Source organism: Pseudomonas sp. B21-021, from assembly GCF_024749205.1.
GTDB lineage: Bacteria > Pseudomonadota > Gammaproteobacteria > Pseudomonadales > Pseudomonadaceae > Aquipseudomonas > Aquipseudomonas paraglycinae.
The window spans coordinates 411635-469305 of the sequence record NZ_CP087192.1; the positions used below are offsets into that span (position 1 = coordinate 411635).

General features: G+C 61.9%; 52 protein-coding genes and 1 pseudogene (2 of these 53 running past the window's edge). 32 read left to right on the forward strand and 21 right to left on the reverse strand.

Translation table 11 applies throughout. The features are described 5' to 3' along the window. From hutC to LOY31_RS01930, 20 genes are all read left to right on the forward strand, one after another. Positions 1-109, forward strand: partial view of a histidine utilization repressor gene (hutC, locus tag LOY31_RS01835; RefSeq protein ID WP_170844914.1) — the end only. Its footprint begins 602 nt before the window's first position; 109 of the gene's 711 nt are visible here — the last part of the coding sequence; the start codon falls outside the window, past its left edge; the stop codon is at positions 107-109. Beyond that, positions 106-675, forward strand: coding sequence for a HutD family protein (locus LOY31_RS01840; RefSeq protein ID WP_221533639.1), 570 nt, complete (start codon positions 106-108; stop codon positions 673-675). The genes hutC and LOY31_RS01840 overlap by 4 nt, the downstream gene beginning before the upstream one ends. Before the next feature lie 420 nt (positions 676-1095). Further along, positions 1096-2778 (forward strand): urocanate hydratase, encoded by a 1683-nt coding sequence (gene hutU / locus LOY31_RS01845; RefSeq protein ID WP_221533640.1) that lies wholly within the window; start codon positions 1096-1098, stop codon positions 2776-2778. Positions 2779-2941: 163 nt separating this feature from the next. After that, the gene (locus tag LOY31_RS01850; RefSeq protein WP_221533641.1) at positions 2942-4414 is read left to right on the forward strand and encodes a cytosine permease; all 1473 of its coding nucleotides are present in this window, start codon (positions 2942-2944) and stop codon (positions 4412-4414) included. 70 nt (positions 4415-4484) lie between these two features. Continuing rightward, complete coding sequence (locus LOY31_RS01855) at positions 4485-5453, forward strand: ABC transporter substrate-binding protein (RefSeq protein WP_007952476.1); 969 nt, start codon at positions 4485-4487, stop codon at positions 5451-5453. An 84-nt stretch (positions 5454-5537) separates the two neighbouring features. After that, positions 5538-6389 carry a proline/glycine betaine ABC transporter permease gene (locus LOY31_RS01860; RefSeq protein WP_007952475.1) on the forward strand — a complete coding sequence of 284 codons (852 nt, stop codon included), beginning with the start codon at positions 5538-5540 and terminating at the stop codon, positions 6387-6389. Then, positions 6386-7216, forward strand: a complete 831-nt coding sequence (locus LOY31_RS01865; RefSeq protein WP_052266509.1) for a glycine betaine/L-proline ABC transporter ATP-binding protein — start codon at positions 6386-6388, stop codon at positions 7214-7216. Before LOY31_RS01860 ends, LOY31_RS01865 begins: the two co-directional genes overlap by 4 nt. Positions 7217-7382: 166 nt before the next feature. Next, the gene (gene hutH / locus LOY31_RS01870; RefSeq protein WP_258712755.1) at positions 7383-8906 is read left to right on the forward strand and encodes a histidine ammonia-lyase; all 1524 of its coding nucleotides are present in this window, start codon (positions 7383-7385) and stop codon (positions 8904-8906) included. 117 nt (positions 8907-9023) lie between these two features. Further along, a complete protein-coding gene (gene hutH / locus LOY31_RS01875) occupies positions 9024-10556 on the forward strand; it encodes a histidine ammonia-lyase (RefSeq protein WP_007952448.1) in 1533 nt (510 codons plus the stop codon). 145 nt (positions 10557-10701) lie between these two features. Next, positions 10702-11907, forward strand: a complete 1206-nt coding sequence (gene hutI / locus LOY31_RS01880; protein ID WP_085608392.1) for an imidazolonepropionase — start codon at positions 10702-10704, stop codon at positions 11905-11907. A gap of 10 nt (positions 11908-11917) precedes the next feature. Continuing rightward, entirely contained in the window at positions 11918-12721 is an 804-nt protein-coding gene (gene hutG / locus LOY31_RS01885) for an N-formylglutamate deformylase (protein ID WP_258712756.1), read from the forward strand. A gap of 275 nt (positions 12722-12996) precedes the next feature. Continuing rightward, on the forward strand, positions 12997-13944 hold the full coding sequence (locus LOY31_RS01890) for a choline ABC transporter substrate-binding protein (RefSeq protein ID WP_085608394.1): 948 nt from the start codon (positions 12997-12999) through the stop codon (positions 13942-13944). Next, positions 13944-14861 (forward strand): alpha/beta hydrolase, encoded by a 918-nt coding sequence (locus LOY31_RS01895; RefSeq protein WP_258712757.1) that lies wholly within the window; start codon positions 13944-13946, stop codon positions 14859-14861. The genes LOY31_RS01890 and LOY31_RS01895 overlap by 1 nt, the downstream gene beginning before the upstream one ends. A 104-nt stretch (positions 14862-14965) precedes the next feature. Next, positions 14966-15937 carry a prolyl aminopeptidase gene (gene pip, locus LOY31_RS01900; protein ID WP_085608396.1) on the forward strand — a complete coding sequence of 324 codons (972 nt, stop codon included), beginning with the start codon at positions 14966-14968 and terminating at the stop codon, positions 15935-15937. Next, positions 15934-16371, forward strand: coding sequence for a D-aminoacyl-tRNA deacylase (gene dtd, locus LOY31_RS01905; protein WP_064592873.1), 438 nt, complete (start codon positions 15934-15936; stop codon positions 16369-16371). The genes pip and dtd overlap by 4 nt, the downstream gene beginning before the upstream one ends. Before the next feature lie 321 nt (positions 16372-16692). Continuing rightward, entirely contained in the window at positions 16693-18507 is a 1815-nt protein-coding gene (locus LOY31_RS01910) for a glucan biosynthesis protein G (protein WP_258712758.1), read from the forward strand. Further along, positions 18500-21070 (forward strand): glucans biosynthesis glucosyltransferase MdoH, encoded by a 2571-nt coding sequence (mdoH, locus tag LOY31_RS01915; protein ID WP_258712759.1) that lies wholly within the window; start codon positions 18500-18502, stop codon positions 21068-21070. The genes LOY31_RS01910 and mdoH overlap by 8 nt, the downstream gene beginning before the upstream one ends. 247 nt (positions 21071-21317) lie before the next feature. After that, a complete protein-coding gene (locus LOY31_RS01920) occupies positions 21318-22115 on the forward strand; it encodes a transporter substrate-binding domain-containing protein (RefSeq protein WP_039772466.1) in 798 nt (265 codons plus the stop codon). A gap of 141 nt (positions 22116-22256) precedes the next feature. Continuing rightward, positions 22257-23216, forward strand: a complete 960-nt coding sequence (locus LOY31_RS01925) for an amino acid ABC transporter permease (protein ID WP_007952431.1) — start codon at positions 22257-22259, stop codon at positions 23214-23216. Further along, a complete protein-coding gene (locus LOY31_RS01930; protein WP_085608399.1) occupies positions 23209-23943 on the forward strand; it encodes an amino acid ABC transporter ATP-binding protein in 735 nt (244 codons plus the stop codon). Before LOY31_RS01925 ends, LOY31_RS01930 begins: the two co-directional genes overlap by 8 nt. A 53-nt stretch (positions 23944-23996) precedes the next feature. Here LOY31_RS01930 and LOY31_RS01935 read toward each other — a convergent pair whose 3' ends face one another. The 10 genes from LOY31_RS01935 to ubiE form a co-directional block, all read right to left on the reverse strand. Beyond that, positions 23997-25913 carry a methyl-accepting chemotaxis protein gene (locus tag LOY31_RS01935; RefSeq protein WP_085608400.1) on the reverse strand — a complete coding sequence of 639 codons (1917 nt, stop codon included), beginning with the start codon at positions 25911-25913 and terminating at the stop codon, positions 23997-23999. Between the two features lie 91 nt (positions 25914-26004). Next, positions 26005-26712, reverse strand: coding sequence for a 16S rRNA (uracil(1498)-N(3))-methyltransferase (locus tag LOY31_RS01940; RefSeq protein WP_127796664.1), 708 nt, complete (start codon positions 26710-26712; stop codon positions 26005-26007). Further along, on the reverse strand, positions 26709-27497 hold the full coding sequence (gene tatC / locus LOY31_RS01945) for a twin-arginine translocase subunit TatC (RefSeq protein WP_007952425.1): 789 nt from the start codon (positions 27495-27497) through the stop codon (positions 26709-26711). Before tatC ends, LOY31_RS01940 begins: the two co-directional genes overlap by 4 nt. Then, positions 27494-27940 (reverse strand): Sec-independent protein translocase protein TatB, encoded by a 447-nt coding sequence (gene tatB / locus LOY31_RS01950; protein WP_085608403.1) that lies wholly within the window; start codon positions 27938-27940, stop codon positions 27494-27496. The genes tatC and tatB overlap by 4 nt, the downstream gene beginning before the upstream one ends. 10 nt (positions 27941-27950) lie before the next feature. After that, positions 27951-28229 carry a twin-arginine translocase TatA/TatE family subunit gene (locus LOY31_RS01955; RefSeq protein WP_007952423.1) on the reverse strand — a complete coding sequence of 93 codons (279 nt, stop codon included), beginning with the start codon at positions 28227-28229 and terminating at the stop codon, positions 27951-27953. 25 nt (positions 28230-28254) lie between these two features. Further along, the gene (locus LOY31_RS01960) at positions 28255-28587 is read right to left on the reverse strand and encodes a phosphoribosyl-ATP diphosphatase (protein WP_007952422.1); all 333 of its coding nucleotides are present in this window, start codon (positions 28585-28587) and stop codon (positions 28255-28257) included. Further along, positions 28580-28981: a phosphoribosyl-AMP cyclohydrolase gene (gene hisI / locus LOY31_RS01965; protein WP_007909357.1), complete on the reverse strand. Its 402-nt coding sequence runs from the start codon at positions 28979-28981 to the stop codon at positions 28580-28582. Before hisI ends, LOY31_RS01960 begins: the two co-directional genes overlap by 8 nt. A gap of 80 nt (positions 28982-29061) precedes the next feature. After that, positions 29062-30666, reverse strand: coding sequence for a ubiquinone biosynthesis regulatory protein kinase UbiB (ubiB, locus tag LOY31_RS01970; protein WP_221533646.1), 1605 nt, complete (start codon positions 30664-30666; stop codon positions 29062-29064). Then, positions 30663-31286, reverse strand: a complete 624-nt coding sequence (locus LOY31_RS01975) for an SCP2 domain-containing protein (RefSeq protein ID WP_007952419.1) — start codon at positions 31284-31286, stop codon at positions 30663-30665. Before LOY31_RS01975 ends, ubiB begins: the two co-directional genes overlap by 4 nt. Next, the gene (gene ubiE / locus LOY31_RS01980) at positions 31286-32056 is read right to left on the reverse strand and encodes a bifunctional demethylmenaquinone methyltransferase/2-methoxy-6-polyprenyl-1,4-benzoquinol methylase UbiE (RefSeq protein ID WP_007952418.1); all 771 of its coding nucleotides are present in this window, start codon (positions 32054-32056) and stop codon (positions 31286-31288) included. The genes LOY31_RS01975 and ubiE overlap by 1 nt, the downstream gene beginning before the upstream one ends. A gap of 165 nt (positions 32057-32221) precedes the next feature. On the opposite strand from ubiE, the gene LOY31_RS01985 reads away from it, so the two are divergent. The 3 genes from LOY31_RS01985 (at position 32222) to LOY31_RS01995 (ending at position 34055) form a co-directional block, all read left to right on the forward strand. Continuing rightward, positions 32222-32497, forward strand: coding sequence for a polyhydroxyalkanoic acid system family protein (locus LOY31_RS01985; protein ID WP_007952417.1), 276 nt, complete (start codon positions 32222-32224; stop codon positions 32495-32497). A gap of 258 nt (positions 32498-32755) precedes the next feature. Next, positions 32756-33178, forward strand: a complete 423-nt coding sequence (locus tag LOY31_RS01990) for a phasin family protein (protein WP_007952416.1) — start codon at positions 32756-32758, stop codon at positions 33176-33178. Between the two features lie 10 nt (positions 33179-33188). Beyond that, positions 33189-34055 carry a phasin family protein gene (locus LOY31_RS01995; protein WP_115076253.1) on the forward strand — a complete coding sequence of 289 codons (867 nt, stop codon included), beginning with the start codon at positions 33189-33191 and terminating at the stop codon, positions 34053-34055. 69 nt (positions 34056-34124) lie between these two features. On the opposite strand, the gene LOY31_RS02000 is transcribed toward LOY31_RS01995, so the two are convergent. From LOY31_RS02000 to LOY31_RS02045, 10 genes are all read right to left on the reverse strand, one after another. Beyond that, the gene (locus tag LOY31_RS02000) at positions 34125-34745 is read right to left on the reverse strand and encodes a TetR/AcrR family transcriptional regulator (RefSeq protein ID WP_007952414.1); all 621 of its coding nucleotides are present in this window, start codon (positions 34743-34745) and stop codon (positions 34125-34127) included. Positions 34746-34773: 28 nt separating this feature from the next. Beyond that, positions 34774-36456 carry a class II poly(R)-hydroxyalkanoic acid synthase gene (gene phaC / locus LOY31_RS02005; protein WP_258712760.1) on the reverse strand — a complete coding sequence of 561 codons (1683 nt, stop codon included), beginning with the start codon at positions 36454-36456 and terminating at the stop codon, positions 34774-34776. Between the two features lie 151 nt (positions 36457-36607). Then, positions 36608-37462 carry a poly(3-hydroxyalkanoate) depolymerase gene (phaZ, locus tag LOY31_RS02010; RefSeq protein WP_007952412.1) on the reverse strand — a complete coding sequence of 285 codons (855 nt, stop codon included), beginning with the start codon at positions 37460-37462 and terminating at the stop codon, positions 36608-36610. Between the two features lie 140 nt (positions 37463-37602). After that, entirely contained in the window at positions 37603-39282 is a 1680-nt protein-coding gene (gene phaC / locus LOY31_RS02015; RefSeq protein WP_039772445.1) for a class II poly(R)-hydroxyalkanoic acid synthase, read from the reverse strand. A 258-nt stretch (positions 39283-39540) separates the two neighbouring features. After that, the gene (locus LOY31_RS02020; RefSeq protein WP_011332068.1) at positions 39541-39918 is read right to left on the reverse strand and encodes a gamma-butyrobetaine hydroxylase-like domain-containing protein; all 378 of its coding nucleotides are present in this window, start codon (positions 39916-39918) and stop codon (positions 39541-39543) included. Between the two features lie 76 nt (positions 39919-39994). Beyond that, positions 39995-41332 carry an ATP-dependent protease ATPase subunit HslU gene (hslU, locus tag LOY31_RS02025; RefSeq protein ID WP_007952406.1) on the reverse strand — a complete coding sequence of 446 codons (1338 nt, stop codon included), beginning with the start codon at positions 41330-41332 and terminating at the stop codon, positions 39995-39997. A 55-nt stretch (positions 41333-41387) separates the two neighbouring features. Beyond that, complete coding sequence (gene hslV / locus LOY31_RS02030) at positions 41388-41918, reverse strand: ATP-dependent protease subunit HslV (RefSeq protein WP_003196958.1); 531 nt, start codon at positions 41916-41918, stop codon at positions 41388-41390. A 258-nt stretch (positions 41919-42176) separates the two neighbouring features. Beyond that, a complete protein-coding gene (locus LOY31_RS02035; protein WP_011332070.1) occupies positions 42177-42893 on the reverse strand; it encodes an SPOR domain-containing protein in 717 nt (238 codons plus the stop codon). 1 nt (position 42894) lies between these two features. Then, the gene (gene argS / locus LOY31_RS02040; RefSeq protein ID WP_007952402.1) at positions 42895-44631 is read right to left on the reverse strand and encodes an arginine--tRNA ligase; all 1737 of its coding nucleotides are present in this window, start codon (positions 44629-44631) and stop codon (positions 42895-42897) included. A gap of 210 nt (positions 44632-44841) precedes the next feature. After that, positions 44842-47061, reverse strand: coding sequence for a primosomal protein N' (locus LOY31_RS02045; RefSeq protein ID WP_192563210.1), 2220 nt, complete (start codon positions 47059-47061; stop codon positions 44842-44844). A 180-nt stretch (positions 47062-47241) separates the two neighbouring features. Between LOY31_RS02045 and rpmE the strand changes: the two genes are divergently transcribed. The 3 genes from rpmE (at position 47242) to LOY31_RS02060 (ending at position 49737) form a co-directional block, all read left to right on the forward strand. After that, positions 47242-47460: a 50S ribosomal protein L31 gene (gene rpmE / locus LOY31_RS02050; protein WP_007952398.1), complete on the forward strand. Its 219-nt coding sequence runs from the start codon at positions 47242-47244 to the stop codon at positions 47458-47460. Between the two features lie 41 nt (positions 47461-47501). Continuing rightward, positions 47502-48284, forward strand: a complete 783-nt coding sequence (locus tag LOY31_RS02055) for a thermonuclease family protein (RefSeq protein ID WP_258712761.1) — start codon at positions 47502-47504, stop codon at positions 48282-48284. 184 nt (positions 48285-48468) lie between these two features. Next, a complete protein-coding gene (locus tag LOY31_RS02060; protein ID WP_007952395.1) occupies positions 48469-49737 on the forward strand; it encodes a malic enzyme-like NAD(P)-binding protein in 1269 nt (422 codons plus the stop codon). Between the two features lie 270 nt (positions 49738-50007). On the opposite strand, the pseudogene LOY31_RS02065 reads toward LOY31_RS02060, so the two are convergent. After that, positions 50008-52451, reverse strand: a pseudogene (locus tag LOY31_RS02065) (penicillin-binding protein 1A). A 220-nt stretch (positions 52452-52671) separates the two neighbouring features. Between LOY31_RS02065 and LOY31_RS02070 the strand changes: the two are divergent. The 6 genes in view from LOY31_RS02070 to aroK are tightly spaced (at most 14 nt apart) and all read left to right on the forward strand, a layout consistent with a single transcriptional unit that may run on beyond the window. Beyond that, entirely contained in the window at positions 52672-53736 is a 1065-nt protein-coding gene (locus tag LOY31_RS02070; RefSeq protein ID WP_007952389.1) for a pilus assembly protein PilM, read from the forward strand. Continuing rightward, on the forward strand, positions 53736-54302 hold the full coding sequence (locus LOY31_RS02075; protein WP_007952387.1) for a PilN domain-containing protein: 567 nt from the start codon (positions 53736-53738) through the stop codon (positions 54300-54302). Before LOY31_RS02070 ends, LOY31_RS02075 begins: the two co-directional genes overlap by 1 nt. Beyond that, on the forward strand, positions 54299-54922 hold the full coding sequence (gene pilO / locus LOY31_RS02080) for a type 4a pilus biogenesis protein PilO (protein WP_085608413.1): 624 nt from the start codon (positions 54299-54301) through the stop codon (positions 54920-54922). Before LOY31_RS02075 ends, pilO begins: the two co-directional genes overlap by 4 nt. Then, positions 54919-55443, forward strand: coding sequence for a pilus assembly protein PilP (locus LOY31_RS02085; RefSeq protein WP_258712762.1), 525 nt, complete (start codon positions 54919-54921; stop codon positions 55441-55443). Before pilO ends, LOY31_RS02085 begins: the two co-directional genes overlap by 4 nt. A gap of 14 nt (positions 55444-55457) precedes the next feature. After that, positions 55458-57536 carry a type IV pilus secretin PilQ gene (gene pilQ / locus LOY31_RS02090; RefSeq protein WP_258712763.1) on the forward strand — a complete coding sequence of 693 codons (2079 nt, stop codon included), beginning with the start codon at positions 55458-55460 and terminating at the stop codon, positions 57534-57536. 4 nt (positions 57537-57540) lie between these two features. Continuing rightward, positions 57541-57671 carry the 5' end (the start) of a shikimate kinase AroK gene (aroK, locus tag LOY31_RS02095; RefSeq protein WP_045121685.1) on the forward strand. It continues 388 nt past the right edge of the window, so the window shows 131 of its 519 coding nt (coding positions 1-131); its start codon is at positions 57541-57543; the stop codon falls past the right edge of the window.

Genomic DNA, 57671 nt, shown 5'->3' on the forward strand with positions numbered 1-57671 from the left:
TTGCCTGTTGATCCGCCGGCGTACGTGGTCGGGTCGTCAGCCGGTGACGGCGGCGCGCCTGATTCACCCCGGTTCCCGTCATCGTCTGGAAGGTCGGTTTCATAAATGAAAGAGTTAAAGGTATTACGCGCCGAAGGCTACCCGCGCATGCCGTGGAAAAACGGCGGCGGCAGCACCGAGGAAATCACCCGTGACACCGGCGCCGGCCTCGACGGTTTTGGCTGGCGCCTGTCGATTGCCGACATTGCCGAATCCGGCGGCTTTTCGACCTTCGCCGGTTACCAGCGGGTCATCACGGTATTGCAGGGCGACGGCATGACCCTGTGTGTCGACGGCGACGATACCCGGCCGTTGTTACCCCTCGACCCGTTTGCCTTCAGCGGCGAAAGCCAGGTGTCCTGCACCTTGCTCGGCGGCGCAATCCGCGACTTCAACCTGATCTACTCGCCCCAGCGTTACAGCGCACGCCTGCAATGGCTGGACGGCGAACAGCGGTTTTTCAGTTCGGCAAGCACCGTGCTGGTCTTCAGCGTCAGCGAATTGCTGGAGGTCACGGTCGGTGACAGTGCGTCGCAACTCGGCCGTCATGACTGCCTGCAACTGGGCGGTAACACCGGTTTGACCGAGATCGCCGTCAATGCCGGCTGCTGCGTGATCGAACTGTCCCCACGCTGATTCCTTCACACGCTCTGCGTGGGAACGATCAAAAACCGCTGCTTTGAAAGCAGCGGTTTTTTTTCGTCCCGACGTTCCCGAAATGCGCACCAACTTGTTACCGAACGCCCCAGCGTGGCGCAAAACCACGCTTTCGTAACAACCGCTCGCTGCCCTCAATCCACCCCGCGAAAAATTTCATGAACGCCAGAGCCCTTGATTCAGGCGTTCTCCAGCCCTGTCCGGGATTTTTGTTGAACGACCCTCCAACAAGTTGGCCGCTCGATTGCATATGCTTGTATGTACAAGTAAAGACGTATGCGTATGAGTCGATCGAGACTCTCCGCAGCGTCCACTGATTCGCTTGTCGCGCACTGATGCGCACAGGCTGCTTGCCCACTGCCAGGGTTGGTTTGAATTGATCGCTGAGGAGTCTTTTTCGTGACTGACAACAAAACCACTAAGTTTCGTGACGTCGAAATCCGTGCCGCCCGCGGCAACAAGCTGACCGCCAAGAGCTGGCTGACCGAAGCGCCGCTGCGCATGCTGATGAACAACCTCGACCCGGAAGTCGCCGAGAACCCGAAAGAGCTGGTGGTTTACGGTGGCATCGGTCGCGCTGCGCGTAACTGGGAATGCTACGACAAGATCGTCGAGAGCCTGACCAACCTCAACGAAGACGAAACCCTGCTGGTGCAATCGGGCAAGCCGGTCGGCGTGTTCAAGACCCACAGCAACGCCCCGCGCGTACTGATCGCCAACTCCAACCTGGTGCCACACTGGGCGACCTGGGAACACTTCAACGAACTCGACGCCAAAGGCCTGGCCATGTACGGCCAGATGACCGCCGGCAGCTGGATCTACATCGGCAGCCAGGGCATCGTCCAGGGCACCTACGAAACCTTCGTTGAAGCCGGTCGCCAGCACTATAACGACAACCTCACCGGCAAGTGGGTACTGACCGCCGGCCTCGGCGGCATGGGCGGCGCCCAGCCACTGGCCGCGACCCTCGCCGGTGCCTGCTCGCTGAACATCGAATGCCAGCAGGTCAGCATCGATTTCCGCCTGAAAAGCCGTTATGTCGATGAGCAAGCCACTGACCTCGACGACGCCCTGGCCCGCATCGCCAAATACACCAAAGAAGGCAAGGCGATCTCCATCGCGCTGCTGGGTAACGCGGCTGAAATCCTCCCGGAACTGGTCCGTCGCGGCGTGCGCCCGGACATGGTCACCGACCAGACCAGCGCCCACGACCCGCTCAACGGTTACCTGCCGGCCGGCTGGACCTGGGACGAATACCGCGCTCGCGCCAAGACCGAGCCAGCCGCTGTGGTCAAGGCCGCCAAGCAATCGATGGCCGTTCACGTCAAAGCCATGCTCGACTTCCAGAAAATGGGCGTGCCGACCTTCGACTACGGCAACAACATCCGTCAGATGGCTCAGGAAGAAGGCGTCGAAAACGCATTCGATTTCCCGGGCTTCGTACCGGCCTACATCCGTCCGCTGTTCTGCCGTGGCATCGGCCCGTTCCGCTGGGCTGCGCTGTCCGGTGATCCGCAGGACATCTACAAGACCGACGCCAAAGTCAAAGAACTGATCCCGGACGACGCCCACCTGCACAACTGGCTGGACATGGCGCGCGAGCGCATCAGCTTCCAGGGTCTGCCGGCGCGTATCTGCTGGGTCGGCCTGGGCCTGCGCGCCAAGCTCGGTCTGGCGTTCAACGAAATGGTCCGCAGCGGCGAGCTGTCGGCTCCGATCGTGATCGGTCGCGACCACCTCGACTCCGGCTCGGTCTCCAGCCCGAACCGTGAAACCGAATCGATGCAGGATGGCTCCGATGCAGTCTCCGACTGGCCGCTGCTCAATGCTCTGTTGAACACCGCGAGCGGTGCGACCTGGGTGTCCCTGCACCACGGCGGCGGCGTCGGCATGGGCTTCTCCCAGCACTCGGGCATGGTGATTGTCTGCGACGGTACTGACGAAGCGGCCGAGCGTATCGCTCGCGTCCTGCACAACGACCCGGGCACCGGCGTCATGCGTCACGCCGATGCCGGTTACCAGATCGCCATCGACTGCGCCAAGGAACAAGGGCTGAACCTGCCGATGATCACCGGCAAATAAAAGGCTTTGGCTTTATGTGGGAGCGAGCTTGCTCGCGAAGAGGCCGGCACATTCAGTATCTGTGCTGACTGACAAATCGCTTTCGCGATCAAGCTCGCTCCCACAGAAAAGCGGTCCTACAGAAGCTTAGTGAACAATTAAAACAATCCACAGAGGTTGAATCATGGCGGGCAACACCGATCGTGCAGGCAGTAAACCGTTGATCGAAAGGCGTTCGATCGACTACATCCCGGAAGCGGAAAGACACGGTCGTCTGTTCAGTCAGTTCACCCTGTGGATGGGTGCCAACCTGCAAATCACCGCGATTGTCACCGGGGCCCTGGCCGTGGTGCTGGGCGGCGATGTGTTCTGGTCGTTGATCGGTCTGCTGATCGGTCAACTGCTGGGCGGCGGGGTGATGGCGCTGCACGCGGCGCAAGGGCCGAAGCTTGGCCTGCCGCAGATGATTTCCAGCCGGGTGCAGTTCGGCGTCTACGGCGCGGCGATTCCGATCGTGCTGGTGTGCCTGATGTACCTGGGCTTCACCGCCACCGGGACCGTGTTGTCCGGTCAGGCGCTGGGCCAGTTGTTCGGGGTCAGCGACACCGTTGGCATCCTGCTTTTCGCCAGCGTCATCGTCGTGGTCACGGTACTTGGCTATCGGGTGATTCACTGGATCGGCCGCATCGCCAGTGTCATTGGCGTGATTGCTTTCGTGTACCTGTTCAGCCGTCTGATGAGTCAGGTGGACGTCGGTGCACTTCTGGAAATCCGTCACTTCAGCTGGAGCAGTTTCCTGCTGGCGGTGTCGCTCGCGGCCTCCTGGCAGATCGCTTTCGGCCCGTACGTGGCGGACTACTCGCGTTACCTGCCGAGCAAGGTGTCTTCGGTGAAAACCTTCTTCGCCGCCGGTGCCGGTTCGGTGATTGGCGCACAGGTCGCGATGATCCTCGGTGTGTTCGCGGCCGCTTCGGCCAACGGGCAATTCGCCGGTCATGAAGTCGCTTACATCGTCGGTCTGGGCGGGACCGGTGCCACCGCCGCGCTGCTGTATTTCAGCATCGCGTTCGGCAAGGTCACCATCTCCACCCTGAACTCCTACGGCAGCTTCATGTGCATCGCGACCATCATCAGCGGCTTCCGTGGCAACTTGCAGGTTTCGCGCATGCAGCGTCTGGTGTTCGTACTGGTGATCGTCGGCGCGGCGACCCTGATCGCGCTGCTTGGCCAGCACTCGTTCCTCGGTGCGTTCAAGTCCTTCATCCTGTTCCTGCTGGCGTTCTTCACGCCGTGGAGCGCGATCAACCTGGTGGACTACTACTGCATCACCCGCGAGCGCTATGACGTACCGGCGCTGGCGGATCCGAACGGTCGCTACGGCCGCTGGAACCTCCTCGGTATCAGCGTTTATGTGTTCGGGGTGCTGGTGCAACTGCCGTTCATTTCCACCAAGTTCTATACCGGTCCATTGGTAGCGGCCCTGGGGGATGTGGATATTTCCTGGATCATCGGTCTCGTGCTGCCCGCAGCGCTGTACTACGTCTGCGCGAAAAAATGGCACGGCACCGTACCCGATCGACTGATTCTGCCCGTCGAGCAGGACAGCGTTGTACAACCTAAAACAAGCGGGGCCGGTCGCGCTGCGGCGCAGGCCTGATTTGGACGTGGACAGGGCTGGATGCCTCTTGACTGCCGTAAGCCAATTCATGATTAGGAGCGTCACAACAATGAAATCGAACAAGACCCTGCTGACCACATTGCTTTCCATGGGCCTGCTGGCCAGCGCCGGCGCGACCCAGGCAGCCGGCTGGTGCGAGTCCGGCAAACCGGTGAAATTCGCCGGCCTGAACTGGGAAAGCGGCATGCTGCTGACCGACGTTCTGCAGGTGGTGCTGGAGAAAGGTTACGACTGCAAGACCGACAGCCTGCCGGGCAACTCCATCACCATGGAAAACGCCCTGAGCAGCAACGACATCCAGATATTCGCCGAAGAATGGGTCGGCCGCAGCGAGGTCTGGAACAAGGCCGAGAAGGCCGGCAAGGTCGTCGGTGTCGGGGCGCCGGTGGTGGGTGCGATCGAAGGCTGGTACGTGCCGCGCTACGTGATCGAAGGCGACGCCAAGCGCAAGCTGGAAGCCAAGGCGCCTGACCTGAAAAACATCGCCGACCTGGGCAAATACGCCGCCGTCTTCAAGGACGCCGAAGAGCCTTCCAAGGGCCGCTTCTACAACTGCCCGGCCGGCTGGACCTGCGAGCTGGACAACAGCGAAATGCTGAAAAGCTACGGCCTGGAAAACAGCTACACCAACTTCCGTCCGGGCACAGGTCCAGCGCTGGATGCGGCCGTGCTGTCGAGCTACAAGCGTGGCGAGCCGATCCTGTTCTACTACTGGTCGCCAACCCCGCTGATGGGCCAGATCGACGCGGTGAAACTGGAAGAAAAAGCGGGCGTCGACAAGACCGTGACCATCAAGGTCGGTCTGTCCAAAACCTTCCACGAGCAAGCGCCGGAACTGGTGGCCGTGCTGGAAAAGGTCAACCTGCCGATCGACCTGCTGAACCAGAACCTGGGCCGCATGGCGAAGGAACGTATCGAGTCGCCAAAACTGGCGAAAATCTTCCTCAAGGAACATCCTGAGGTCTGGCATGCGTGGGTGAGTGAAGACGCTGCCAAGAAAATCGACGCGGCGCTGTAGGTCGAATTCCTCCCGGCCAACCGAGAGGCTGGCCGGGGTGTTCGCCGCAATCGCTTGATTGAGTTTCCTGATTGAGAGCCGCTTATGTTTCCCGAAAGCTTTACCTTTTCCATCGCCGACTGGGTCAACGGTTGGGTCGATGCACTGGTCACCAACTACGGCGATGTGTTCCGCCATATCTCCGACACCCTGCTGTGGGCCATCGTCAATCTTGAAGGCTTGCTGCGCGCCGCACCGTGGTGGTTGATGCTGGCCATCGTTGGCGTCGTGGCCTGGCACGCCACGCGCAAGGTCGTGACCACCGCGGTGATCGTCGGTCTGTTGTTCCTGGTCGGCGCTGTCGGTCTGTGGGACAAGTTGATGCAGACCCTCGCGCTGATGATGGTGGCGACGGTCATTTCGGTGCTGATCGGCGTACCGCTGGGGATTCTCTCGGCGCGCAGCAATCGCCTGCGTTCGGTGCTGATGCCGCTGCTCGACATCATGCAGACCATGCCGAGCTTCGTGTACCTGATTCCGGTGCTGATGCTGTTCGGCCTGGGCAAGGTGCCGGCGATTTTCGCCACCGTGATCTACGCCGCACCGCCGCTGATCCGCCTGACCGATCTGGGCATCCGCCAGGTCGACGGCGAAGTGATGGAAGCCATCAACGCCTTCGGCGCCAACCGCTGGCAGCAACTGTTCGGCGTGCAACTGCCGCTGGCCCTGCCGAGCATCATGGCCGGGATCAACCAGACCACCATGATGGCCCTGTCGATGGTGGTGATCGCCTCGATGATCGGCGCCCGTGGCCTGGGTGAAGATGTGCTGGTGGGCATTCAGACCCTCAACGTCGGACGCGGTCTTGAAGCCGGTCTGGCGATCGTGATTCTCGCAGTGGTCATCGACCGCATTACCCAGGCGTATGGTCGGCCACGGCATGAGGTGAGCAAATGAGCAACGCAACCGTGAGCAAGATCGAAGTCAAAAACGTCTTCAAGATTTTCGGCAACCGCGCCAAGGACGCCCTGGCGATGGTCGGCCAGGGCAAGACCAAGGATCAGGTGCTGAACGAAACCGGTTGCGTGGTCGGGGTCAATGACTTGTCCCTGAGCATCGGTACCGGCGAGATCTTCGTGATCATGGGCCTGTCCGGCTCCGGCAAGTCGACCCTGGTGCGCCACTTCAACCGCCTGATCGACCCGACCAGTGGCGCAATCCTGGTGGACGGTGTGGACATCCTGCAATACGACATGGAAGCCCTGCGCGAATTTCGCCGGCACAAGATCAGCATGGTGTTCCAGAGCTTCGGCCTGCTGCCGCACAAGACCGTGCTCGACAACGTCGCCTATGGCCTGAAAGTACGCGGCGAGAGCAAGCAGCTGTGCGCCGAACGCGCGCTGCACTGGATCAACACCGTGGGCCTCAAGGGCTACGAAAACAAATACCCGCACCAGCTCTCCGGCGGCATGCGCCAGCGTGTGGGCCTGGCCCGCGCCCTGGCGGCGGACACCGACATCATCCTGATGGACGAAGCGTTCAGTGCGCTGGATCCGCTGATCCGTGCCGAGATGCAGGACCAGTTGCTGGAGCTGCAAAAGACCCTGCACAAGACCATCGTCTTCATCACCCACGACCTCGACGAGGCCGTGCGCATCGGCAACCGCATCGCGATCCTCAAGGACGGCCGCCTGATCCAGGTCGGCACGCCGAAAGAGATCCTGCATTCGCCGGCGGACGAGTATGTCGACCGCTTCGTGCAGCGGCGGGCGGCGGTGGTTTAAAGGTTTACGGCAGGCTCGTTCCCACGCTCTGCGTGGGAATGCATCCCGTGACGCTCCGCGTCACCATTGCGCAGGACTCCAGTCTTGCGTTGAGAGCGGGACGCGGAGCGTCCCAAGCGGCATTCCCACGCAGAGCATGGGAACGATCAAGTCCAAGAGGTTTTAGATGTCCCAGGCTGAAAAAATCGTTATCGCCGACGCTCCGATGCGTTGGCAGGATGTGGTCGCAGTCGCCCGTCACGGCGCGCAGCTCGAGCTGTCGGCGCAGACCTGGGCGCGCATTGAAAACGCGCAGGGCATCGTCCAGCGCATCGTCGCCAGCGGCGAACGCGCCTATGGCGTGAACACCGGTCTCGGTGCGCTGTGCAACGTTTCGCTGAAAGACGAGCAGCTCAGTCAGCTGTCGCGCAACACCTTGCTCAGCCATGCCTGCGGCGTCGGCCCGGTACTGGCCGACGAGCAGACCCGGGCAATCATGTGCGCTGCGATCCGCAACTACAGCCACGGCAAATCCGGCATTCATCGCCGAGTGGTCGAAGCGCTGCTGGCGCTGCTCAATCGCGGCATCACCCCGCAAGTGCCGTCGCAGGGCTCGGTGGGTTACCTGACCCACATGGCGCACATCGGCATCGCGCTGCTGGGCGTGGGCAATGTCAGCTATCGCGGGCAAGTGGTGTCCGCGCAGCAGGCGCTGGCCGAAGAGGGTCTGCAACCGGTTCAGCTCGGGGCGAAGGACGGCCTGTGCCTGGTCAACGGTACGCCGTGCATGACCGGCCTCGGTTGCCTGGCGATTGCCGACGCCACGCGTCTGGTGCAATGGGCCGACGTGATCGGCGCAATGAGCTTTGAAGCCCAGCGCGGCCAGATCGCCGCGTTCGATGCCGAGATCATCGCGCTCAAGCCGCATCCGGGCATGCAGCAGGTGGGCGTCAATCTGCGCGCCTTGCTCGATGGCAGCGAAGTGATCGCCGCCAGCAAAGGCATTCGCACGCAGGATGCCTTGAGCATCCGCTCGATCCCGCAGGTGCACGGTGCTGCGCGCGATCAACTGGAACACGCGATCAAGCAGATCGAAACCGAACTTAACGGCTGCACCGACAACCCGTTGCTGCTGGGCACGCCGGATGACTTCCGGGTGATGTCCCAGGCCAACCCGCACGGTCAATCGGTGGCGCTGGCGGCGGATTTGCTGGCGATTGCAATGGCCGAAATCGGCTCGATTGCCGAGCGGCGTCTGGACCGTTTGATCAACCCGCACGTCAGCGGTCTGCCGGCGTTTCTGGTGGCCAATCCGGGGGTGAACTCCGGGATGATGATCGTGCAATACGTCGCCGCTTCGCTGTGCGCGGAAAACCGCCAGTTGGCGCAGCCGGCGGTACTCGACAACTACGTCACCTCGGGCTTGCAGGAAGACCATCTGAGCATGGGCACCAACGCCGCGCTGAAGCTGCACCGCGCGCTGGAAAACTGCACGCAGATCCTCGCCATCGAGTACCTGCTGGCGGCCCAGGCGTTTGAATTCCTCAAGGAGCAGCGCTTCGGCGCGGGCACCGATACCGCCTGGCGACTGCTGCGCGAGAAGGTCCCGGCCTACGATCAGGACCGCTGGCTGGCGCCGGATATCGCCGCAACTGCAAGCGTTCTGAAAGACACGGATCTGATACACAACGCATTACCGAATTTGCACTGACAACTACCCATACCAGCGTGCCAAGGCGCGGATCGTCCAAAAGACGAGAGGCGACGGATAACGGAATGCTCCGGAGCGACTGGTAGTTAATAACAATGCCTCAAAAGGAGCATTTAAATGACTGCGCTGAACCTGATCCCCGGCCAACTGAGCCTGGCCCAACTGCGTGACGTTTATCAGAACCCGGTCAAGCTGACCCTCGACAACAGCGCCAGCGCGCAGATCGAAGCCAGCGTGGCCTGCGTCGAGCAGATCCTCGCGGAAAACCGCACCGCCTACGGCATCAATACCGGTTTCGGCCTGCTGGCCTCGACCCGCATCGCCAGCGAAGACCTGGAAAACCTCCAGCGCTCGCTGGTGCTGTCCCACGCCGCGGGTGTCGGCCAGCCGATCAGCGATGAGCTGGTGCGCCTGATCATGGTGCTCAAGGTCAACAGCCTCAGCCGTGGTTTCTCCGGGATCCGTCGGGTGGTGATCGATGCGCTGATCGCCCTGATCAACGCCGAGGTCTATCCGCACATTCCATTGAAAGGATCGGTCGGTGCCTCCGGTGACCTCGCGCCTTTGGCGCACATGTCGCTGGTGCTGTTGGGCGAGGGCAAGGCGCGCTACAAGGGCGAGTGGATGGAAGCGACCGAAGCGCTGAAAGTCGCCGGTCTGACCCCGCTGACCCTGGCGGCGAAAGAAGGTCTGGCGCTGCTCAACGGTACTCAGGTTTCCACCGCATTCGCGTTGCGTGGTCTGTTCGAAGGTGAAGACCTGTTCGCCGGCGCACTGGCGCTGGGCGGTCTGACGGTGGAAGCGGTGCTCGGTTCGCGCTCGCCGTTCGACGCACGCATCCACGCTGCTCGTGGCCAGAAAGGCCAGATCGACGCCGCTGCCGCTTACCGCGATCTGCTGGGCGAGCGCAGCGAAGTCTCCGACTCGCACCAGAACTGCGAAAAGGTTCAGGACCCGTACTCGCTGCGTTGTCAGCCGCAAGTCATGGGCGCGTGCCTGACCCAGTTCCGCCAGGCCGCCGAAGTGCTGGCTGTCGAAGCCAACGCCGTATCCGACAACCCGCTGGTGTTCGCGGCCGAAGGCGACGTGATCTCCGGCGGCAACTTCCACGCCGAACCAGTGGCCATGGCCGCTGACAACATGGCCCTGGCCATTGCCGAAATCGGCTCCCTCAGCGAGCGCCGTATCTCGCTGATGATGGACAAACACATGTCGCAACTGCCGCCGTTCCTGGTGGCCAATGGCGGCGTGAACTCCGGCTTCATGATCGCCCAGGTGACCGCTGCGGCCCTGGCCAGCGAAAACAAGGCGCTGTCCCATCCGCATTCGGTGGACAGCCTGCCGACCTCCGCCAACCAGGAAGACCACGTGTCGATGGCCCCGGCCGCCGGCAAGCGCCTGTGGGAAATGGCCGAGAACACGCGCGGCATTCTCGCGGTGGAATGGTTGGCGGCGGTGCAGGGCCTGGACCTGCGCAACGGCCTGAAGACTTCGACCAAACTGGAACAGGCCCGAGGGATTCTGCGTCGCGAAGTGCCGTTCTACGAGAAAGACCGCTTCTTCGCGCCGGACATCAATGCGGCGACCGAGTTGCTGGCTTCGCGGGTTCTGACTGAGCTGGTTCCGGCGAAACTGCTGCCGAGCCTTTAACCCCACCACTGATCGTTCCCACGTCGAGGCGTCGAACCGTCCGCGTGGGAATGCAGCCCGTGACGCTCCGCGTCACTGGACGCGGAGCGTCCCTTGAGGCATTCCCACGCAGAGCGTGGGAACGATCACAAGACGAGGACTTGGGATGAAAACCCTCTGGCAACACTGCCACGTCGCAACCATGGCGCAAGGCGTCTACTCGATCATCGAGGATGCGGCCATCGTGACGTCCGGTGCACTCATCGAGTGGATCGGCCCGCGCAGCCAATTGCCGTCAGGCGAATACCCGGCGGTCAATGACCTGCAAGGCGCGTGGGTCACCCCCGGCCTGATCGACTGCCACACCCACACCGTGTTCGGCGGCAACCGCAGCGGCGAATTCGAGAAGCGCCTGCAAGGCGTCAGCTACGCCGAGATCGCAGCAGCCGGTGGCGGCATCGCCAGCACCGTGCGCGCCACCCGTGAAGCCTCGGAAGACGAGCTGTTCGCCAGCGCCGCCAAACGCCTGAAAAGCCTGATGCGTGACGGCGTGACCACGGTCGAAATGAAATCCGGCTACGGCCTCGATCTGGCCAGCGAGCGCAAGATTTTGCGGGTCATCCGTCGCCTCGCCGCCGAGCTGCCGATCAGCGTGCGCAGCACCTGCCTGGCCGCTCACGCCTTGCCGCCGGAATACAAGGACCGCGCCGACGATTACATCGATCACATCTGCGCCGAGATGCTTCCCGCGCTGGCCGCCGAAGGCCTGGTGGATGCGGTGGATGCGTTCTGCGAATACCTGGCGTTCTCCCCGGAACAAGTCGAGCGGGTGTTCATCGCCGCGCAAAAACTCGGGCTGCCGGTGAAGCTGCACGCCGAACAATTGTCGTCATTGCACGGTTCCAGCCTCGCCGCGCGTTACCACGCGTTGTCCGCCGATCACCTGGAGTTCATGGATGAAGCCGACGCCATCGCCATGGCCGAGTCCGACACCGTCGCGGTGCTGTTGCCGGGCGCGTTCTACTTCCTGCGCGAAACCCAGTTGCCGCCGATGGAAGCCCTGCGCAAACACAAAGTGAAAATCGCCATCGCCAGCGACCTCAACCCCGGCACCTCGCCGGCGCTGTCGTTGCGTTTGATGCTGAACATGGCCTGCACCTGTTTCCGCATGACCCCGGAAGAAGCCTTGGCCGGCGCCACGATTCACGCGGCGCAAGCTTTGGGCATGGCTCATACCCACGGCTCACTGGAAGCCGGAAAGGTCGCGGATTTTGTCGCCTGGCAGATCGATCGCCCGGCGGACCTGGCGTACTGGCTGGGTGGTGAACTGGACAAACGCGTCGTGCGTCACGGCGTTGAATCAAGTCTGTAGGAGAGCGGTTGTGGATAAGGTTCTGAACTTCAAACAAGGTCGCGTGCCGCTGCTGATCAGCATGCCCCACGCCGGTGTGCGCCTGACCCCGGCGGTCGAGGCCGGGTTGATCGCGGACGCGAAAAGCCTGCCGGACACCGACTGGCACATTCCGCAGCTCTACGATTTCGCCGCCGAACTGGGCGCCAGCACGCTGGCGGCCGAATACTCGCGATTCGTCATCGACCTGAACCGGCCGTCCGACGACAAACCGCTCTACGCCGGCGCCACCACCGGTCTGTACCCGGCGACGCTGTTCGATGGCATTCCGTTGTTCAAGGAAGGCAAGGAGCCGTCGAAAGAAGAGCGTGCGACGTACCTGGAGCAGATCTGGACGCCGTACCACCGCACCCTGCAGGAAGAGCTGGCGCGGCTGAAGGCCGAGTTCGGTTACGCGCTGCTGTTCGATGCGCATTCGATCCGTTCGATCATCCCGCACCTGTTCGACGGCAAGCTGCCGGACTTCAACCTCGGCACCTTCAACGGCGCCAGCTGCGATCCACAACTGGCCACGCAACTGGAAGCGATCTGTGCACGCCACGACGCTTACAGCCATGTGCTGAACGGACGCTTCAAGGGCGGCCACATTACCCGTCACTACGGCAACCCGGCCGAGAACATCCACGCCGTGCAACTGGAGCTGGGCCAGTGCACGTATATGGAAGAGTTCGAACCGTTCCGCTACCGCGCCGATCTGGCGGAGCCGACGCGGGGGGTGTTGAAGGAGCTGCTGCAAGGGCTGCTCGCCTGGGGCAAAAACCACTACAGCGCCTAACCCTTCTGATCGTTCCCACGTCGAGGCGTCGAACCGTCCGCGTGGGAATGCCTCTAGGGACGCTCCGTGTCCAGTGACGCAGAGCGTCACGGGCTGCATTCCCACGCAGAGCGTGGGAACGATCTGGCTGAAGGGCGCAGCCAAACAGTCGCCACCGTGCAAATCCCGGTCGCCACAGTTCGCTTTTCCCGCTCGTCTGCTGCGTAATGTTTCGGCCACGGTGCAAGAAGACACCGATCCGAACAATAACCCGCTGCCGCACGAGACGATCCCACATGAAAAGACTGTTCACTCGTTGTGCGTTAATTCTTACCGGCAGTGCGCTGCTCAGCGCCGGCGCCATGGCTTCCGACGATGCATCCTGCAAAACCGTGCGCATGGGCGTGGTCAACTGGACCGACGTGATCGCCACCAGCGGCATGGCCGACGTGTTGCTCAACGGCCTCGGCTACGAAAGCAAACAGACCAGCGCCGTGCAGCAAATCATCTTCGCCGGCATCCGCGACAAGCGCCTCGATATCTTCCTCGGTTACTGGAAACCGGCGATGGACAAGAACATCGCACCGTTCCTCGCCGCCAATCAGGTCAAGGTCATGGACAAACCAAGCCTGGCCGACGCACAGGCGACGCTGGCAGTGCCGGACTACGTCGCGGCGGCAGGGCTGAAAACCTTCGGCGACATTGCAAAATTCAAGGATCAGCTCGGCGGCAAGATCTACGGCATCGAGCCCGGCAGCGGCGCCAACACCACGATCAAGACCATGATCGAAACCAACCACTTCGGCCTGAAGGATTTCAAGATCATCGAATCCGGTGAGGCCGGCATGCTCGCCGCCGTGCAGCGAGCGGTGAACCGCAAAGAGTTCGTGGTATTCGTCGGCTGGACCCCGCACCCGATGAACATCAACATGAAGATCACCTACCTGACCGGCAGCGAAGACGTCTACGGCCCCAACGAAGGCGCCGCCACCGTTTCCACCGTCACCGCGCCGGACTACGCCGAGCGCTGCCCGAACGTCCATCGACTGCTGGAAAACCTGACCTTCACCGCCGCCCAGGAAAGCCAGTTGATGGTGCCGATCATGGAGCGCAAAACGCCTCAGGAAGTGGCGAAAACCTGGCTGCGTGAACATCCCGAAGACCTGCAACGCTGGCTGGCGGGTGTCAGCAGTTTCGACGGCAAGGACGGCGTGGCCACGGTTCAGGCCAGCCTGAAAAACTGATGGGCACTTATCCACTCTCGCTGTCGATGGCGGCGTTCGTCGCCAGCACCGAAAGCTTTGCCAGCGATGACAGCAGCCTCGGCGGATTGCGCAAATCCTACGACGCCATGTGCCGCGCCTTCACGCCCGAACGGCCGGCGGGTCTGGAAGTGGTGGATTTCCAGTTGAGCGGGGTGGCGGTGCGTTCGTATCGCCCGCCTGTCCGGCCATCGGCCAGTGGCTGGCCGTGCGTGTTGTATCTGCACGGCGGCGGTTGGGTGGTCGGCGGGCTGGACTCCCATGACTTCATCTGCTGCGAGATGGCGATGGCGCTCGGGGCAATGGTGGTGGCGGTGGATTACCGGCTGGCGCCGGAGCATCCGTTCCCGGCCGGTTTCGAGGATTGCCTGAGCGTCTGGCGCGCTTTGCGCAGCGGGCCGTTCTGGTTCGATCCCGGGCGGATGCTGGTGGCGGGCGACAGCGCCGGCGGCAATCTGGCGGCGGCGCTGTGCCTGGCGCTACGCGATGCCGGCGAGCCGCTGCCGGGCGCGCAGGTCTTGATCTATCCGGGGCTGGGAGGCGACGAGCAGTTGGCGTCACGCAGCGAATGCGCCGATGCGCCGTTGCTCGCCAGCAGCGATGTCGATTGCTATCACGCCTTGTACCTGCGCGGCACCGCGAAGCCGAGCGCTTATGCGATGCCGTTGCTGGCCGGGGACTTCAGCGGGTTGCCCCCGGCCTGGATCGCCGTGGCGCAGTTCGATCCGCTGCGTGACGACGGCGTGTGCTACGCCGAACGGCTTAACGCAGCGGGCGTCGACGCGGCGCTGTATTACGGCGAAGGGCTGGTTCACGGCTGCCTGCGGGCGCGACATCAGGTCGCCGAGGTCGATCGTCTCTTTGAGAACCTGCTGGGGTTCATGGCTGACAAATTGTGACAGCGTGCGGGCATGCTCATTGACGTAAATCGGGTTTATGATGCCGGACGGCAGAATAATAGAAGTCCCCCCAGGGATGACCTCGACCCCTTACGGAGCGCGCAATGCAGACTTTGTTTCCGCAGATCAAACCTCACGCACGGCACGATCTGGCCGTCGATGACACCCATACACTGTACGTCGACGAAAGCGGTTCACCGGAAGGTTTGCCGGTGGTGTTCATCCACGGAGGTCCCGGCGCCGGGTGCGACGCCCAGAGTCGCCGCTACTTCGATCCGAACCTGTATCGCATTGTCACCTTCGACCAGCGCGGTTGCGGTCGCTCCACGCCCCACGCCAGCCTGGAAAACAACACCACCTGGGATCTGGTCGAAGACCTCGAGCGCATCCGCAAACACCTGGGCATCGACAAATGGGTGCTGTTCGGCGGTTCCTGGGGGTCGACCCTGGCGCTGGCGTACGCGCAGACCCACCCGGAGCGTGTGCATGGGCTGATCCTGCGTGGGATCTTTCTCTGCCGCCCGCAGGAAATCGAATGGTTCTACCAGGCTGGTGCCAGCCGTCTGTTCCCCGATTACTGGCAGGACTACATCGCGCCGATCCCGCTGGACGAGCGTGATGACTTGCTCAGCGCTTTCCACAAACGCCTGACCGGCAACGACCAGATCGCCCAGATGCACGCGGCCAAGGCCTGGTCGACCTGGGAAGGGCGCACCGCGACCCTGCGTCCGAATCCGCTGGTGGTCGACCGCTTCTCCGAGCCGCAGCGCGCCTTGTCGATCGCGCGGATCGAATGCCACTACTTCACCAACAATGCGTTCCTTGAGCCAAACCAGCTGATCCGCGACATGGGCAAGATCGCCCATCTGCCCGGCGTGATCATCCATGGTCGTTACGACGTGATCTGCCCGCTCGACAACGCCTGGGAACTGCATCAGGCCTGGCCGAACAGCGAGCTGCAGGTGATCCGCGATGCAGGCCACGCCGCGTCCGAGCCGGGCATCACCGATGCACTGGTGCGCGCCGCCAGCAAAATGGCCCGTCGTCTGCTCGACCTGCCGCCCGAAGAAGCATGAAGGGTCTTTTGCAGCGCGTGAAAGGCGCGCGGGTCGAAGTGGCGGGAGAGGTGGTCGGCAGTGTCGATCAGGGTTTATTGGTGCTGGTGGCGGTCGAACCCGACGACACGCCGGCCAGCGCCGACAAACTTCTGCATAAGCTGCTTAACTATCGAGTGTTCAGTGACGCGGAGGGCAAGATGAATCTGTCCCTGGCGGATGTGGGCGGCGGGTTGCTGCTGGTCTCTCAGTTCACCCTCGCTGCCGACACCAAAAGCGGGTTGCGCCCGAGTTTCTCGACCGCCGCCCCTCCGGCGCTGGGTGAAGAATTATTCGACTATCTATTAAGCAAAGCGAAACAGATGCATGGCACAGTGGCATCAGGTAGATTCGGCGCGGATATGCAGGTGCACCTGGTCAACGATGGCCCGGTAACCTTCCTGTTACAGACATGAAAGCGCTTGAAACATCTTTTTAAGGGCTTTTCGACTGAAAACAGGGAATTTTCGCGATAAATACTTTGTTACCCCTGATGCGTTGTCACGCGGGCTACTAGATAATCGCGCGCTACGGGGATCAGCGTTCGTTGGTCCATTTTGACTTAGGTAGAGACTTGTCCGGATCCGATTGGGGAATCATTTTGACCCAGCGGAGTCGGAACAATGCTCGCCAACTTGGCAAGGGTGCCCTGAAAGGTCGGTTCTTTTGTACCGAATCCCTCACAGGCACTTCATCTGGCCGTTGGTTTATTGATCTGTTTTCGGCGAGGGTTGCTCGTGATTGTTAGTCCCTGTAATGCAGCAAAATTGTCTGCCAAACGCTTGCGCAGCGCTCTGGTAGCGGGCTCGGCAGTACTCTGCCTGCTCAGCGCCGGCCAGCTTTGGGCATTCAATCTTGACGATGTGTCGGCCAAGGCCAAAGAGCTGGCCGGGCAGAAGTTCGAAGCCCCGCGCAGCAACCTGCCGAACGAATTCCGTGAAATGAAATTCGCGGACTATCAGAAGATTCGTTTCCGCACCGAAAAAGCCGAATGGGCCGACCAGAAGAACCCGTTCAAGCTGTCCTTCTATCACCAGGGCATGCACTTCGATACGCCGGTAAAAATCAACGAAATCACCGCGAACACCGTCGAAGAGATCAAATACGATCCGAGCCGTTTCGATTTCGGCGACCTGCAGTTCGATCCGAAGGCCACCGAACAACTGGGCTATGCCGGTTTCCGTGTGCTGTACCCGATCAACAAGGCTGACAAGCAAGACGAAATCATGACCATGCTGGGCGCGAGCTACTTCCGCGTCGTCGGCAAGGGTCACACCTACGGTCTGTCGGCCCGTGGTCTGGCAATCGACACCGCTTTGCCGTCCGGCGAAGAATTCCCGCGTTTTCGCGAGTTCTGGATTCAGCAGCCGAAGCCGGGTGACAAGCACCTGGTGATCTTCGCCCTGCTGGATTCGCCACGTGCGACCGGCGCCTACCGTCTGATCCTGCGTCCGGGCAGCGACACCATTGTCGACGTCAAGGGCCAGATGTACCTGCGTGACAAGGTCGGCAAGCTCGGCATCGCGCCGCTGACCAGCATGTTCCTGTTCGGCGCCAACCAGCCGTCGAAAGTGCTCAACTACCGTCGTGAACTGCACGACTCCAGCGGTCTGTCGATCCATGCCGGCAACGGCGAGTGGATCTGGCGTCCGCTGAACAACCCTAAACATTTGGCTGTCAGCCAGTTCAGCGTCGAGAACCCGCGTGGTTTCGGTCTGCTGCAACGTGGCCGTGACTTCAGCCACTACGAAGACCTCGACGACCGCTACGACAAGCGCCCAAGCGCCTGGATCGAGCCGAAGGGCGACTGGGGCAAAGGCACCGTAGATCTGGTCGAGATCCCGACCGCCGACGAAACCAACGACAACATCGTTGCGTTCTGGAGCCCGGAAAAACTGCCGGAGCCTGGCCAGCCGCTGGACTTCGCCTACCGCATGCACTGGACCATCGACGAAGCCGCACTGCACGCGCCGGACAGCGCCTGGGTCAACCAGACCCTGCGCTCCACGGGTGACGTCAAGCAATCGAACCTGATCCGTCAGCCGGATGGCAGCGTTGCCTACCTGGTCGACTTCGAAGGCCCGTCTCTGGTCGCTTTGGCCCCGGATGCGGACGTTCGCAGCCAGGTCAGCGTTGGCGACAACGCCGAGCTGGTCGAGAACAGCGTGCGCTACAACCCTGAAACCAAGGGCTGGCGCCTGACCCTGCGGATGAAGATCAAGGACGCGAGCAAGTCCACCGAGATGCGCGCGGCTCTGGTTCAGCCAGTGGTGACCGCTGATCTGGTCAAGTCTTCGGTGCCGACGTCCAACTCGTCGGTAGCCAAAGCCGACAAGGTTGCCGCCAAGCAACAAGAGAAAGCCGACAAGGAAGCCAAGGCCGCCGAGGCCAAACAGGCCGACGCCAAGCCGGTTGCAGATGCCAAGGACAAGGCCAACAAAGACGCCAAGCAGCCAGCCGCTGCGGACGCGGCCCCAGCCACACCGGAATCGGCACCGACTGAAGAAGTCCTGACCGAGACCTGGAGCTATCAGTTGCCTGCCGATGAGTAACTCTCAAGTACAGCCAGAGACTCTGTCCGAGTACCTGGCGCATCTGCCGATGACCGACGAGCAGCGCGCGGAACTCGCGGGCTGCCAGTCCTTCAGCGAATTGCATGAACGCCTGTCGTCCAAGACCTTTGACGCTCCGACCGAAGCCGCCCAGGCTTCGGTGGGCAAGCGCCTGACCCTGAGCACCGCCGAAGAGCTGCAAGACGCGGAAATGCTGGTGCTCGACGCCAGCGGCCGGGTCAGCATGAAGGCCACGCCGCCGATCCGTCGGACCAAGGTCGTGCCGGAGCCGTGGCGCACCAACATTCTGGTGCGTGGCTGGCGCCGCCTGACAGGCCGGACCAACCCGCCGCAACCGCCGAAGGACGCCAACGTGCTGCCGGCGGCGCGCTGGCGCACGGTCGGTTCGATCCGTCGCTACATTCTGCTGGTGCTGATGCTGGGTCAGACCATCGTCGCCGGCTGGTACATGAAAGGCATCATGCCGTACCAGGGCTGGTCGTTCGTCGATCTGGAAGAAGTCCTGCATCAACCGCTGCTGCAAACCGCCACGCAAGTGCTGCCGTATGCGCTGCAGACCAGCATCCTGATCATGTTCGGGATTCTGTTCTGCTGGGTGTCGGCCGGTTTCTGGACCGCGCTGATGGGCTTCCTCGAATTGCTCACCGGCCACGATAAATACCGGATCTCCGGTAAAAGTGCCGGTAACGAGCCGATTCCGAAGGATGCGCGCACCGCACTGGTGATGCCGATCTGCAACGAAGACGTGCCTCGGGTGTTCGCCGGTCTGCGCGCGACGTTCGAGTCGGTCGCCGCTACCGGTGACCTGGACCGTTTCGACTTCTTCGTCCTCAGTGACAGTAACGACACCGACATCTGCGTTGCCGAGCAGCAGGCCTGGCTGGACGTCTGCCGCGAAGCCAAGGGTTTCGGCAAGATCTTCTATCGCCGCCGTCGCCGCCGCGTCAAACGCAAGAGCGGCAACCTCGATGACTTCTGCCGTCGCTGGGGCGGTGACTACAAGTACATGGTCGTACTCGACGCCGACTCGGTCATGAGCGGCGAGTGCCTGACCAGTCTGGTACGCCTGATGGAGGCCACTCCGGACGCCGGCATCATCCAGACCGCGCCGCGTGCTTCGGGCATGGACACGCTGTATGCCCGCATGCAGCAGTTCGCCACCCGCGTTTACGGTCCGCTGTTCACCGCCGGCCTGCACTTCTGGCAGCTGGGTGAATCCCACTACTGGGGTCACAACGCGATCATCCGCATGAAGCCGTTCATCGACCACTGCGCCCTGGCGCCGTTGCCGGGCAAGGGGGCGTTCTCCGGTGCGATCCTCTCTCACGACTTCGTTGAAGCTGCGCTGATGCGCCGTGCCGGCTGGGGCGTGTGGATTGCCTACGATCTGCCGGGCAGCTACGAAGAACTGCCGCCGAACCTGCTCGACGAACTCAAGCGTGACCGTCGCTGGTGCCACGGCAACCTGATGAACTTCCGTCTGTTCCTGGTAAAAGGCATGCACCCGGTGCACCGCGCGGTGTTCCTGACCGGCGTGATGTCTTACCTGTCGGCACCGCTGTGGTTCTTCTTCCTGGTGTTGTCGACCGCGCTGCTGGCGGTGAACACGCTGATGGAGCCGCAGTACTTCCTCGAACCGCGTCAGCTCTATCCGCTGTGGCCACAATGGCACCCGGACAAGGCGATCGCGCTGTTCTCGACGACCATCGTGCTGCTGTTCCTGCCGAAGCTGTTGAGCATCATCCTGATCTGGGCCAAGGGCGCGAAAGAGTTCGGCGGCAAGTTCAAGGTGACCCTGTCGATGCTGCTGGAGATGCTGTTCTCCATGCTGCTGGCGCCGGTGCGGATGATTTTCCACACCCGTTTCGTTCTGGCCGCGTTCCTCGGCTGGGCCGCGACCTGGAACTCGCCGCAGCGTGACGACGACTCGACGCCATGGAGCGAAGCGGTCAAGCGTCACGGTCCGCAGACCCTGCTGGGCTTCTTCTGGGCGCTGCTGGTGATCTGGCTGAACCCAAGCTTCCTGTGGTGGCTGGTGCCGATCGTCGGTTCGCTGATGCTGTCGATTCCGGTGTCGGTGATTTCCAGTCGCGTCGGTCTGGGCCTCAAATCCCGTGACGAGAGCCTGTTCCTCATCCCCGAGGAATACAATCCGCCACAGGCGCTGCTGGCCACCGATCAGTACACCCACGAAAACCGCTGGCACGCGCTGAACGACGGCTTCGTCCGCGCCGTGGTCGATCCGCAGCAGAACGCCCTGGCGTGCTCGCTGGCGACCTCGCGTCACGGTGAGGCCGAGCCGATCGAATGGCTGCGCCAGGAACGTGTGCGTCACGCGATCAAGGTCGGCCCGGCCGGGCTGAACAACCATGATCGCCTGCAACTGCTGAGCGATCCGGTGGCCCTGGCCCGTCTGCACGAGCAGGTGTGGGCCGAAGGTCACGCCGAGTGGCTGGATGCATGGCGGGCTTCGGTGAAAGCCGACCCTCATGCACCGCTGCTGCCGCTCAAGCCGGTGAGCTTGCAGACGCAACCGGCCTGATGAAGAAACCCCGCGAAAGCGGGGTTTTTTTTGCCTGCCGATTACCGTCGCGGATCACTCGTTCCCACGCTCTGCGTGGGAATGCAGCCCGAGACGCTCTGCGTCCCATCCGGCACCAACCGATCAAAAAACCTTGTGCAAACGGACGAGTGCGTTAGCATCCGTCCCCGAATTGGCGCACCCGGACAATCTTGTCCATTTCTGTCGGTTTTCGCGCCGCAAACGCAATGGTTTTGGGGACTTGAAGATGAAGAAGTATCTGTCGATGCTGCTGGTCGGCGTCACGGCACTGGTTGCAGTCAATGCGGCGCAGGCCGGCGCAATCGATGACGCGGTCAAGCGCGGCTCGTTGAAAGTCGGTATGGATCCGACCTACATGCCGTTCGAAATGACCAACAAGCGCGGCGAAATCATCGGTTTCGAAGTCGACATCCTCAAAGCCATGACCAAGGCCATGGGCGTCAAGCTGGAGCTGGTCTCCACCGGTTACGACGGGATCATCCCGGCGTTGATGACCGACAAGTTCGACATGATCGGCAGTGGCATGACCCTGACCCAGGAACGCAACCTGCGCCTGAACTTCAGCGAACCGTTCATCGTGGTCGGCCAGACCCTGCTGATCCGTAAAGAGCTGGAAGGCACCATCAAGTCCTATAAAGACCTGAACACCGCCGATTACCGCATCACCTCCAAGCTGGGCACCACCGGCGAGATGGTCGCCAAGAAGCTGATCTCCAAGGCCAAGTACCACGGCTACGACAACGAGCAGGAAGCCGTGCTCGACGTGGTCAACGGCAAGGCTGACGCCTTCATCTACGACGCGCCGTACAACGTCGTTGCAGTGAACAAGGTCGGCGCCGGCAAACTGGTGTTCCTCGACAAGCCGTTCACCTACGAGCCGCTGGCCTTCGGTCTGAAGAAGGGTGACTACGACAGCATCAACTTCATCAACAACTTCCTGCACCAGATCCACGAAGACGGCACCTACGATCGCATCCATGACAAGTGGTTCAAGAGCACCGAGTGGCTCAAGGACATGGAATAACACCCGCTCGCCGATCGTTCCCACGCTCTGCGTGGGAACGCCGCCCGGGACGCTCCGCGTCCCTTCGCAAGCGTGACGCAGAGCGTCACAGGATGCATTCCCACGCAGAGCGTGGGAACGAGCGAATCAGAGAAACATTCAATGAAACAGAAAAAAGCCCAATGGCCCTGGCACGTCCTGACCGTGCTGGTGCTGGTCGGCCTGGCCGGCGCGCTGTATTACGCCACGTCGCTGATGTCCTATGAATGGCGCTGGAATCGTGTGCCGCAGTACTTCGCCTATCAGGCCGAGGAAACCCAGCGCGCGACCGACATTTCCACCGTCAGCGAACTGGTGCGCAAGGGCGGCAGCGCGCAGGTCACTCTGCGCAACGATGCCGGTGACGAGCAGCACCTGACCGTCGACGAAAACAGCCTGCAATTCGCTCAGGGCGACGATGTGGCCGAAGGCGACGTCGTGGGCGTGACGCGGCATTGGGCGGCAGGTCCACTGTTGTGGGGCCTGTGGACCACGCTTTGGCTGTCGGTGGTGTCCGGCGTGCTGGGCTTGCTGATCGGTCTGGCCACCGGGCTGTGCCGGCTGTCGAGCAACCCGACCCTGCGCGACCTGTCGACGATTTATGTCGAACTGGTGCGCGGCACGCCGCTGCTGGTGCAGATCTTCATTTTCTATTTCTTCATCGGCACGGTGATGAACCTGTCCCGGGAATTCGCCGGGATCGCCGCGCTGTCGCTGTTCACCGGCGCCTACGTGGCGGAAATCATCCGTTCCGGCGTCCAGTCGATTGCTCGTGGCCAGAACGAAGCGGCGCGTTCGCTGGGTCTGAGCGCCGGCCAGTCGATGCGTCATGTGGTGCTGCCGCAAGCGTTCAAGCGCGTGCTGCCACCGTTGGCCGGGCAGTTCATCAGTCTGGTCAAAGACACCTCGCTGGTGTCGGTGATCGCCATCACCGAGCTGCTGAAAAGCGGTCGTGAAGTCATCACCACGTCGTTCTCGCCGTTCGAGATCCTGTTCTGCGTCGCCGGCCTATACCTGTTGATCAACCTGCCGCTGTCGAAAATCGCCAGCCGGCTTGAGCGGAGGCTCGCGCAAAGTGATTGAAGTCCGCGATCTGGTAAAAGTCTTCGACACCCGTGGGCAAGTGGTGCGCGCGGTGGATAACGTCAGCACGTCCGTCGCCAAGGGTGAAGTGCTGGTGGTGATCGGCCCGTCCGGTTCCGGCAAGTCGACGTTCCTGCGTTGCCTCAATGGTCTGGAAGAATTCGATTCCGGCTCGGTGAGCATCGACGGCCTGCAACTGGCCGACCCGAAAACCGACGTCAACGCCTACCGCCGCGAAGTCGGCATGGTGTTCCAGCATTTCAATCTGTTCCCGCACATGACCGTGCTGGAAAACCTGTGCCTGGCGCAGAAAGTCGTGCGCAAGCGCGGCCAGAAGGAAAGCGAGGCCAAGGCTCTGGCATTGCTGGAGAAGGTCGGCATCGCCCAGAAGGCCCGCGAATATCCATCGCGCCTGTCCGGCGGTCAGCAGCAGCGCGTGGCGATTGCCCGGGCTCTGGCGATGGACCCCAAGGTCATGCTGTTCGACGAACCGACCTCGGCCCTCGACCCGGAAATGGTCGGCGAAGTGCTGGACGTGATGAAGAACCTGGCCGTGGAAGGCATGACGATGGTCTGCGTGACCCACGAAATGGGCTTCGCCCGGGAAGTGGCGGATCGGGTACTGTTCTTCGATCACGGCAAACTGCTGGAAGACGCCTCGCCGTCAGAGTTCTTCGATGCACCGAAGGACCCGCGAGCCCAGGCGTTCCTGCGGCAAGTCCTCTAAACGCAGGGCAAAAAAAACGCAGCCATTGGCTGCGTTTTTTTTGTTTGTGCGGTTTACACCTTGAACCGGCCCACCAGCGTTTGCAGGTGAGTGCCCAAACGCGCCAGCTCGACGCTGGAGGCCGCCGTCTCTTCACTGGCCGCCGAAGTCTGGTCCGAGACATCCCGCACGTTCAGCACGCTGCGGTTGATCTCTTCGGCCACGGCGCTCTGCTGCTCGGCCGCCGCGGCGATCTGCTGGTTCATCGCCTGAATCGCCGAAACGGTACGGGTAATGCTTTCCAGCGAACCACCGGCACGCCGGGTCAGCTCGACGCTGCTGTCGGTCAGGGTGCGGCTGTTGTCCATGATCGTCGCCACTTGCTGGGTGCCGTTCTGCAGACCGACGATCAGCTCTTCGATCTCTTCGGTGGACTTCTGAGTGCGCTGGGCCAAGCTGCGGACTTCGTCGGCAACCACCGCAAAACCACGTCCGGCTTCACCGGCACGGGCGGCCTCGATGGCGGCGTTGAGTGCCAGCAGGTTGGTTTGCTGGGCCACGGACTTGATCACGTCGAGCACGCTGCCGATCTTGTCGCTTTCGCGCTTGAGCTCGCCCATGGCCTCGGTGGAGTGGCCGACTTCAGCAGCCAGACGTTCGATCTGGGCGATGGCCTCGCCAACCACCTTGTCGCCTTCACGGGCCTGCTGGTCAGCGGCGACGGCTGCTTCCGAAGCTTCCTCGGCGTTGCGCGCGACTTCCTGCACGGTGGCGGCCATTTCGTTCATGGCGGTCGCGACCTGGTCGGTCTCGATTTTCTGATTGTTCACGCCGGCGCTGGTCTGCTCGGTCACGGCCGACAGTTCTTCGGCAGCGCTGGCGATCTGGGTCACGCCGTCGCTGATCCCACCGATCAATTCGCGCAGGCCTTGAGTCATGCTCTGCATCGAGCGTTGCAGTTGGCCGAGTTCGTCGCGGCGCAGGGACACCAGGTTGTGGGTCAGATCACCGGCGGCCACGCGCTCGGCAACTTTCAGGGTTTGCTCCAGCGGAATGATGATCTGGCGGGTGATCGCCCAAGCGGCGAGCAGGCCGAAAGCCACGGCCAGCAGAGTGGCGATCAGCAGCTGGTTCTTGGCGCTGGCAGCATCGGTGTCGCGGACGATGGTCTGGGACACCGTGAGTTTCTTGCTGACATCGAGCAGGATGTCACCCTGGGCCGACATGCGGGCCAGCGCCTTGGCATTGTTCACCTGGGAGTCGCGGAACTGGCTGACGGCAGCGCGGTAAGCCTTCAGCGATTCGGTGGCCTGCTGCAGGTTGGCGATGTGTTGCTCGGGCAGTTTGCTCGGCAGGCTTTCCAGATTGTTCAGGGCGGCGGCGATGGCATCCAGCGCCGGTTGTTCGGCTTCGGCCTTGCCGCTGTAGGTGTAGCCGCGCACCTGATAGCGCGCCTGCTGCAGCAGTTTGCTCAGCTCGATCACGCTGTTGAATTGCGCGACGCTGTCGCCTTGCAGCAGTGATTTCTCGACTTCGCTGACCTTGGCCACGGCGTTATCGGCGCTGGCGCCGAGTTTGCTGCGGGCGTCTTCACGCTGCACGGTGGCCTGGGTCATGTCGCCAAAGGCGCGTTTGTACTCGGCAACCGCCGCCAGTTGCTGATCGATCATGGCCACGTCGGACGGTTGCTCGATCATGCCGCGAGCGCTTTGCAGGCCGGCGTCGAGTTTGCCGAGCAGGTCGTTGACCGCACCGGGGCCCTGTTCGCCACGGCGGGCTTCATAGTCCAGGCGCGCCAGGCGCAGGTCCTTGGTCAGCTCGTTGAGGCTGGAGATGAAGCCGAGTTTGTCGCCCCGGCTGATGATGCCGCTCATGCCGGTCCAGCCGGTGAAGGTGATCAACAGGGTCAGCAGCAGCACCAGGCCGAAACCGATTCCAAGCTTACGTTTGACGCTGACGTTTCCAAGACTCTCGGCTAACCAACGGTACATGCGACGACTCCCTCGGACCACTAATTGGACTTATGGGGAGGGTATCGGCCGCATGATGGCAATCTGTAACGCCTTTTGTCTGGCGAAGACTTCAGAACAGCCGGGCGAGCAGCGCGGTGACGGCGGTTTCGACCCGCAGGATTCGCTCGCCAAGCTGCACCGGTTGCAGCCCGGCCTTGGCCAGCAGATCGATTTCGTAGGGAATCCAGCCACCCTCGGGGCCGATGGCCAGGGTCACCGGTTCGCTCAGGGCACGCGGGCAGGGCGGGAAGTTGCCCGGATGGCCGACCAGGCCGAGGGTGCCGTCGGTGATGGCCGGCAGGCGGTCTTCGACGAACGGCTTGAAGCGCTTCTCGATGATGATTTCCGGCAGCACCGTATCCCGGGCCTGTTCGAGGCCGAGGATCAGTTGTTCGCGGATCGCTTCCGGTTCGAGGAACGGCGTCTGCCAGAAGCTTTTCTCGACCCGGTAGCTGTTGACCAGAATCACCTTCGACACGCCCATGGTCGCCACGGTCTGGAACACCCGGCGCAGCATCTTCGGGCGGGGCAGGGCGAGTACCAGGGTCAGCGGCAGTTTGGCCGGCGGCGGTTGATCGAGGGTGACCCGCAGTTCGGCTTCGCCTGCTTCCAGGCGCAGCAGCTCGGCCGAGCCCATCAACCCGTTGATGCGCCCGACCCGCAGGCTGTCGCCGACTTCCGAGCGGTGGACTTCCTGCATGTGAGTCAGGCGCCGATCACGCAGCACGACGCGGTCGGCCGCGATGAAGTCGGCCTCTTCGAGCAGCAGCAGGTTCATGGCTGAGTCGCTGGCGGCTGGTCGTTGTGGTCGTCGGCGGTTTCTTCCGGGCGCTCGCGCTTGCTGACCAGACTGCCGAACAGGATGCCGACTTCGAACAGCATCCACATCGGCACGGCCAGCAGGGTCTGGGAGAAGATGTCCGGCGGGGTCAGGATCATGCCGACCACGAAGCAGCCGATGATCACGTACGGACGGATCTTCTTCAGGTATTTGACGTCGACCACACCGATCCACACCAGCAGCACCACGGCCACCGGGATTTCGAACGCCACGCCGAAGGCGAAAAACAGCGTCATGACGAAATCGAGGTAACTGGTGATGTCGGTCATCATTTCCACGCCGGCCGGGGTGGCGGAGGCGAAGAATTTGAAGATCAGCGGGAACACGAAGAAGTAGGCGAACGCCATGCCGGTGTAGAACAGCAGGATGCTGGAGATCAGCAACGGTACCGCGACACGCTTCTCGTGCTTGTACAGGCCCGGTGCGATGAAGCCCCAGATCTGATGCAGGATCACCGGAATCGCCAGGAACAGCGAGACCATCATCGTCAGTTTCAGCGGCGTCAGGAACGGCGACGACACGTCGGTGGCGATCATCGTCGCGCCGGCCGGCAGGTATTCACGCAGCGGCGTCGAGACGAAGGTGTAGATCTGCTGGGTGAAGGCAAACAGCCCGGCGAAGATGATGAAGATCGCCGCCACGCAACGCAGCAGGCGGGTGCGCAACTCGGTGAGGTGCGAAACCAGCGGCATGTGCTGGTCGTTTTCGGGGAGATCGCTCATGGGGCTCGCGGCGGCAGAGTGGTGTCGTGAGGCGCTGGTGTGGTCGGCGCGGCGGTTGGAGCTACGTGTTCAACCGGGGCTGGCGCGACGACAGGCGCTGGTTCGGTTGGCGCTACAGCAGGTGCCACAGGCGTTGGAGCTGCAGGGCTGTGAATCGTCTGCTCACCCACGTGCTCGACCGGCGTCGGCTCCTGCTGAACCGGCGTGAAAATCTTCCGCGCCTCCTGCTCCAGCGACAGGATGTGCTCGTTGTGCAGTTGCCGACGGATTTCGTCGGCACCGATTTCACGCTCAACTTCCTGTTTGATCGCGTTGAAGCTGCGCTTCAGCCGTCCGACCCACAGGCCGGCGGTGCGCGCAGCGCCCGGCAGACGCTCGGGACCCAGCACCAGCAGGGCAACGAGGCCGACGAGCAGCAGTTCAGAGAAGCTGATACCAAACATTAGTCAGTGCTCACACGTCTTTGCGGATCGGCTCTTCGACTTTCTGCGCCTGCACGTCGATGGTGTGCGGCGGGTTGGCCTGAGCGGTGGCTTGCGGCTGAACCGGTGGAACCGGCTGCGCAGGCGTGACGGTCGGATCGGCCGGTTTTTCGTCGTCGTTCATGGCTTTACGGAAGCCCTTGATCGATTCGCCGACGTCGGTGCCGAGGTTTTTCAGTTTCTTGGTACCGAACACCAGTACCACGACCACCAGGATGACGATCCAGTGTTTCCAGTCAAAAATGCCCATGTTGCTGTTCCTCTCTAATAGTTGTTCAGGCGGACGGGCGCGAGGCTTTCTCGACGTGTCCGGACAGGCCGAAACGGCGATCCAGTTCATCCAGCACTGCCTGCGGATGCTGCCCCAGCTGGGCGAGCATGACCATGCTGTGGAACCACAGGTCGGCGGTCTCGTAGATCACGTCGCTGCAGTCGCCGCTGACGGCGGCGTCCTTGGCGGCGATGATCGTTTCGACCGATTCTTCGCCGACTTTCTCCAGAATCTTGTTCAGACCCTTGTGATACAGGCTGGCGACATACGAGCTGTCGGCGGCTGCGCCCTTGCGCTCTTCCAGCACCTGAGCAAGGCGGGTCAGGGTGTCACTCATGTTTGTGTCCTGCGGAGTAAATAGCGTGCGGGTCTTTCAGGACCGGGTCGACCGTTTTCCAGTCGCCGTTTTCGAAGACGCGGTAGAAGCAGCTTTGACGGCCGGTATGGCAAGCGATGTCGCCGATCTGTTCGACCATCAGGATGATGACGTCGGCGTCGCAGTCCAGACGCATTTCATGCAGCGTCTGTACGTGGCCGGATTCTTCGCCCTTGCGCCACAGCTTGCCACGGGAACGTGACCAATAGATGGCACGGTTTTCCGCCGCGGTCAGCTCCAGGGCTTCGCGGTTCATCCAGGCCATCATCAATACGCGTCCGGTCTTGTGATCCTGGGCAATCGCCGGCACCAGGCCATCGGCGTCCCACTTGATCTCGTCCAGCCAGTTTTTCATCTTCGACTCCGACAGCGAACCCACACTTCAATAGTCGGGTTCAGGCGTTGAAACAGTGTGCCAGCCGATCACGGAACTGGCTATCGGCGAACGACCAGATACAAGCCGACTGCCACCATGATTCCGGCGGGCCAATGCCCCAGTTCGTGCATCGGGCCCCCGGCGGCGAGGATCGTACCGCCCGCCAGATGGGCGCTGCCGAGCAGGCGCAGGAACCAGTCGTCCTTGCGTTTTTTCCATGGTGGCGGCGGGTCGTTGGCGTGGGGCTGGGACATGCGTTCGAGCAGGTCGCGGGCCATGTTGGCCAGGTGCGGCAGTTGTTCGAACTGGCTCTGGACGTTGCCGATCAAGGCTTTCGGGCTGACGCGCTCGCGCATCCAGCGTTCGAGGAACGGCTGTGCGGTGTTCCACAGATCGAGGTCCGGGTACAGCTGGCGGCCCAGGCCTTCGATGTTCAGCAGGGTCTTTTGCAGCAATACGAGTTGTGGCTGCACTTCCATGTTGAAGCGGCGCGCGGTCTGGAACAGGCGCATCAGCACCTGGCCAAATGAAATATCTTTTAATGGTTTTTCGAAGATCGGCTCGCACACGGTACGGATCGCCGCTTCGAATTCGTTGAGCTTGGTTTCCGCCGGTACCCAGCCCGAATCGATGTGCAATTGCGCCACGCGGCGGTAGTCGCGCTTGAAGAAGGCGAACAGGTTGCGCGCCAGGTAGTCCTGGTCTTCCGGGGTCAGACTGCCGACGATGCCGCAGTCGATCGCGATGTACTGCGGGCTCCACGGGTTGACGGTGCTGACGAAAATGTTGCCCGGGTGCATGTCGGCGTGGAAGAAACTGTCGCGGAACACCTGGGTGAAGAAGATCTCCACGCCGCGTTCGGCGAGCATCTTCATGTCGGTGCGCTGGTCGGCGAGGGTCGCCAGATCCGTCACCTGAATCCCGTAGATGCGCTCCATCACCAGCACTTTCGGCCGGCACCAGTCCCAATAGACTTGCGGCACGTAAAGCAGCGGCGAGCCTTCGAAGTTGCGCTTCAACTGGCTGGCGTTGGCCGCCTCGCGCAACAGATCGAGTTCGTCGTAGATGGTTTTTTCGTAGTCGCTGACCACGTCCACCGGGTGCAGCAGACGGGCGTCGGCGGAGACCTTTTCGGCGGCGCGGGCGAGGATGAACAGCCACGCCAGATCCTGGGCGATGATCGGCTTCAGGCCCGGGCGGATCACCTTGACCACCACTTCTTCACCGGTCTTCAGTTGCGCGGCGTGTACTTGCGCCACCGAGGCCGAGGCCAGCGGTTCGACGTCGAAGCGGCTGAACACTTCGCTGATCTTCTTGCCCAGTTGCTCTTCGATCAGCTTGACCGACAGCTGCGAATCGAACGGCGGCACGCGGTCCTGCAACCGCATCAGCTCATCGGCGATGTCTTCCGGCAGCAGGTCGCGGCGGGTCGAAAGGATCTGCCCGAACTTGATGAAGATCGGCCCCAGGTCCTGCAAGGCCAGGCGCAGGCGTGCGCCACGGCTCAGGTCCAGCGGCTTGCGCGGGAGCCAGCGCCACGGCAAGACGTAGCGCAGCGCCAGCAGGAACCACGGCAAAGGCAGGTCGAACAGCAGGTCATCGAGGCGGTAGCGGATCACGACGCGCTGGATGCGCAACAGACGGCGGACGGCGAGCAGCTTCATGCGTTATCGCTTGGGTCGAGGGATCGGGAAAGGCGCTCGAAGCGCGCCTCGAGACGTTCCAGATCGAGTTTGATCCGGTCCAGTTCGCTGAAGCGGGCTTCGGCTTCGCGCTGACCGACGAGGGTACGCGATTCTTCGGCCAGGTATTCGGCGAGGTTCTGGTTGAGGCTGGCAAATCCTTGTTGATACCAGCGGGCGCGGCTGCGCAGGTGACCGCCGACCAGTTGCGTGGCGACCGGGCCCAGCCAGCGCGAGAGTTCGTACTCCCAGTCCAGCTCCAGATCCTGCAGCACGCCCGCCAGCTCCAGCAGCACGCCGCTGTCACCGTCGAGTTCGACTTCCGGCGCGTGCAGCACCGCCGTCTTGTCCTTGCTCAGGGCCAGTTTCACCAGGCTCGAGGCCGGGGCGCGCAGGGTGCAGTCGACGCCGGTTTCCCAGTGGGATGCCAGCATCAGGCCTTCGTCGCTCGGCAGGATGAACAGTTGCAGCGCCGGGCTGCGGCAATCCACGGCAATCACTTTGCCGGTCAGATGCGCCAGTCGCGGCAGCGCCGTGCTGTCGAGACGCAGCACGCGGTTCAGGCCGAGTTCGACGCTGGCGAGCAGCCCGGTCAGCAGCATCAGGGTTTGATGCCGCGGTGCAGGGCGACGATGCCTGCGGTCATGTTGTGATAGGTCACGCGGTCGAAACCGGCGTCGACCATCATCGACTTCAGGGTTTCCTGATTCGGGTGCATGCGGATCGATTCGGCCAGGTAGCGATAGCTTTCCGAGTCATTGGTGATCAGCTTGCCCATCAGCGGCATGAAGGCGAACGAGTAGGCGTCGTAGGCCTTGGACATCAGCGCGTTGGTCGGCTTGGAGAATTCCAGCACCAGCAGGCGACCGCCCGGCTTGAGTACGCGCAGCATCGAACGCAGGGCGTCTTCCTTGTGCGTCACGTTGCGCAGGCCGAAGGCGATGGTCACGCAGTCGAAATGGTTGTCCGGGAACGGCAGCTTTTCAGCGTCGGCCTGAACGAACTCGACGTTGCCCGAAACACCGACATCCAGCAGGCGGTCACGACCGACCTTGAGCATGGATTCGTTGATGTCCGCGAGAACCACCTGACCGGTCGGGCCGACCAGGTGCGAGAATTTCTTGGTCAGGTCGCCCGTACCGCCGGCGATGTCCAGCACGCGGTTACCGGCGCGCACGCCCGACAGTTCGATCGCGAAACGCTTCCACAGACGGTGCATGCCGCCCGACAGAAGGTCGTTCATCAGGTCGTACTTGGCGGCCACGGAGTGGAACACCTCAGCGACTTTTTCCGCTTTCTGGCTTTCCGGAACGTTTTTGAAGCCGAAGTGAGTGGTGGGTTCGGCATCGCTGCCTTTGCGCTGATCAGTCATATCGCTGTCACCAAAAGAGAATGCGCGACATTCTAATCCCCAAGCCATGCTTTGTCTTGGAATGGCTAAAGGTAAGATGGGCAACCTTCGGGACGATTTGCCGCAGTGGCGGTCAAGATTCGTTGCAGGCATTCATAGCCCCATTCAAAAAGCAGGAGTCATTCAATGGCCCATATCAGTGTTGAGCGTGCCCACAGCCTGGGCAAGGAAGCAGCCCGCGAGAAAGCCGACAAACTGGCGCAGAAACTCTCCGATCAATATGGCCTGGAGCCGCAGTGGTCGGGCGATGTCCTGAACCTCAAACGGTCGGGCGTGAAGGGCGCGGTGCATGTGGCCGAGGATTCGATCCGGGTCGACGTGGAACTGGGCCTGATGATGTCGGCCATGAGCGGCATGATCAAAGCCGAGATCGAAAAGGCGCTGGATAAAGCGCTGGTCTGATTTCTGCCTGAAATGAAATCCCCCTGTGGGAGCGAGCTTGCTCCGGGCGGCGATCCGACGAATACGTTGTATCAGCCGACATTTCCGTGACTGACACACCGCATTCGCGAGCAAGCTCGCTCCCACATTTGTTTTGTGGTGTGCCCACCTGTTTATGTCAGTTGTTAGGGTGCCGTTTCTAATTTTTCTCCCTACTTTGTGCCTGAGCCCGACACTCGTCAGGGCAGTTCCTCAAACCTTCTGCGCGTGAGGTGCACCATGGCCAAAGTCATTTTGAAGAAAAAAATCGACGCTTCGACTTCCGCTCTGAGCGACGTCAAATCCTATGCCCGCAAGATCTGGCTGGCAGGCCTGGGTGCCTACACCAAGGTCGGTCAGGAGGGCAGCGAGTACTTTCAGGAGTTGATCAAGGCTGGTCAAACTGTTGAAAAGAAAGGCAAAAAAGCCGTCACCGAAAAACTCGAAGCGGCCAACGCCGAGATCGATGAAGCCAAGAGCGAAGTCAGCTCTTTCAAAGGCCGGGTCGAAGTTCAGCTCGACAAGGTCGAGAAGGCGTTCGACACGCGTGTCGCCAGTGCCTTGAATCGTATCGGCATTCCGTCTAAACATGACGTTGAGGCACTCTCTGCTAAGCTCGATGAGCTGACGGCATTGCTCGAACGCGTCGCGCGTAAATCTTAAGGAGAACGGGATGGCTGGTAAAAAGAACACCGATAAAGAAGGCAGCTCGTGGATCGGAAAAGTCGAAGACTATTCCCGCAAGATCTGGCTGGCTGGTTTAGGCGTGTACTCGAAGATCGACACTGACGGCAGCAAGCTCTTCGATACATTGGTCAAAGACGGCGAGAAAGCCGAGAAGCTCACCAAGGCTGCAGTCGGCAAGAAAGTCGATGCTGCCAAGGATTCTGCAAGCTCGGCAAAATCGCGTATCAGCGGCGTGAAAGATCGCGCACTGGGCACCTGGGATCAGCTGGAAGGGGCTTTCGACAAGCGCCTGAACAGCGCGATTTCGCGCCTGGGCGTACCGAGCCGCAACGAGGTGAAGGATCTGCACAAGAAGGTCGATACCCTGACCAAGCAGATCGAAAAACTCACCGGCCTGAAAGCTCAGCCTGTCGCGGCCAAAACCGCAGCAGCCAAGCCTGCGGCCAAAACCGCTGCCAAGCCACTGGCTAAAGCCGCCGCCAAACCGGCCGCAAAACCTGCAGCCAAAACCGCTGCTGCCAAGCCTGCAGCGAAAGCCGCGGCCAAACCGGTTGCCGCCAAGGCCGCCGCCAAGCCGGCAGCAAAACCAGCTGCCAAACCTGCGGCCAAGCCAGCAGCGAAAACCGCTGCCGCCAAACCCGCTGCCAAGCCTGCCGCCAAACCGGCTGCGGCGAAGAAACCGGCAGTGAAAAAACCGGCCGCGCCGAAAGCCGCTGCGCCGAAACCAGCTGCGCCAAAACCGGTGACCACACCGCAAGCACTGGCAAGCACGTCGAACTCCGCCTCGGCTCCAACCCCGGCGCCTGCTCCGACTGCTGCATCGACTCCGTCGACGCCAACCAGTCAGTCCTGATTTTCAGGGCTCAAGAAAACGCCCGGCCTGTGAAGGTCGGGCGTTTTTGTTTGGGTAAAAGCCGTCGGATTACTCGTGATCTTCGAGATACTGCAAAGCCATCCTCTCCGTCGCCACCTTCACCGGCGGCAACAGGTGCGGTGCCACCAGCATCATGATCTGGTACACCACCAGCCGCACTTCCCCTTCGCGATCAAGAATCCGCTGATAGTCCAGCGAGAACAGCAACGTCATGGTGATCTGCTCCACCAGTTGCCCCAGCGCCTGGGTGTCGCTGACCAACTGCCCCGACGCCTTCAGCCGCGCCAGCAATGATGCCAGCGTGCGCTTGAGCACGTTGAGGAACTGGCGAATGCCCTTGGCCAGTTTCGGCAGGCGTCCGGCCAGGTTCGACAGGTCCTGGAACAGGAAGCGGTACTGCGCCAGCCGTTCGACGATCAGGTGCAGGAACAGCCAGTAATCCTCCGGCGCCAGTTCGACATCGGCGGGCGGGTCGAGCAGCGGGGCGAGGTCGTTCTGGAAGCGCTCGAACAGGCCGAGAATCAGCGGTTCCTTGCCGTGGAAGTGGTAGTAGAGGTTGCCGGGGCTGATCCCCATTTCATTGGCAACCTCCATGGTGGAGACGTTCGGCTCGCCCTTTTCATTGAACAACTGCAGGGCACATTCGAGGATCCGTTCGCTTGTTTTCATCCAGTCTTCTTAAAAGGGCTTGAGTCAGTCAGCGCACACGCACATAGGTGCCGGGTGCCGCTTCCATCGGTGGATAATTGGCGTTGCCGAGGGTCATCTGGGTTTCGCGCAGGGTGCCGGAGCGCTGCTGCACCCACTCCAGCCACTGCGGCCACCAACTGCCGTCGACTTTCTTGGCGTCGTAGTACCAGGCGCGCGGATCGCCGCTGAGCTTTCCGTTCTCGACGTAATTGGCTTTCGGGTTGCCCGGCGGGTTGAGGATGCTCTGCACGTGGCCGCTGTTGGACAACACGAAGCGCCGCTCACCGCCCAGCAACAGCGTCGAGCGATACACCGCGTCCCACGGCGTGATGTGGTCGTTCATGCCGGCCACGCTGAAGCTGTCGACCGTGACCTTCTGCAGATCGATCGGCGTGCCGCACACTTCCAGGCCACCCGGATGGGTCAACGGGTTGTGCTTGAAGAAGTCCAGAATGTCGCCATGAAACGCGGCGGGCAGGCGGGTGCTGTCGTTGTTCCAGTAGAGGATGTCGAACGCCGGCGGCTCCTTGCCCAGCAGGTAGTTATTGACGAAATAACTCCAGATCAAATCGTTGGGGCGCATCCAGGCGAACACCTTGGCCATGTCGCGACCCTCCAGCACGCCTTTCTGATAGGAGCGCCGCTTGGCCGCTTCGAGCGTTTGCTCATCGGCGAACAGGGTGGCCGGGGTGTTCATTTCACTGTCGAGCAGGCTCACCAGATAGGTAGCGCTGGAGACCCGCCGCAACTGCCGCTTGGCCTGCAGATGCCCTTGCAGCGCCGCGATGGTCAGCCCGCCGGCGCAGGCGCCCATCAGGTTGACCTCGCGGGCGCCGGTGATCGCCCGGCAGATGTTCATCGCTTCTTCCACGGCTTCGACGTAGGTCGACAGGCCCCATTCGCGATGCCGCACATCCGGGTTGCGCCAGCTGATCATGAAGGTCTGCAAGCCGTTCTTCAGGGCGAACTGGACGAAGCTGTTGCTCGGGCTGAGGTCGAAAATGTAGTACTTGTTGATTTGCGGCGGCACCACCAGCAGCGGTTTCGAATACTGTTTTTCGCTCATCGGCCGGTACTGGATCAGCTCGAGCATTTCGTTGCGAAACACCACCGAGCCGGTGGTGGTGGCGACGGTCTTGCCGACTTCGAAAGCCTGTTTGGTCACCTGGCGTGGCAGGCCGTCGTTGTGCAGCAGGTCATCGAACAGATGGCTCAGCCCGCGCACCAGACTGTGGCCGCCGGAGTTGAACAGTTCCTTGACCGCCAGCGGATTAAGCAGGGTGTTGGAGGGCGCCACGGCGTCGTTGAGCAGGGTGAAGGCGAAGTGCGCGCGGGCGCGGTCGTCGTCGCTCATGCTGCTCTCGTCGATCCAGCTCTTGACCTGTTTCTGCCAGGCCAGATAAGCCTGCAGGCTGCGCCGGTAGAACGGGTTCAGGCTCCACGCCGGATCAGCGAAGCGACTGTCCTGTGGGTTGGTCGGGTGCAGGGTTTCGCCGAGCAGCACGCGTCCGAGCGCGCCTCCCAGCTTCAAGGCGTGTTTTGCACTGTGGATCGGATTGCGCAGCCCGTGGGTCGCGACGTTGCGCAAGGTCGAGATCAGGTCCCGGCCGCGCAGACCGGTCATGGCACTCTGTGCATTGATGAACACGGCGGGGCTGGGCACGACGCCCGTCGCTGGTTTGTCACGCATGACTCAACACTCCTTCGTCTTCAGGCCAAAAACAAACACACCGAACCAGAACACCATAGACGCTGTTGCGGGTTGTTGCCTGCGTGGCGTCCTGCCACGCACCTGTGCGGACACGTTGCAAAACGCTGTCCAGAAATCCGTGCCGGGGCGGTTATCCGCCCAGCGGTGTCGGGTGCGGATGCATCACCGCACGCTGACGTTCCTCCTGGAGGAATTTCATGATGATCGGCGCCACCGCCTCGGCCCGGGTAATCAGGAACAGATGCCCGTCGTCGATGATGTGCAGCTGCGCGTTGGGGATTCGCCAGGCGAGCATGCGCATGTTGATCAGCGGGATCAGCGGATCGTCATCACCGGCCAGCACCAGCGTCGGCTGATGGATCTTGTGCAGCCAGTGAATACTGGTCCAGCCCAGGCCCGCGAACAGTTGCCAGTAGTAGCCGAGCTTGCCCGCCGAACGCACCTTGGCCGCATGGCTGGCGGCGAGTGTCGGGTCGCGGCGGAACGAGCCGCCGTAGATCATCGGGGCGATGCGAATCACATGGGACGGCTGGATGTAGCGCCGTGGGCTGGCCATCATCCACAGCACCTTCGGCTTGCCCGGCACCATCACCGCACCGGCAGCGGTCGCCGCCAGCACCAGCTTCTTGCAGCGCTCGGGATAGTCGTAGGCGAACTGTTGCGCCAGTGCGCCACCCCAGGACACGCCGATCACGTTGACCTGTCCGTAGTCGAGGTAATCGAGCATCCGCGCGGTAAGCTTCGCCAGTCCCGGAAAGCGATACGGTCGGCTCGGCGTCGAGGAACCACCGACACCGGGCACGTCGAAGGCGATCACTTCCAGGTCCGGATCCAGCGCCGCGACAAAAGGAAACACCAGCTCCAGGTTGGCGCCGATGCCGTTGAATATCAGCAAGGGCGTCAAGTGAGGCTTGCCGGGGCGGACCGCCGTGCGGATGGTCTGGCCATCCAGCTCGACAGTTCGAAAGATGAACGGGTGCGGCATGCTTCAAGGCCCTGTGGGTGAAATCTCTATCTCATCTTTAACTGTGGGAGCGAGCTTGCTCGCGAAAGCGGCGAATCAGTCGACTTCAATGTTGAATGTCAGTCCGCCTTCGCGAGCAAGCTCGCTCCCACAGATGTCGGTTACCGCTCGTGAACGTAAGTGCCCGGTGAGGCTTCACCTGCCGGATACGCCTTGTTGCCCAGCTTGGTCGGCGCCTTTTTCAGTTCGCCCGACCGCGCAGCCTGCCACGCCTGCCAGTACAGCCACCAGGAGTCGGCGTGCTTGGTCGAGTTTTCCTGCCAGTCATCGGCATTGGCGGTCATTTCGTCGCTGGTCATGTAGCGCGATTTCGGGTTGCCCGGCGGGTTCAGAATGCTCTGGATATGCCCGCTGCTGGACAGCACGAATTCCACCTTGCCGCCAAACAGCTGCGCCGACTTGTAGCAGGACTTCCACGGGGTGATGTGGTCGTTGGTGCCGGCCAGCGAGAAGATGTCGGCGGTCACCTGCTTGAGGTCGATCGGCGTGCCGCACACTTCCAGTGCATTGGGGCGGATCAGTGGGTTGTTTTTGAACATCTCGATCAGGTCGCCGTGGAACGCGGCCGGCAGTCGAGTCGTATCGTTGTTCCAGAACAGGATGTCGAACACCGGCGGCTCGTTGCCGAGCAGGTAGTTGTTGACCCAGTAGTTCCAGATCAGATCGTTGGGGCGCATCCAGGCGAAGACCTTGGCCATGTCTTTGCCTTCGAGCACGCCGGCCTGATACGAATGGCGCTTGGCGGTCTCCAGGGTCTGCTCGTCGACGAAGAGCGCGACGTCGCTGTCCAGCGTTGTATCGAGCACGCTGACCAGCAGGGTCAGGGCGTTCACCTTGTTCTCGCCGATTGCCGCGTAGTGACCGAGCAGGGCGGTGCAGGTGATGCCGCCGGAGCAGGCGCCAAGCATGTTGACGTCCTTGCTGCCGGTGATCGCGGTGACCACGTCGACCGCTTCCTTCAGGGCTTCGATGTAGGTCGAGAGGCCCCACTCGCGCTGTTCCTTGGTCGGGTTGCGCCAGCTGACGATGAAGGTCTGCACATTGTTGCGCAGGCAGAAGCGCGCCAGGCTCTTGTCCGGGCTCAGGTCGAATACATAGAACTTGTTGATTTGCGGCGGCACCACCAGCAGCGGGCGCTCGTGCACTTGCTCGGTGATCGGCTTGTACTGGATCAGCTCCAGCACGTCGTTGCGAAACACCACTGCGCCTTCGGTCACGCCCAGGCTCTTGCCGACCTCGAACGCGCCCATGTTGACCTGGCTCGGCATGCCGCCGTTGTGTACCAGATCCTTGGCCAGGTGCGAGAGGCCGTCGAGCAGGCTCTTGCCACCGGTCTCGAAGAAGCGTTTGACCGCCGCCGGGTTGGCCGCCGTGTTGGTCGGCGCCATGGCCTCGGTCATCAGGTTGATCACGAAGTGGCCGCGCGCGATGTCCTTGGGCGAGAGACTGCTGTCGTCGATCCAGGCATGGAGTTCCTTGCGCCACGCCAGATAGGTCTGCAGATAACGTTTGTACAGCGGGTTCTGACTCCACGCCGGATCGACGAAGCGACGGTCATCGCCCGCCGGTTGCAGGTCGGATTTGCCGAACAGCACGTTCTTCAGTTCGAGGCCGAACTGGGTGACGTGTTTGACACTATGGATCGGTTGTTTGATGGCCTGGGTCAGCACCATTCGAGCAGAGGCCAGCAGATCCTTTCCGCGAAGCCCAACGACAGGATTCAGCCCCAGGGTGTTCTCCGAGGCCTGGTACTTCAAATCATCGTTATTCTTGTTACTCATCTACGACGCTCCATTGTCCTGAGACGAGTACCCGGTTTTCTGCTGTGCAGTTCCACAGCCAATGCCAGGTACTACTGCTCGGGTGACCGTTGATTCTGCATAGCTGCTTTACAGTCGTAGAGCACTGCAGGGAACTTGCCAGTTCCATTGGTTACCCGAGATTGATTTTTTTCGCAAGCAGCCGATCCCGGGCCGCTTTAGCGGAGCATTCAAACAGATGAATCTAGAAAATGCCCTCTAAACAGTCCGAGGCGCGGACTAGAGCATCAGCTTGACGACGGACTGGTCCGGGTCGCGGGTTTTGCCGGCGGCTTTGAGCTCGGCCAGATAATCCGCCCAGAGTGCGTCATGACGTCGCCCCAGTTCGTACAGATAATCCCAGGTGAACAGTCCGCTGTCGTGACCGTCATCGAAGGTCAGTTTCAGTGCGTACTGACCGGCCGGTTCTACCTTGGTCAGGCCGACGTGCAGCTTGCCGAATTGCAGGATCGGTTTGCCGTGGCCCTGGACCTCGGCGGAGGGGGAATGCACGCGCAGGAATTCGGCGGGCAGGGTGTATTCCTCGCCGGACGCGTATTTGAGCGACAGGGTTTTCGAGGCTTTGTGCAGTTTGATGTCGGTGGGGAGTTGGGTCATTGCCGGCGTTCCGTCAGGTGAAAAAAATTGTGGGAGCCGATGGCTCCCACAGTTTCACGACCACTGTAAGTATGGCTTACAGGATATAACGGGACAGGTCTTCGTTCTGCGCCAATTCGCCCAGGTGGCTGTTGACGTATTCGGCGTCGATCTGGATCGCCTTGTCATCGTGGGCGCTGGCCAGATCGCCGGCACTGAACGACACCTCTTCCAGCAGACGCTCGAGCAGCGTGTGCAGGCGACGGGCACCGATGTTCTCGGTCTTCTCGTTGACCTGCCAGGCGATTTCCGCCAGACGCTTGATGCCTTCCGGCTGGAACTGGATGTTCAGGCCTTCGGTTTTCAGCAGTGCGCAGTATTGCTCGGTGAGCGAGGCGTGCGGTTCGCTGAGGATGCGTTCGAAGTCTTGCGGGCTCAGGGCCTTGAGTTCGACGCGGATCGGCAGACGGCCTTGCAGCTCCGGTACCAGATCGCTCGGCTTGCTCAGGTGGAACGCACCGGAGGCGATGAACAGGATGTGGTCGGTCTTGACCATGCCCAGCTTGGTGTTGACGGTGCAGCCTTCGATCAGCGGCAGCAGGTCACGTTGCACGCCCTCGCGGGACACATCGGCGCCGCCGACATTGCCGCGCTTGGCGACCTTGTCGATTTCGTCGATGAACACGATGCCGTGCTGCTCGACCGCTTCCAGAGCCTTGGCCTTCAACTCTTCTTCATTGACCAGGCGACCGGCTTCTTCGTCGCGTACCAGCTTCAGCGCTTCCTTGACCTTGAGCTTGCGGGCCTTCTTCTTGCCCTTGCCCATGTTGGCGAACAGGTTCTGCAACTGGTTGGTCATTTCTTCCATGCCCGGAGGCGTGGCGATCTCGATGCCGGCCATTTCGGCGACTTCGATCTCGATTTCCTTGTCGTCCAGCTGACCTTCGCGCAGGCGCTTGCGGAACAGTTGGCGAGTGTTGGAATCCTGGGTCGGCGCTTCTTCGTTGCTGAAGCCCATGCGTGCCGGTGGCAGCAGGGCGTCGAGGATACGGTCCTCGGCGGCGTCTTCGGCACGGTGACGAACGCGGGTCATTTCCTGCTCGCGCAGCATCTTGATCGCGGCATCGGCCAGATCACGGATGATCGATTCGACGTCACGGCCGACGTAGCCGACTTCGGTGAACTTGGTCGCTTCGACCTTGATGAACGGCGCGTTGGCCAGTTTGGCCAGGCGACGGGCGATCTCGGTTTTACCGACACCGGTCGGGCCGATCATCAGGATGTTCTTCGGGGTCACTTCAACGCGCAGCTCTTCAGGCAGCTGCATACGGCGCCAGCGGTTGCGCAGGGCAATCGCGACGGCTCGCTTGGCATCGTCCTGGCCGATGATGTGGCGGTTGAGTTCATGGACGATTTCGCGGGGAGTCATGGACATAATAATTGACGGTCCTCAAGCAGAAACAAGCCGTGGCACAGGGGCCGCGTCAGGCTTATTCAGCGAGATCCTGCTCCTCAATGGTCTGGGTGTGGTTGGTGAATACACAGATGTCGCCGGCGATGCCGAGAGCGGTCTCGACGATTTCGCGGGCCGACAGGTCGGTCTTCTTCAGCAGGGCGCTGGCGGCGGCTTGCGCATAGGCGCCACCGGAACCCATGGCGATCAGGCCGTCTTCGGGTTCGACCACGTCACCGTTGCCGGTGATGATCAGGGATGCGTCCTTGTTGGCGACCGCGAGCATCGCTTCGAGGCGGCTCAGGGAACGGTCGGTGCGCCATTCTTTGGCGAGTTCGACGGCGGCGCGAACCAGGTGGCCCTGGTGCTTTTCAAGCTGGCCTTCGAAACGTTCGAACAGGGTGAAGGCGTCGGCGGTGGCACCGGCGAAACCGGCGATGACTTCGCCGTGGTACAGGCGACGAACTTTCTTCGCGTTGCCTTTCATCACGGTGTTGCCGAGAGAAACCTGGCCGTCGCCGCCCATGACGACTTTGCCGTGGCGGCGGACTGAAACGATGGTGGTCAAGGGAAGAGTCTCCACACTGCGGGGCGAAAATGCCTTATGCCCATTCATATGGGGGTGGTGGAGAGGATTTCAACTGCGGGGCGGGAGAGGGGACGAGCGGTGCTTTGTACATGATCGTTCCCACGCAGAACGACATGATCGTTCCCACGCTCCGCGTGGGAATGCCTCAATGGACGCTCCGCGTCCCTGCGGCAAGGGACGCGGAGCGTCCCGGGCTGCATTCCCACGCAGAGCGTGGGAACGATCGGTGGGGAGGTATCAGCGGCTCTGGCGTTGTTGTAACAACAGGTTGCTGAAGCCCGCGCCCGCCAGTTGTTTCTGGGCGGTGGTCAGCTGTTCGCGGTTGCTGAACGGGCCGACCAGTACGCGATACCAGGTTTCATCCTTGACCGTCCCGGACTCAACCGCGACCGCCTGGCCGAGCAGAATGATCTGCGCGCGCACCTTGTCGGCATCCGTCTCTTTGCGGAACGAGCCGGCCTGCAGGAAGAACTTGGTCACCGGTGCAGCCTTGGTCACCGGCGGTGCTGGCGGCGGGGTGATCCCGGCCAGTGCAGCCTGTGCACGCGCTGTGTCGATCTTCGCCGCTTCGGCCGGGGTCACCGGCGTGGTCGGGATGGCCGGCACCTGTGGCGTCGGCAGGGTTTTCTCCGGCACGGCGTCCGGCGGCACGATCACTTCCGATTCCGGCAGCAGGGTGTAGAAGTCGTACTTCGGCTTCACCGGTTGCGTCGGGCTCGGCGGGGTCTTGTTGGCCTCGGCGATCTTGGTGGCTTTCTGTTGTTGCTGTTGCTCGATCTTCTCGCGCTTGACCGTGTCGCTGCCCTTGCCCGGCTCCAGTTTCATCAGAAACACGATGAACGCGCCGACCGTCAGGCCGATGGCCATCCACAGCCAGCCCGGAATCGGCTGCTTCGCTGGAGCTTGGTAACGGCTGGCGCCACGCTTGGGTGCAGGTTTTTTCTTGGCAGCCAACTTACATGCGCTCCAGGGTTTCCAGGCCGAGCAGTTCCAGGCCTTGCTTGAGGGTACGGCCGGTCAGCGCGGCAAGGCGCAGACGGCTTTGCATTTGTGCCGGGGTCTCTGCGGCGAGGATCGGGCAGTTCTCGTAGAAGCTGGAGAACAAGCCGGCGACCTCGTACAGGTAGGTGCACAGGGTGTGTGGCGTGCCTTTTTCCGCAACGTTGTTCAGCACTTCGCCGAACTGCGCCAGTTTGGCTGCCAGGTCGTGTTCCTGCGGCGCTTCGAGGACGATCTGGCCGTCGACTTCGCTGTAATCCTTGTCCAGTTTGCGGAACACGCCGGCCACGCGGGTGTAGGCGTACAGCAGGTATGGCGCGGTGTTGCCTTCGAGGTTGAGCATCTGGTCGAAGTTGAAGCTGTAGTCGCTGGTGCGGTGCTTCGACAGGTCGGCGTACTTCACCGCGCCGATGCCCACAACTTTGGCGATCGCGCGCAGTTCGTCTTCGGCCAGGGTCGGGTTCTTTTCCTTCACCAGGCTGTAGGCACGTTCCTGCGCTTCGGTCAGCAGGTCGATCAGCTTCACGGTGCCGCCATCACGGGTCTTGAACGGACGGCCGTCGGCGCCGTTCATGGTGCCGAAGCCCATGTGCTCCATTTCCATCGGATGGGTCACGAAACCGGCCTTGCGCGCCACGGCGAACACTTGCTGGAAGTGCAGGGCCTGGCGCTGGTCGACGAAGTACAGCGCACGGTCGGCCTTCAGCTTGCCGCTGCGATAACGCACGGCCGCCAGGTCGGTGGTGGCGTACAGGTAACCGCCGTCAGCCTTGACGATGATCACCGGCAGCGGCTCGCCTTCGGCGTTCTTGAATTCGTCGAGGAACACGCACTGGGCGCCGTTGCTTTCGACCAGCATGCCGGCGGCTTTCAGGTCGTTGACCACGTTGATCAGGTCGTCGTTGTAGGCGCTTTCGCCCATCACGTCGGCCATGGTCAGTTTGACGTTGAGCAGTTCGTAGATCTTCTGGCAGTGCGACAGCGAGATGTCCTTGAACTTGGTCCACAGCGCCAGGCATTCAGCGTCGCCGGCCTGCAACTTGACCACCAGGCCACGGGCGCGGTCGGCGAATTCCGGAGATTCGTCGAAGCGTTGCTTGGCGGCGCGGTAGAAGTTTTCCAGGTCCGACAGCTCGTCGCTGGTGATCGGGTTTTCCTGCAGGTACGCCATCAGCATGCCGAACTGGGTGCCCCAGTCGCCGACGTGGTTCTGACGGATCACTGTATCGCCGAGGAATTCGAGCACACGGGCCACGCCGTCGCCGATGATGGTCGAGCGCAAATGGCCGACGTGCATCTCTTTGGCCAGGTTCGGTGCCGACAGGTCGACCACGGTGCGTTGCGCCGGGCCGGCCTTGCGCACGCCAACGTGAGCGTCGGCCAGTGCGGCGTCGAGGCGCGAGGCCAGCGCCTGAGTGTTCTGGAAGAAGTTGATGAAGCCTGGGCCGGCGATTTCGGCCTTGGTGACGTTCTCGTCAGCCGGCAGGGCGGCGATGATTTTTTCCGCCAGATCGCGCGGTTTCATGCCCGCAGGCTTGGCCAGCATCATCGCGATGTTGCTGGCGAAGTCGCCGTGGGTCTTGTCCCGGGCGTTTTCCACCTGGATCGCCGGCGTCAGGCCTTCAGGCAACACACCTTCGTTGACGAGTTGGGTGAGGGCTTGTTGGATCAGCTGGCGAATGGTGTCTTTCATGGTCTTCTCTTTCGACCGCAAGCGCGGCGGCGCATCGATGCGCGGGTGGAAAAACTGGGCATTATCCGTTGCGAAGACGGGCTTGCCAACCTTAGCAGGCAGGATGTGGATGTGTGGTGACAAATAGACTGCTTTCGCGAGCAGGCTCGCTCCCACCCTGGAATACATTTCCCTGTGGGAGCGAGCTTGCTCGCGAAGGCGAGCGTCAGATCAATACAAGTCGACGGGATCGACATCCAGCGACCAGCGCACCGCGCGGCCGCTTGGCATCTGCTCCAGCACCAGCAGCCAGCTCGCCAGCAATCGGTGCAGCGGCGCCCGGGCCGTGGCTTGCAACAGCAGTTGCGCGCGGAAGCGCCCGGCCCGGCGTTCCATTGGCGCCGGCACCGGTCCCAGCAGTTCAATGCCGGTCAGATTCTGTTCGGCCAGCAAGCGCTCGGCCTCGCTGCACGCCTCATCAAGAAAGCCTTCGGCCTGCCCCGGCTTGTGCGCTTCGGCGCGCAGCAGGGCGAGGTGGGAAAACGGCGGCAGTCCGGCGGCGCGGCGTTCGCTCAGGGCCTGTTCGGCGAAGGCGAAGTAACCCTGCTCGGTCAGTTGCACCAATAAAGGATGGTCGGCCAGATGCGTCTGGATGATCACCTTGCCCGGTTCTTCCGCCCGCCCGGCCCGGCCGGCGACCTGCACGATCAACTGCGCCATGCGCTCGCTGGCGCGGAAGTCGCCGGAAAACAGCCCGCCGTCGGCATCGAGGATGGATACCAGCGTCACCCGAGGGAAGTGGTGCCCCTTGGCCAACATCTGGGTGCCGACCAGAATGCACGGCTGGCCTTTCTGGATCGTGGCGAACAGCTGGTTCATCGCGTCCTTGCGCGACGTGCTGTCACGGTCGACGCGCAGCACCGGATAGTCCGGGAACAGAATCGCCAGCCGTTCCTCGGCCCGCTCGGTACCGGCGCCCACGGGGCGCAGATCGACCTTGTTGCACTTCGGGCATTGGCGGGGTACGCGCTCGACGTAACCGCAGTGGTGGCAGCGCAGTTCGCCGTAGCGCTGGTGCACGGTCATCCGCGCATCGCAGCGCTGGCACTCGGACATCCAGCCGCAATCGTGGCAAAGCAGAGTCGGGGCAAACCCCCGGCGGTTGAGGAACACCAATACCTGCTGGCCGGCGGCGAGGGTCTGGCCGATGGCTTGCTGCATCGGTCCGGAAATGCCGCTGTCCAGTGGACGACTTTTCACATCCAGACGCAGGAAGCGTGGCTGTTTGGCGCCGCCGGCACGTTCGTTCAGGCGTAGGAGTCCGTACCGACCGGTGTAGGCGTTGTGCAGGCTTTCCAGTGATGGGGTCGCGGAGCCGAGCACGATCGGGATGTTTTCCTGCCGCGCGCGCACCAGCGCCAGATCCCGCGCGTGGTAGCGCAGGCCTTCCTGCTGTTTATAGGAGCCGTCGTGTTCTTCGTCGATGATGATCAGCCCCGGATTTTTCATCGGGGTGAACAGCGCCGAGCGGGTGCCGATAATAATGTCGGCCTCGCCGTCACGGGCGGCGAGCCAGGCGTCCAGACGATCACGGTCATTGACCGCCGAGTGCAGCAGGGCGATGCGTGCATTGAAGCGTTGTTCGAACCGCGCGAGGGTCTGCGGGCCGAGGTTGATCTCCGGGATCAGCACCAGCGCCTGTTTGCCGGCCTCGAGGGTTTCGCGGATCAGCTGCAAATAGACTTCGGTCTTGCCGCTGCCGGTGACCCCGGCCAGCAGGAACGCGTGATAACTGTCGAACCCGGCGCGAATTGCCTCATACGCGGCGCGCTGTTCGCTGTTGAGCGGCAGCTCCGGCTGGGCCAGCCAGTGTTCATGGCGCGCGCCGGGGGCGTGGCGGCGCACTTCGACTTGCACCAGGTCCTTGGCCAGCAGCAGATCGAGGCTGTCCTTGCTCAGCATCAGTTTGCTCAGCAACTGATGGGCGACGCCGTGGGGATGTTGGGCCAGCGTCGCCAGGGCTTCACGCTGGCGCGGGGCGCGGGCGATGCGCGGGTCATCGAGGCTGGCGCCGGGAGCGGCGGACCAGAAGCGTTCCTGCCGAACCTCGGCCAGTTCGCCCTGGCGCAACAGCACCGGCAACGCCCAGCTCAGGGTGTCGCCGAGGCTGTGCTGATAATACTGCGCCGTCCACAGACACAGCTTGAACAGCGCCGGCGGCAGTGGTGCGGTGGCGTCGAGCAGGGCCAGCGCCGGTTTGAGCTTTTCCACCGGCACTTCGCTGGTGTCAGTGACTTCCACCAGAATCCCGATCATCTCCCGCCGGCCGAACGGCACCCGCAGGCGCATGCCCGGTTGCAACTGCGAACGCAGCACGCCGGCCGGGGCCCGATAGTCGAACAGGCGGCGCAGGGGCGAAGGCAGGGCGAGGCGCAGAATGGCGTCGGGCACGCGGGATCTCGATAAGAAGCTAACAAGCAGCGGGGATGAGGTTTGGGCCGGGAGCCTAGCAGACGGTCGGTCTCAGCGACAGCTTGCGTGATCGGGATTGTCTGGTAGAATCCGCGGCCTAATTACGTGCGGTATTCAACAATCGTGTTGGATGGCGGCACGCCAGCTGAGGAAAACACCATGAAAGCCGATATCCACCCGAATTACCCAGAAGTTGCAGTAACTTGCAGCTGCGGCAACAAGTTCGAAACCCGTTCGACCTTCGGCAAAGCCCTGGCGATCGACGTTTGCAACGAGTGCCACCCGTTCTACACCGGTAAGCAGAAGACTCTGGACACCGGTGGTCGCGTTCAGAAGTTCGCCGACCGTTTCGGTGCTTTCGGCGCGAAAAAGGCCTAAGGCCCTTCATTCTGGAAAACCTCAGCGGCTTTTCCGGTCTGATGAAAAAGGCGTCCCTTGCGGGCGCCTTTTTTGTGTCCGCGATTTGGCTCTCCGCCGCCCAGGCCTTGTGCCCGGCCCCGGCCGGGCTGGACAGCGCCACGGTGCAGCGGGTGGTCGACGGCGACACCCTGCGCCTGGGCGATGGGCGCAATGTGCGGATGATCGGCCTCAATACGCCCGAACTCGGCAAGCAGGGTCGCAGCGACGAGCCGTTTGCTGTGGCCGCGCGCAAGCGCCTCGAAGCCTTGGTCGCCGAGAGCGAAGGGCGGGTCGGCCTACGACTCGGCGCCGAGTCCAAGGACCGTTACGGCCGCACCCTGGCCCATGTTTTCAGCGCCAAGGGTGAGAATCTCGAAGCGCAGATGCTCGCCGATGGTCTCGGTTTCCAGGTCGCGGTGGCGCCGAATGTCGATCTGGTCGATTGCCAGCAAGCCGCCGAGCGCCGCGCGCGAAAGGCCGGGCTGGGCCTGTGGAAGCGCTCTCCTGTACTGAAAGCGGAGCAGATCGAGCGCTCTGGTTTTGCCGTGGTCAGCGGTCGTGTGAGCAAGGTTCAACGCAATCGCGGCGGAATCTGGATCGAGTTGCAGGACAAGGTTGTACTGCGCGTTGCACCCAATCTGCTGGATCGCTTCGACGCCACCTCTCTGCAGGCGTTGAAGGGCAAGCAGATCGAGGCCCGTGGCTGGGTGGTCGACCGTTCCCGGCGCGGTGGACTGAAATCAGGTCAGGCGCGCTGGCTGTTGCCGCTGACCGATACTTCGATGCTTCAGTCGTCCCGCTGAATAAAAAGTTGTAGACATTTTTTCTGTCGATTGTGAACAGTCTAGCCCTTGTGCGCCGTGGCTCTTGGCCCAAAGTCGTAGGGCAGGGCGCTTGACAGGGGTGACCGGGCAGTCTTGTGGGGACTTTGCGAGGCGCGTATCCTCGCTGACCAGTCTGTCCAACAGTAAAAAGCGGAATGCCAAAATGTCTGATCTGAAAACTGCCGCTCTCGAATATCATGCCAATCCTCGTCCAGGAAAGCTGAGTGTCGAGCTCACCAAGGCCACTGCTACCGCCCGCGACCTGTCGCTGGCCTACAGCCCCGGCGTAGCTGAACCAGTGCGCGAGATCGCCCGCGATCCTGAACTGGCCTACAAGTACACCGGCAAGGGCAACTTGGTTGCAGTCATTTCCGATGGCACCGCGATTCTGGGCCTGGGTAACCTCGGCCCACTGGCTTCCAAGCCAGTCATGGAAGGTAAAGGCGTGCTGTTCAAGCGCTTCGCCGGCATCGACGTCTTCGACATCGAAGTCGACTCCGAAAGCCCGCAAGCCTTCATCGACACCGTAAAACGCATTTCCATCACCTTCGGTGGCATCAACCTGGAAGACATCAAGGCGCCTGAGTGCTTTGAGATCGAACGCGCTCTGATCGAGCAGTGCGACATTCCGGTATTCCACGATGACCAGCACGGCACCGCGATCGTGACCGCTGCGGGCATGATCAACGCCCTGGAAATCGCTGGCAAAACCCTGGCCGACGCCAAGATCGTCTGCCTGGGCGCTGGCGCAGCCGCCATCTCCTGCATGAAACTGCTGGTGAGCATGGGCGCCAAGGTCGAGAACATCTTCATGGTTGACCGTACTGGCGTGATCCACGCTGGCCGTGACGACCTGAACCAGTACAAGGCTGTGTTCGCTCACCCTACCGAGAAACGCACCCTGGACGACGCCATCGAAGGCGCTGACGTATTCGTCGGCCTGTCGGGCCCGAACCTGCTGAGCGCCGAGCAACTCAAGCGCATGGCGGCCAACCCGATCGTCTTCGCCTGCTCCAACCCGGATCCGGAAATCTCCCCGGAACTGGCTCACGCCACCCGTAACGACGTGATCATGGCCACCGGCCGTTCGGACTACCCGAACCAGGTCAACAACGTGCTGGGCTTCCCGTTCATCTTCCGCGGTGCCCTGGACGTTCGCGCCAAGCGCATCAACGAAGAAATGAAGATCGCTGCCGCCAACGCCCTGCGCGAACTGGCCAAGCTGCCGGTGCCTCAGGAAGTCTGCGACGCCTACGGCGGTATCTCCCTGGAATTCGGTCGTGAGTACATCATTCCGAAACCAATGGACAAGCGCCTGATCACCGTTATCTCCGACGCCGTGGCCAAGGCCGCGATCGAGACTGGTGTGGCGACCCTGCCGTATCCGAAGAACTACCCGCTGAAAAGCGTGGATGACGTGTTCAACGGCTAAGTCGTTGTAGCGCTTCAACCGAAAGCCCCGGCTCGTGAGAGTCGGGGCTTTTTTATGCCTGTTGATTTTGGGGTGATCTTAAGGGCCTCTTCGCGGGCAAGCCCGCTCCCACAGGGTTTTGTGGCGTTCACAAATGGAGCGTACACCCGGTTACTGTGGGAGCGGGCTTGCCCGCGAAGAGGCCGGCCCAGACAACACAAAAATGAACAGGTAATAAAAAGCCCCGCACTTCAATCGAAGGCGGGGCTTTTTAGCGGTTCAGGATCAGGATCAGAACAGATCGATCGGCGCCTGCTCATCCGCTGGCAGCGGACTGCCCGGCACGGTGCCATTGCCGATCTCGTTGACCGACGGTGGCGTGTCCTCAGCCTTGAACAGCTCGAAGTAGGCCCCCGGCGTGCTCGGCGATGCCGCGCGACCGCTGACCGGGTCCACCCGCAGGCTGAGGATGCCTTCCGGCTCCGGCTGGACATGCGGTGGCTTGTCCTTGAGCGCGGCGGCCATGTAGTTCATCCAGATCGGCAGTGCCACGGTGCCGCCGAACTCCCGGCGACCGAGGCTTTCCGGCTGGTCGAAACCGGTCCACACGGTGGTCACGTAATCGGCGTTGTAACCGGAGAACCACGCATCCTTGGATTCGTTGGTGGTACCGGTCTTGCCCGCGATGTCGCTGCGGCCCAGGGCCAGTGCGCGACGGCCGGTGCCGAGCTTGATTACGTCCTGCAGCATGCTGTTGAGGATGTAAGTAGTACGGCCATCGACGATGCGCTCGGCAACTGCCGGTGCTTGCGGCACGGCGGCGTTGCTCGGCGCTTCACCCGGAACCGGCGCTGCATTGACGGTAAACGATTCGGTAGCGGGGGCCGCGATACCGTCGGTGGCCGCGCCGCCCTGCGGTACGGTCGGCGGATTGGCGACGAACAGCGTGTCGCCGTTGCGGCTTTCGATCTTGTCGATGATGTACGGGGTGATCTTGTAGCCGCCGTTGGCGAAGGTGCTCCAGCCGGTGGCGATCTCCATTGGCGTCAGGGTCGCGGTGCCCAGCGCCAGGGACAGGTTTGGCGGCAAGTCCTGCTTGTTGAAGCCGAAACGGGTGATGTAGTCGATGGTCTTGCCTACGCCCATCGCCTGCAACAGGCGGATCGACACCAGGTTGCGCGACTTGTACAGCGCCTCACGCAGACGGATCGGACCGAGGAAGGTGTTGGTGTCGTTCTTCGGACGCCAGACCTTGTCCAGGTACTCGTCGACGAACACGATCGGCGCGTCGTTGACCAGGCTGGCGGCGGTGTAGCCGTTGTCCAGTGCGGCGCTGTAGACGAACGGCTTGAAGCTCGAGCCCGGCTGACGCTTGGCCTGCATCGCGCGGTTGTAGTTGCTCTGCTCGAAGGCGAAGCCGCCGACCAGCGAGCGGATCGCGCCGTTCTGCGGATCCAGCGACACCAGCGCGCCTTGCGCCTGTGGGATCTGGCTGAGCTTCAGCGAATTGTTTGGCTGGCGCTGCACGCGAACCAGGTCGCCGATCTGTGCCACATCCGACGGCTGACGCGGGTTGGCGCCCATGCTGTTGGTGTTGAGGAACGGGCGGGCCCATTTCATGGTGTCCCACGCCACGTGCTCTTCGCCGGTGCGGGTCAGCACTTGCAGGCCGTTCTTGTCGACCTGGGTGACGATGGCCGGCTCGAGGCTACTGATCGTGCGTTGCTTGGTCAGTTCGGTGGCCCAGGCTTCACGGGTCTTGCCCGGCAGACGTGATTCAGGGCCACGGTAGCCGTGACGCTGGTCGTAGGTCATCAGGCCTTCGTGCAGCGCGGTGTTGGCCATTTCCTGGAGGTTGCTCGGCACCGTGGTGGTGACGCGGAAACCTTCGGTATAGGCGTCGCTGCCGTAACGACCGACCATTTCCGCACGGGCCATCTCGGCGATGTACGGTGCGTTCACTTCCGGGGTCGGCACGTGATAGCTGGCGTTCAGCGGCTCGTTGATTGCGGCGGTGTAGTCGGCTTCGGTGATCTTGCCGAGCTTGTACATGCGCCCGAGGATCCAGTCGCGACGCTCCTTGCTGCGCGCCGGGTTGGCCAGCGGGTTGAAGCGCGACGGGGCTTTCGGCAGGCCGGCGATCATCGCCATCTGCGCCAGGCTGACTTCGCGGATCGACTTGCCGTAATACACCTGCGCCGCCGCCTCGATGCCGTAGGCGCGGTTGCCCAGATAGATCTTGTTCACGTACAGCTCAAGGATTTCGTCCTTGGTCAGCTGGCGTTCGATCTGCAGGGCCAGAAGGATTTCAGTGGCCTTGCGCGAGAAGCTGCGTTCGCTGGTCAGGAAGAAGTTCTTCGCCACCTGCATGGTGATGGTGCTGCCGCCGGACTGGATGTGACCGCTCTTGACCAGTTGGGTCGCGGCACGCATCAGGCTGCTCGGATCGACGCCATAGTGATTGGCGAAGTTGTCGTCTTCAGCACTTAGTAACGCATTGATGAAATTGGGGGAATGTCGGCGAAACGGATCGGTGTGCGGCGCATTTCGCCAAATTCTGCGATCAACTTGTTGTCGCTGCTGTAGACCCGGAGCGGAATCTGCAACTGAATGCTTCTCAGCGCCTCCACAGATGGCAAACCCGGACTAAGGTAAAGAAACGCGCCGCTGAGACCTAAAAGCAGTCCGCAGAAAACGGCGACGATGGACCAACCGAAAAATTTCAGCAGACGAATCAAGGCTTTTGGACATCCACGGCAAAGAATGAATTGGGCGACAGGGTTCCGGGAAACACACAGAACGACCCGCGCCGGCAGTAAAAAGCGGAAAAAATCGCTGGGCATTATAAGCACTTTTCCGCTGGGGGCGTCATTTGCGCTTCTGTCAAGACGGGGCGAGGGAACGCAATGCGCATTACAGAGTCCGTAACTCACGGATAGTCATAGGGAATTGGTAGTGCTAGGACTCTTCAATAAAAAGGCCAATACGTTACTGGGGATCGACATCAGCTCCACATCGGTGAAGCTGCTGGAGCTGAGCCGTCAGGGTGAGCGCTACCGGGTCGAGGCGTACGCGGTGGAGCCGTTGCCGGCGAGTGCCGTGGTCGAAAAGAACATCGCCGAGCTCGAGGGCGTCGGCCAGGCCCTGTCCCGGGTGCTGGTCAAGGCGCGCACCGGGCTGAAAACCGTTGCGGTGGCAGTGGCGGGTTCGGCGGTGATCACCAAGGTCATCGAGATGGACGCCGGGCTGTCCGACGATGAACTTGAAAACCAGCTCAAGATCGAGGCCGATCAATACATTCCCTATCCGCTGGACGAGGTCGCCATCGACTTCGAAGTCCAGGGCGTTTCGCCGCGCAACCCCGAGCGGGTCAACGTACTGCTGGCCGCCTGTCGCAAGGAAAACGTCGAAGTCCGCGAAGCGGCGCTCGCCCTCGCCGGGCTGACCGCGCGGGTGGTGGATGTCGAAGCCTACGCACTGGAACGCTCGTTCGGCCTGCTGGCGACGCAACTGGCCGCGTCCCAGGACCGGCTGACAGTGGCCGTGGTCGACATCGGCGCCACCATGACCACCCTCAGCGTCCTGCACAACGGCCGGATCATCTATACCCGCGAACAGCTGTTCGGCGGTCGACAGCTGACCGAGGAAATCCAGCGCCGTTATGGCCTGACCCTTGAACAGGCGGGACTCGCCAAGAAGCAGGGCGGCCTGCCGGACGACTACGTCAGCGAGGTGCTGCAACCGTTTCGCGAGGCGCTGGTGCAGCAGGTGTCGCGCTCCCTGCAGTTCTTTTTCGCCTCCGGCCAGTACAACGCCGTCGACCACATTCTGCTGGCCGGCGGCACGGCGTCGGTGCCCGGGCTCGACCGGCTGATCGAAGAGCGCCTGAACACACCGACCCAGGTGGCCAACCCGTTTTCCGACATGGCCTTGAGCAGCAAGGTCAACGCCGGGGCCCTGGCGAGCGATGCGCCGGCCCTGATGATTGCCTGCGGGCTCGCGCTCAGGAGTTTCGACTGATGGCGCGGATCAACCTTTTACCCTGGCGCGAGGAGCGTCGCGAAGAGCGGCGCAAACGCTTCCTGCTGGCCTTGACCGGCGTGGTGGTCGGTTCGGTCGGGGCGGTGCTCATTGCCGACCAGATCATCAGCGCCGCCATCGCGCGGCAGGTCGCGCGCAATGACTACATCGGCAAGCAGATCGCCGTGGTCGACGAACGGATCAAACAGATCAGCGAACTCAAGGCCCACCGCCAGCAACTGGTGGAGCGCATGCGCATCATCCAGGACTTGCAGGGCAACCGGCAGATCAGCGGGCGGATTTTCGATCAGCTGGCGCGCACCTTGCCCGACGGGGTGTATTTCACCGATGTGAAAATGGTCGGCAAGACCCTGTCGATCAGCGGCGCGGCGGAGTCGAACAATCGGGTGTCCGACCTGATGCGCAATCTCGATGCCTCCGACTGGTTCGATGCGCCCAACCTCAATGAAGTGAAAGCCACCACCGCTGGCCAGGTGGATCAGGCCAACGTCTTTCAGCTGACCGTTCGCCAGACTCGACCCCGGATCGAGGAGGACGACCAATGAAGCCGTCCGAGTGGCTGGACAGCCTGCGCAATGTCGATTTCAACGACCTGGACACCAGCAACATCGGCTCCTGGCCGCCAGTGGTCAAAAGCCTGGCCGGCGGGCTGTTGATGGTGTTGGTTCTGGCGCTTGGCTATAACTTTTTCATCAGTGACCTGGAGAACCAGCTCGAGCTCAAGCGTGAGGAGGAGGTCACCCTCAAGGAGCAATTCGCGAGCAAGGCGCGCATGGCGGCCAATCTGGAGCTGTACACCCAGCAGATGAAAGAGATGGAAAACTCGTTCGGCGTGCTGTTGCGGCAATTGCCCAGTGACACCGAAGTGCCGGGGTTGCTGGAAGACATCACGCGCACCGGGCTGGGCAGCGGTCTTGAATTCGAAGAGATCAAGCTGCTGCCGGAGGTCACCCAACAGTTCTACATCGAACTGCCCATCCAGATCACCGTAACCGGTGCCTATCACGACCTTGCGACTTTCGTAAGCGGCGTGGCCGGACTGCCACGGATCGTCACCCTGCACGATTTCGAGCTGGCGCCGGCCAATCCCGAAGGCGGGCCGAAGTTGCGCATGAGCATTCTCGCCAAGACCTACCGCTACAACGACAAGGGGCTGCAAAAATGAGCCCGATCCGTTTTATCGCCTTATCGACATTGTTATTGATGCTCGGTGGCTGTGGCGGCGATGACTTCAGTGACCTCGACGCCTACATGAATGAAGTGCGCCTGCGTCCGCCGGGCAAGATCGAGCCGACCCCGACCTTCCGCTCTTTCCCGACGTTCACCTACAGCGCCGCCAACCTGCGCAGTCCGTTTTCGCGTCAGTTACGGGTCGATCTGGCCGGGCAGAAACACGGCTCTCGCGACGTGAAACCCGATCCCAACCGGGTCAAGCAATACCTCGAAGGTTTCAACATCGAGCAGTTTGAAATGGTCGGCACGATTGCCAACGCCTCTGGTTCCTTCGCGTTGCTGCGGGGGGCGGGCGGGGTCCATCGGCTCAAGGTCGGCGATTACCTGGGCCGTAACGACGGGCGGATCGTTGCGATCAGCGCTTCCCAGGTCGAAGTGGTGGAAATCGTTCCGGATGGCCAGGGCGCCTGGCTTGAGCGGCCGCGCACCATTCCTTTGAAAGAGCACTCATAAGTGGAAGTCGAATAATGAACAGGATTTTTTCCACCCTCGGTTTTTCGCTATGGATGGCGCTGCTTTCACCGATGGTACAGGCAGCCAATCTGAAGGCGCTGGACGTCGCGGCACTGCCGGGCGACCGGGTCGAGCTGAAGCTGTCATTCGACGGCCCACCCCCGCAGCCCAAGGGCTATACCACCGATTCGCCGGCACGGATCGCTCTCGATCTGCCGGGTGTCGCCAGTCAGCTGGCGAGCAAGACCCGTGACCTGGGCAGTGGCAATGCCCGCACGGCCACGGTGGTCGAGGCCAATAACCGGACGCGGCTCATCATCAGCCTGACGCAACTGGCGCCTTACGACACCCGGGTCGAAGGCAATGCGGTATTCGTGGTGGTCGGGCAAGGCAGCAAAGCCGCTGCCCCGCGTCCGGCGGCTCGTGCACCGCGCGCAGCACCTGCGGCAGCGCCGGTCCGGACCTTTGCGCCAACCGCCAGAGCCATTCGCGGTGTGGATTTCCAGCGTGGCACGGCGGGCGAGGGCAACGTGGTCATCGACCTGTCCGATCCAGCCATCGCACCGGATATTCAGGAACACGACGGCAAGATCATCCTCAATTTCGCCCGTACCCAATTGCCCGAACCGCTGCGGGTGCGCCTCGACGTCAAGGATTTCGCCACCCCGGTGCAGTTCGTCAACGCTGGTGTCAGTGGTGATCGGGCGACGATCACCGTCGAACCCAACGGTACGTTCGACTATTCCACTTACCAGACCGACAACAAGCTGACCGTCAGCATCCGGCCGTTGACCGTCGATGACCTGCAAAAGCGCAACGCCGACCGCAACAGCTATAACGGCGAAAAGCTCTCTCTCAACTTCCAGGACATCGATGTGCGTTCGGTGCTGCAACTGATCGCCGACTTCACCAACCTCAATCTGGTGGCCAGCGATACGGTGCAGGGCGGAATCACCTTGCGCCTGCAGAACGTACCGTGGGATCAGGCGCTGGATCTGGTGCTCAAGACCAAAGGCCTGGACAAGCGCAAGGTCGGCAACGTGTTGCTGGTGGCGCCGGCCGATGAAATCGCCGCCCGCGAACGGCAGGAACTGGAATCGCAGAAACAGATCGCCGAACTGGCGCCGTTGCGCCGCGAGCTGCTGCAAGTGAACTACGCCAAGGCTGCGGACATCGCCAAGCTGTTTCAGTCGGTCACCAGCGCCGAGGCCAAGGTCGACGAGCGGGGTTCGATCACCGTCGATGAGCGGACCAACAACATCATTGCCTACCAGACCCAGGATCGCCTCGACGAGCTGCGGCGGATCGTGGCGCAGCTGGATATCCCGGTGCGTCAGGTGATGATCGAGGCGCGGATCGTCGAGGCCAACGTCGATTACGACAAGAGCCTGGGCGTGCGCTGGGGCGGTTCGATCCAGAACAAGGGCAACTGGAACACTTCCGGGGTCAGCAACGGTTCGTCGACCACCATTGGTACGCCGGGCAGCACCAGCACCAACTCGCCGTTCGTCGACATGGGCACGGTCAACAATACGTCCGGGATCGGCATCGCGTTCATCACCGACAACGTATTGCTCGACCTCGAGCTGACCGCGATGGAGAAGACCGGCAACGGCGAAATCGTCTCGCAGCCCAAGGTGGTCACCTCCGACAAGGAGACCGCGAAGATCCTCAAGGGCACCGAGATTCCGTACCAGGAAGCCAGCTCCAGCGGCGCTACGTCGGTGTCCTTCAAGGAGGCGTCGCTGTCGCTGGAAGTGACGCCGCAGATCACCCCGGACAACCGCATCATCATGGAGGTCAAGGTCACCAAGGACGAACCGGACTACCTGAACAAAGTGCAGGATGTACCGCCGATCAAGAAAAACGAGGTCAACGCCAAGGTGCTGGTGAACGACGGCGAGACCATCGTGATTGGGGGCGTTTTCTCAAATACTCAAAGCAAGGTTGTAGATAAGGTGCCATTTCTTGGCGATGTGCCGTATCTTGGCCGCCTTTTCCGGCGTGATGTGGTTTCGGAGAAAAAATCCGAGCTGCTGGTATTTCTCACTCCGCGTATCATGAATAACCAGGCGATTGCTGTGAGTCGTTGATTCTGTGCGAAATTTGATTCTTGTAGGACCGATGGGGGCTGGAAAAAGCACCATCGGCCGATTACTGGCCAAAGAGCTGCGCCTGCCGTTCAAGGATTCCGACAAGGAAATTGAACTGCGTACGGGCGCCAATAT

Coding starts and splice junctions, on each gene's coding strand:
- LOY31_RS01890 (WP_085608394.1), top strand. CDS start 12,997: ATGAAAAGACTGTTCACTCGTTGTGCGTTAATTCTTACCGGCAGTGCG.
- LOY31_RS01840 (WP_221533639.1), top strand. CDS start 106: ATGAAAGAGTTAAAGGTATTACGCGCCGAAGGCTACCCGCGCATGCCG.
- LOY31_RS01860 (WP_007952475.1), top strand. CDS start 5,538: ATGTTTCCCGAAAGCTTTACCTTTTCCATCGCCGACTGGGTCAACGGT.
- hutH (WP_258712755.1), top strand. CDS start 7,383: ATGTCCCAGGCTGAAAAAATCGTTATCGCCGACGCTCCGATGCGTTGG.
- hutI (WP_085608392.1), top strand. CDS start 10,702: ATGAAAACCCTCTGGCAACACTGCCACGTCGCAACCATGGCGCAAGGC.
- pilO (WP_085608413.1), top strand. CDS start 54,299: ATGAAGCCGTCCGAGTGGCTGGACAGCCTGCGCAATGTCGATTTCAAC.
- LOY31_RS01895 (WP_258712757.1), top strand. CDS start 13,944: ATGGGCACTTATCCACTCTCGCTGTCGATGGCGGCGTTCGTCGCCAGC.
- tatB (WP_085608403.1), bottom strand. CDS start 27,940: ATGTTTGGTATCAGCTTCTCTGAACTGCTGCTCGTCGGCCTCGTTGCC.
- LOY31_RS01935 (WP_085608400.1), bottom strand. CDS start 25,913: ATGTACCGTTGGTTAGCCGAGAGTCTTGGAAACGTCAGCGTCAAACGT.
- LOY31_RS01855 (WP_007952476.1), top strand. CDS start 4,485: ATGAAATCGAACAAGACCCTGCTGACCACATTGCTTTCCATGGGCCTG.
- argS (WP_007952402.1), bottom strand. CDS start 44,631: ATGAAAGACACCATTCGCCAGCTGATCCAACAAGCCCTCACCCAACTC.
- LOY31_RS01850 (WP_221533641.1), top strand. CDS start 2,942: ATGGCGGGCAACACCGATCGTGCAGGCAGTAAACCGTTGATCGAAAGG.
- LOY31_RS02075 (WP_007952387.1), top strand. CDS start 53,736: ATGGCGCGGATCAACCTTTTACCCTGGCGCGAGGAGCGTCGCGAAGAG.
- LOY31_RS02085 (WP_258712762.1), top strand. CDS start 54,919: ATGAGCCCGATCCGTTTTATCGCCTTATCGACATTGTTATTGATGCTC.
- phaZ (WP_007952412.1), bottom strand. CDS start 37,462: ATGCCGCACCCGTTCATCTTTCGAACTGTCGAGCTGGATGGCCAGACC.
- dtd (WP_064592873.1), top strand. CDS start 15,934: ATGAAGGGTCTTTTGCAGCGCGTGAAAGGCGCGCGGGTCGAAGTGGCG.
- LOY31_RS01955 (WP_007952423.1), bottom strand. CDS start 28,229: ATGGGCATTTTTGACTGGAAACACTGGATCGTCATCCTGGTGGTCGTG.
- LOY31_RS01925 (WP_007952431.1), top strand. CDS start 22,257: ATGAAACAGAAAAAAGCCCAATGGCCCTGGCACGTCCTGACCGTGCTG.
- hslU (WP_007952406.1), bottom strand. CDS start 41,332: ATGTCCATGACTCCCCGCGAAATCGTCCATGAACTCAACCGCCACATC.
- pip (WP_085608396.1), top strand. CDS start 14,966: ATGCAGACTTTGTTTCCGCAGATCAAACCTCACGCACGGCACGATCTG.
- LOY31_RS02000 (WP_007952414.1), bottom strand. CDS start 34,745: ATGAAAACAAGCGAACGGATCCTCGAATGTGCCCTGCAGTTGTTCAAT.
- LOY31_RS02020 (WP_011332068.1), bottom strand. CDS start 39,918: ATGACCCAACTCCCCACCGACATCAAACTGCACAAAGCCTCGAAAACC.
- LOY31_RS01975 (WP_007952419.1), bottom strand. CDS start 31,286: ATGCTGCTGACCGGGCTGCTCGCCAGCGTCGAACTCGGCCTGAACCGC.
- hutH (WP_007952448.1), top strand. CDS start 9,024: ATGACTGCGCTGAACCTGATCCCCGGCCAACTGAGCCTGGCCCAACTG.
- LOY31_RS01865 (WP_052266509.1), top strand. CDS start 6,386: ATGAGCAACGCAACCGTGAGCAAGATCGAAGTCAAAAACGTCTTCAAG.
- phaC (WP_258712760.1), bottom strand. CDS start 36,456: ATGCGTGACAAACCAGCGACGGGCGTCGTGCCCAGCCCCGCCGTGTTC.
- hisI (WP_007909357.1), bottom strand. CDS start 28,981: ATGAAAAACTGGCTGGACGAGATCAAGTGGGACGCCGATGGCCTGGTG.
- tatC (WP_007952425.1), bottom strand. CDS start 27,497: ATGAGCGATCTCCCCGAAAACGACCAGCACATGCCGCTGGTTTCGCAC.
- LOY31_RS01960 (WP_007952422.1), bottom strand. CDS start 28,587: ATGAGTGACACCCTGACCCGCCTTGCTCAGGTGCTGGAAGAGCGCAAG.
- rpmE (WP_007952398.1), top strand. CDS start 47,242: ATGAAAGCCGATATCCACCCGAATTACCCAGAAGTTGCAGTAACTTGC.
- LOY31_RS01985 (WP_007952417.1), top strand. CDS start 32,222: ATGGCCCATATCAGTGTTGAGCGTGCCCACAGCCTGGGCAAGGAAGCA.
- ubiE (WP_007952418.1), bottom strand. CDS start 32,056: ATGACTGATCAGCGCAAAGGCAGCGATGCCGAACCCACCACTCACTTC.
- ubiB (WP_221533646.1), bottom strand. CDS start 30,666: ATGAAGCTGCTCGCCGTCCGCCGTCTGTTGCGCATCCAGCGCGTCGTG.
- LOY31_RS01920 (WP_039772466.1), top strand. CDS start 21,318: ATGAAGAAGTATCTGTCGATGCTGCTGGTCGGCGTCACGGCACTGGTT.
- LOY31_RS02055 (WP_258712761.1), top strand. CDS start 47,502: ATGAAAAAGGCGTCCCTTGCGGGCGCCTTTTTTGTGTCCGCGATTTGG.
- mdoH (WP_258712759.1), top strand. CDS start 18,500: ATGAGTAACTCTCAAGTACAGCCAGAGACTCTGTCCGAGTACCTGGCG.
- LOY31_RS01940 (WP_127796664.1), bottom strand. CDS start 26,712: ATGAACCTGCTGCTGCTCGAAGAGGCCGACTTCATCGCGGCCGACCGC.
- LOY31_RS01990 (WP_007952416.1), top strand. CDS start 32,756: ATGGCCAAAGTCATTTTGAAGAAAAAAATCGACGCTTCGACTTCCGCT.
- phaC (WP_039772445.1), bottom strand. CDS start 39,282: ATGAGTAACAAGAATAACGATGATTTGAAGTACCAGGCCTCGGAGAAC.
- LOY31_RS01995 (WP_115076253.1), top strand. CDS start 33,189: ATGGCTGGTAAAAAGAACACCGATAAAGAAGGCAGCTCGTGGATCGGA.
- LOY31_RS02060 (WP_007952395.1), top strand. CDS start 48,469: ATGTCTGATCTGAAAACTGCCGCTCTCGAATATCATGCCAATCCTCGT.
- pilQ (WP_258712763.1), top strand. CDS start 55,458: ATGAACAGGATTTTTTCCACCCTCGGTTTTTCGCTATGGATGGCGCTG.